This window comes from Hymenobacter sp. UYP22 (assembly GCF_040547285.1).
Classification (GTDB): domain Bacteria; phylum Bacteroidota; class Bacteroidia; order Cytophagales; family Hymenobacteraceae; genus Hymenobacter.
On record NZ_JBEPPK010000005.1, the window covers coordinates 57302 to 114972 of the forward strand.

The 57671-nt window shown below is 59.6% G+C and carries 51 protein-coding genes (1 of these 51 cut by a window edge); 37 read left to right on the top strand and 14 right to left on the bottom strand.

Going from position 1 to position 57671, the window contains the following annotated elements; all coding sequences use genetic code 11:
- The first annotated feature begins 289 nt into the window (after window positions 1-289).
- The 9 genes from ABIB60_RS10480 (at window position 290) to ABIB60_RS10520 (ending at window position 11310) form a co-directional block, all read left to right on the top strand.
- The gene (locus ABIB60_RS10480; RefSeq protein WP_354579710.1) at window positions 290-1303 is read left to right on the top strand and encodes an ABC transporter transmembrane domain-containing protein; all 1014 of its coding nucleotides are present in this window, start codon (window positions 290-292) and stop codon (window positions 1301-1303) included.
- On the top strand, window positions 1296-2672 hold the full coding sequence (locus tag ABIB60_RS10485) for an HlyD family secretion protein (protein ID WP_354579711.1): 1377 nt from the start codon (window positions 1296-1298) through the stop codon (window positions 2670-2672). Before ABIB60_RS10480 ends, ABIB60_RS10485 begins: the two co-directional genes overlap by 8 nt.
- Window positions 2673-2680: 8 nt before the next feature.
- Window positions 2681-4243, top strand: coding sequence for a TolC family protein (locus ABIB60_RS10490; RefSeq protein ID WP_354579713.1), 1563 nt, complete (start codon window positions 2681-2683; stop codon window positions 4241-4243).
- Between the two features lie 140 nt (window positions 4244-4383).
- Window positions 4384-5865, top strand: coding sequence for a sodium:solute symporter (locus tag ABIB60_RS10495; protein ID WP_354579715.1), 1482 nt, complete (start codon window positions 4384-4386; stop codon window positions 5863-5865).
- A 186-nt stretch (window positions 5866-6051) separates the two neighbouring features.
- The gene (locus ABIB60_RS10500; RefSeq protein ID WP_354579716.1) at window positions 6052-6534 is read left to right on the top strand and encodes an energy transducer TonB; all 483 of its coding nucleotides are present in this window, start codon (window positions 6052-6054) and stop codon (window positions 6532-6534) included.
- 124 nt (window positions 6535-6658) lie between these two features.
- Complete coding sequence (locus ABIB60_RS10505; RefSeq protein ID WP_354579717.1) at window positions 6659-8491, top strand: ABC transporter ATP-binding protein; 1833 nt, start codon at window positions 6659-6661, stop codon at window positions 8489-8491.
- A 731-nt stretch (window positions 8492-9222) separates the two neighbouring features.
- Window positions 9223-9771, top strand: a complete 549-nt coding sequence (locus tag ABIB60_RS10510) for a hypothetical protein (RefSeq protein WP_354579718.1) — start codon at window positions 9223-9225, stop codon at window positions 9769-9771.
- Window positions 9771-10304 carry a hypothetical protein gene (locus ABIB60_RS10515; protein ID WP_354579720.1) on the top strand — a complete coding sequence of 178 codons (534 nt, stop codon included), beginning with the start codon at window positions 9771-9773 and terminating at the stop codon, window positions 10302-10304. The genes ABIB60_RS10510 and ABIB60_RS10515 overlap by 1 nt, the downstream gene beginning before the upstream one ends.
- Before the next feature lie 112 nt (window positions 10305-10416).
- Entirely contained in the window at window positions 10417-11310 is an 894-nt protein-coding gene (locus tag ABIB60_RS10520) for a DUF2911 domain-containing protein (protein ID WP_354579722.1), read from the top strand.
- Window positions 11311-11380: 70 nt separating this feature from the next.
- Here the strand turns inward: ABIB60_RS10520 and ABIB60_RS10525 are convergent, their stop codons facing one another.
- The 4 genes from ABIB60_RS10525 to ABIB60_RS10540 form a co-directional block, all read right to left on the bottom strand.
- On the bottom strand, window positions 11381-13060 hold the full coding sequence (locus ABIB60_RS10525; protein WP_354579723.1) for a sodium:solute symporter family protein: 1680 nt from the start codon (window positions 13058-13060) through the stop codon (window positions 11381-11383).
- Window positions 13057-13200, bottom strand: a complete 144-nt coding sequence (locus ABIB60_RS10530) for a hypothetical protein (RefSeq protein WP_354579724.1) — start codon at window positions 13198-13200, stop codon at window positions 13057-13059. The genes ABIB60_RS10525 and ABIB60_RS10530 overlap by 4 nt, the downstream gene beginning before the upstream one ends.
- 41 nt (window positions 13201-13241) lie before the next feature.
- Window positions 13242-13901, bottom strand: a complete 660-nt coding sequence (locus tag ABIB60_RS10535; RefSeq protein WP_354579725.1) for a phosphatase PAP2 family protein — start codon at window positions 13899-13901, stop codon at window positions 13242-13244.
- A gap of 255 nt (window positions 13902-14156) precedes the next feature.
- The gene (locus ABIB60_RS10540) at window positions 14157-16763 is read right to left on the bottom strand and encodes a PIG-L family deacetylase (RefSeq protein WP_354579727.1); all 2607 of its coding nucleotides are present in this window, start codon (window positions 16761-16763) and stop codon (window positions 14157-14159) included.
- Window positions 16764-17084: 321 nt separating this feature from the next.
- On the opposite strand from ABIB60_RS10540, the gene ABIB60_RS10545 reads away from it, so the two are divergent.
- The 3 genes from ABIB60_RS10545 (at window position 17085) to ABIB60_RS10555 (ending at window position 20980) form a co-directional block, all read left to right on the top strand.
- Window positions 17085-18731 (top strand): S8 family peptidase, encoded by a 1647-nt coding sequence (locus ABIB60_RS10545; protein ID WP_354579729.1) that lies wholly within the window; start codon window positions 17085-17087, stop codon window positions 18729-18731.
- 177 nt (window positions 18732-18908) lie between these two features.
- Window positions 18909-19859 carry a YitT family protein gene (locus tag ABIB60_RS10550; RefSeq protein ID WP_354579730.1) on the top strand — a complete coding sequence of 317 codons (951 nt, stop codon included), beginning with the start codon at window positions 18909-18911 and terminating at the stop codon, window positions 19857-19859.
- A 305-nt stretch (window positions 19860-20164) separates the two neighbouring features.
- Window positions 20165-20980, top strand: coding sequence for an MOSC domain-containing protein (locus ABIB60_RS10555; RefSeq protein WP_354579731.1), 816 nt, complete (start codon window positions 20165-20167; stop codon window positions 20978-20980).
- 48 nt (window positions 20981-21028) lie between these two features.
- On the opposite strand, the gene ABIB60_RS10560 is transcribed toward ABIB60_RS10555, so the two are convergent.
- Window positions 21029-21193, bottom strand: a complete 165-nt coding sequence (locus ABIB60_RS10560) for a hypothetical protein (protein WP_354579733.1) — start codon at window positions 21191-21193, stop codon at window positions 21029-21031.
- Between the two features lie 55 nt (window positions 21194-21248).
- Here ABIB60_RS10560 and ABIB60_RS10565 point away from each other — a divergent pair, with 55 nt between their 5' ends.
- Window positions 21249-22049 (top strand): DUF547 domain-containing protein, encoded by an 801-nt coding sequence (locus ABIB60_RS10565; protein ID WP_354579735.1) that lies wholly within the window; start codon window positions 21249-21251, stop codon window positions 22047-22049.
- An 89-nt stretch (window positions 22050-22138) separates the two neighbouring features.
- Entirely contained in the window at window positions 22139-22816 is a 678-nt protein-coding gene (locus tag ABIB60_RS10570) for a DUF2461 domain-containing protein (protein WP_354579736.1), read from the top strand.
- Window positions 22817-22897: 81 nt separating this feature from the next.
- On the opposite strand, the gene ABIB60_RS10575 is transcribed toward ABIB60_RS10570, so the two are convergent.
- Window positions 22898-23521, bottom strand: coding sequence for a deoxynucleoside kinase (locus tag ABIB60_RS10575; RefSeq protein WP_315999225.1), 624 nt, complete (start codon window positions 23519-23521; stop codon window positions 22898-22900).
- Between the two features lie 114 nt (window positions 23522-23635).
- Between ABIB60_RS10575 and ABIB60_RS10580 the strand changes: the two genes are divergently transcribed.
- Complete coding sequence (locus ABIB60_RS10580; protein WP_354579738.1) at window positions 23636-24094, top strand: hypothetical protein; 459 nt, start codon at window positions 23636-23638, stop codon at window positions 24092-24094.
- A 70-nt stretch (window positions 24095-24164) separates the two neighbouring features.
- On the opposite strand, the gene ABIB60_RS10585 is transcribed toward ABIB60_RS10580, so the two are convergent.
- The gene (locus ABIB60_RS10585; RefSeq protein ID WP_315999223.1) at window positions 24165-24827 is read right to left on the bottom strand and encodes a DUF6565 domain-containing protein; all 663 of its coding nucleotides are present in this window, start codon (window positions 24825-24827) and stop codon (window positions 24165-24167) included.
- Window positions 24828-24986: 159 nt separating this feature from the next.
- On the opposite strand from ABIB60_RS10585, the gene ABIB60_RS10590 reads away from it, so the two are divergent.
- Window positions 24987-25499, top strand: coding sequence for a GNAT family N-acetyltransferase (locus ABIB60_RS10590; protein WP_354579740.1), 513 nt, complete (start codon window positions 24987-24989; stop codon window positions 25497-25499).
- Window positions 25500-25547: 48 nt separating this feature from the next.
- Entirely contained in the window at window positions 25548-25829 is a 282-nt protein-coding gene (locus ABIB60_RS10595; protein WP_502915121.1) for a CDGSH iron-sulfur domain-containing protein, read from the top strand.
- Between the two features lie 72 nt (window positions 25830-25901).
- Here ABIB60_RS10595 and ABIB60_RS10600 read toward each other — a convergent pair whose 3' ends face one another.
- Window positions 25902-26153, bottom strand: coding sequence for an acyl-CoA-binding protein (locus tag ABIB60_RS10600; RefSeq protein ID WP_315999220.1), 252 nt, complete (start codon window positions 26151-26153; stop codon window positions 25902-25904).
- A 128-nt stretch (window positions 26154-26281) separates the two neighbouring features.
- Here ABIB60_RS10600 and ABIB60_RS10605 point away from each other — a divergent pair, with 128 nt between their 5' ends.
- On the top strand, window positions 26282-27574 hold the full coding sequence (locus ABIB60_RS10605) for an amidohydrolase family protein (protein WP_354579741.1): 1293 nt from the start codon (window positions 26282-26284) through the stop codon (window positions 27572-27574).
- 84 nt (window positions 27575-27658) lie between these two features.
- Complete coding sequence (locus ABIB60_RS10610; protein ID WP_354579743.1) at window positions 27659-28159, top strand: CinA family protein; 501 nt, start codon at window positions 27659-27661, stop codon at window positions 28157-28159.
- 209 nt (window positions 28160-28368) lie between these two features.
- On the opposite strand, the gene ABIB60_RS10615 is transcribed toward ABIB60_RS10610, so the two are convergent.
- Window positions 28369-29421, bottom strand: coding sequence for a hypothetical protein (locus ABIB60_RS10615; RefSeq protein WP_354579745.1), 1053 nt, complete (start codon window positions 29419-29421; stop codon window positions 28369-28371).
- Between the two features lie 151 nt (window positions 29422-29572).
- Between ABIB60_RS10615 and ABIB60_RS10620 the strand changes: the two genes are divergently transcribed.
- Entirely contained in the window at window positions 29573-30826 is a 1254-nt protein-coding gene (locus tag ABIB60_RS10620) for a zinc dependent phospholipase C family protein (RefSeq protein WP_354579746.1), read from the top strand.
- Between the two features lie 105 nt (window positions 30827-30931).
- Window positions 30932-31660: a peptidylprolyl isomerase gene (locus ABIB60_RS10625; RefSeq protein ID WP_354579747.1), complete on the top strand. Its 729-nt coding sequence runs from the start codon at window positions 30932-30934 to the stop codon at window positions 31658-31660.
- Between the two features lie 35 nt (window positions 31661-31695).
- On the opposite strand, the gene ABIB60_RS10630 is transcribed toward ABIB60_RS10625, so the two are convergent.
- Together ABIB60_RS10630 and ABIB60_RS10635 are read right to left on the bottom strand one after the other, a co-directional pair.
- Entirely contained in the window at window positions 31696-32058 is a 363-nt protein-coding gene (locus tag ABIB60_RS10630; protein ID WP_354579749.1) for a hypothetical protein, read from the bottom strand.
- A gap of 151 nt (window positions 32059-32209) precedes the next feature.
- Entirely contained in the window at window positions 32210-34321 is a 2112-nt protein-coding gene (locus ABIB60_RS10635; protein ID WP_354579751.1) for a M13 family metallopeptidase, read from the bottom strand.
- 530 nt (window positions 34322-34851) lie between these two features.
- On the opposite strand from ABIB60_RS10635, the gene xseA reads away from it, so the two are divergent.
- From xseA to ABIB60_RS10675, 8 genes are all read left to right on the top strand, one after another.
- Window positions 34852-36342: an exodeoxyribonuclease VII large subunit gene (gene xseA, locus ABIB60_RS10640; protein ID WP_354579752.1), complete on the top strand. Its 1491-nt coding sequence runs from the start codon at window positions 34852-34854 to the stop codon at window positions 36340-36342.
- A gap of 15 nt (window positions 36343-36357) precedes the next feature.
- Window positions 36358-36582 carry an exodeoxyribonuclease VII small subunit gene (xseB, locus tag ABIB60_RS10645; RefSeq protein WP_354579754.1) on the top strand — a complete coding sequence of 75 codons (225 nt, stop codon included), beginning with the start codon at window positions 36358-36360 and terminating at the stop codon, window positions 36580-36582.
- Window positions 36583-36663: 81 nt separating this feature from the next.
- Window positions 36664-37026 (top strand): hypothetical protein, encoded by a 363-nt coding sequence (locus ABIB60_RS10650; RefSeq protein WP_354579755.1) that lies wholly within the window; start codon window positions 36664-36666, stop codon window positions 37024-37026.
- Window positions 37027-37099: 73 nt separating this feature from the next.
- The gene (locus tag ABIB60_RS10655) at window positions 37100-37735 is read left to right on the top strand and encodes a hypothetical protein (protein ID WP_354579756.1); all 636 of its coding nucleotides are present in this window, start codon (window positions 37100-37102) and stop codon (window positions 37733-37735) included.
- Window positions 37736-37811: 76 nt separating this feature from the next.
- Entirely contained in the window at window positions 37812-38225 is a 414-nt protein-coding gene (locus ABIB60_RS10660) for a hypothetical protein (RefSeq protein ID WP_354579757.1), read from the top strand.
- Between the two features lie 130 nt (window positions 38226-38355).
- Window positions 38356-38991, top strand: a complete 636-nt coding sequence (locus ABIB60_RS10665; protein ID WP_354579758.1) for a hypothetical protein — start codon at window positions 38356-38358, stop codon at window positions 38989-38991.
- A gap of 53 nt (window positions 38992-39044) precedes the next feature.
- Window positions 39045-39857: a sensor histidine kinase gene (locus ABIB60_RS10670; protein ID WP_354579759.1), complete on the top strand. Its 813-nt coding sequence runs from the start codon at window positions 39045-39047 to the stop codon at window positions 39855-39857.
- Window positions 39854-40279: a response regulator gene (locus ABIB60_RS10675; RefSeq protein WP_354579761.1), complete on the top strand. Its 426-nt coding sequence runs from the start codon at window positions 39854-39856 to the stop codon at window positions 40277-40279. The genes ABIB60_RS10670 and ABIB60_RS10675 overlap by 4 nt, the downstream gene beginning before the upstream one ends.
- 79 nt (window positions 40280-40358) lie before the next feature.
- Here the strand turns inward: ABIB60_RS10675 and ABIB60_RS10680 are convergent, their stop codons facing one another.
- Together ABIB60_RS10680 and ABIB60_RS10685 are read right to left on the bottom strand one after the other, a co-directional pair.
- A complete protein-coding gene (locus ABIB60_RS10680; protein WP_354579762.1) occupies window positions 40359-43109 on the bottom strand; it encodes a TonB-dependent receptor in 2751 nt (916 codons plus the stop codon).
- Between the two features lie 96 nt (window positions 43110-43205).
- On the bottom strand, window positions 43206-43562 hold the full coding sequence (locus ABIB60_RS10685; protein WP_354579764.1) for an MGMT family protein: 357 nt from the start codon (window positions 43560-43562) through the stop codon (window positions 43206-43208).
- Window positions 43563-43839: 277 nt separating this feature from the next.
- On the opposite strand from ABIB60_RS10685, the gene ABIB60_RS10690 reads away from it, so the two are divergent.
- The 4 genes from ABIB60_RS10690 to ABIB60_RS10705 all read left to right on the top strand — a co-directional run bounded on the left by ABIB60_RS10690 (window position 43840) and on the right by ABIB60_RS10705 (window position 50198).
- Window positions 43840-45006 carry an efflux RND transporter periplasmic adaptor subunit gene (locus ABIB60_RS10690; RefSeq protein WP_354579765.1) on the top strand — a complete coding sequence of 389 codons (1167 nt, stop codon included), beginning with the start codon at window positions 43840-43842 and terminating at the stop codon, window positions 45004-45006.
- Window positions 45007-45145: 139 nt separating this feature from the next.
- On the top strand, window positions 45146-48226 hold the full coding sequence (locus ABIB60_RS10695) for an efflux RND transporter permease subunit (protein WP_354579767.1): 3081 nt from the start codon (window positions 45146-45148) through the stop codon (window positions 48224-48226).
- Window positions 48227-48280: 54 nt separating this feature from the next.
- On the top strand, window positions 48281-49723 hold the full coding sequence (locus ABIB60_RS10700; RefSeq protein WP_354579769.1) for a TolC family protein: 1443 nt from the start codon (window positions 48281-48283) through the stop codon (window positions 49721-49723).
- A gap of 292 nt (window positions 49724-50015) precedes the next feature.
- On the top strand, window positions 50016-50198 hold the full coding sequence (locus ABIB60_RS10705) for a hypothetical protein (protein ID WP_354579771.1): 183 nt from the start codon (window positions 50016-50018) through the stop codon (window positions 50196-50198).
- 180 nt (window positions 50199-50378) lie between these two features.
- Here the strand turns inward: ABIB60_RS10705 and ABIB60_RS10710 are convergent, their stop codons facing one another.
- Complete coding sequence (locus ABIB60_RS10710; protein ID WP_354579772.1) at window positions 50379-51650, bottom strand: zinc dependent phospholipase C family protein; 1272 nt, start codon at window positions 51648-51650, stop codon at window positions 50379-50381.
- 217 nt (window positions 51651-51867) lie between these two features.
- Here ABIB60_RS10710 and ABIB60_RS10715 point away from each other — a divergent pair, with 217 nt between their 5' ends.
- The 4 genes from ABIB60_RS10715 to ABIB60_RS10730 form a co-directional block, all read left to right on the top strand.
- Window positions 51868-52284 (top strand): hypothetical protein, encoded by a 417-nt coding sequence (locus ABIB60_RS10715; RefSeq protein WP_354579774.1) that lies wholly within the window; start codon window positions 51868-51870, stop codon window positions 52282-52284.
- A gap of 232 nt (window positions 52285-52516) precedes the next feature.
- The gene (locus ABIB60_RS10720) at window positions 52517-55678 is read left to right on the top strand and encodes an efflux RND transporter permease subunit (protein ID WP_354579775.1); all 3162 of its coding nucleotides are present in this window, start codon (window positions 52517-52519) and stop codon (window positions 55676-55678) included.
- Window positions 55679-55797: 119 nt separating this feature from the next.
- Window positions 55798-57054 (top strand): TolC family protein, encoded by a 1257-nt coding sequence (locus tag ABIB60_RS10725; RefSeq protein ID WP_354579777.1) that lies wholly within the window; start codon window positions 55798-55800, stop codon window positions 57052-57054.
- Between the two features lie 54 nt (window positions 57055-57108).
- Window positions 57109-57671 carry the beginning of an efflux RND transporter periplasmic adaptor subunit gene (locus ABIB60_RS10730; protein ID WP_354579779.1) on the top strand. The gene runs 601 nt beyond the window's last position, so 563 of the gene's 1164 nt are visible here — the first part of the coding sequence; the start codon lies at window positions 57109-57111; its stop codon lies beyond the right edge, outside the window.

Genomic DNA, 57671 nt, shown 5'->3' on the forward strand with positions numbered 1-57671 from the left:
TTTCGTTTTTGATCAACATAGTACAACACGCACTCACTAGAGAAAAGTGGCATTAAATCAATTTAATACCATTTTAACAGCAATTAAATCCAAGACACATAACCTCGAGCGTACTTTTGCGGTTGGAAAGTGAAGTGGGCTTGAAAGCAGACGGCCGAAGTACACAGCTGCCCGTTGGCTTTCCACGTATTGCTGCTTCCCTGTCCGCTAGCTCATCAGTTGCTGGCCGGGGCTTCTGACTCCCGGCTGGTAGTTTGCCCACCGTTGCTCTTGTTATTTGTTTGCCCGCATGGCCTCCAAAACCCTGAATTTACCACCGCCCACCCCGTGGCAGCGTCTTACCCGCATGCTCGACACGGAGCGGCGCTCCATTCGTTACATTTTTTACTACGCCATTGTTACGGGCCTCATTGGCCTCACGCTGCCGCTGGGCACGCAGGCGGTATTCAACCTGGTATCTACCGGCGCTATTTTCAGCTCTTCCTATATCCTGATTGGGGTGGTAGTGCTGGGCGTACTGCTGGGTGGCCTGCTGCTGGTAGGGCAGCTCACAATGGTGGAAGTTATTGAGCAGCGGCTGTTTGCCAAGGCCGCCATTGAGTTTGCGTACCGCCTGCCCCGCATTGAGCCCAAGGTCCTGGAGGGCGAAAACCCACCGGAGCTGGTGAACCGGTTTTTTGACATTCTGACGGTGCAGAAGGGCCTTACCAAGCTGCTGATTGACTTGATGTTTGCCGGCTTCCAGATTCTGTTTGCCGTAATTGTTCTGTCCTTCTACCACCCCATTTTTATCGGTTTCGGGCTGCTGACCTTGCTCATGCTGGCGCTGATTTACGTGCTCAACTACCGCCGGGCCCTGCGTACCAGCCTGGAGGAATCATCCTACAAGTACAAAACGGTAAGCTGGCTGGAGCAAGTAGCCAGTGACCTGCCCCGGTTCCGCCATAACGAGGCGGAGCAGCGGCACGCCCTGGCCCGCACCGACGAGCTGACGGCCGAGTATCTGAAAGCTCGCAACGGCCACTTCCGGGTGCTGAAATCCTACTTCGGCTGGGCCATAGCCCTGCGCACTGTGCTCACGGCGGGCCTGCTGATTGCCGGTACGCTGTTTGTGGTATCGAGGCAGATGACGCTGGGCCAGTTTGTGGCCGCCGAGGTGTTGATTGTGCAGATCAGTGGCTCTATTGAAAAGCTGATGACTGGCGTAAGTACCATTTTTGATATGCTGACCGGCGTGGAAAAGCTGGCCGTAGTAACGGACCTACCGATAGAGGAGCATACAACTGAACAACCCCATGCTTAACCTATCAAACCAAGACATAGACGATACCGTGTGGGACGAGGAGCTGAAACTTTCCCACCGGGAGCTGCTGGACCCCAAAGGCGGCCGCCGCCTGGGCCGGGTGCTGCTCATTGTAGGCCTGGTGTTTCTGATTATCCTGTTCTTGCCCTGGCGCCAAACCATTGAGGGCACTGGCTCACTTACCACCCTGCGGCCCCAGGACCGGCCTCAAACCGTACAAAACCAAATTGCGGGCCGCATTGAGCATTGGAACGTGCGGGAAGGCCAATTGGTGAAGCGCGGAGATACTATCCTGACCATTTCTGAAATCAAGGACGAGTACTTCGACCCCAACCTGCCCGCCCGCCTAAATGAGCAGTTGGCTGCTAAACGCGGCACCGTGGGAGCCTACGATGCCAAAGTAGTTGCCACTGACCAGCAAATCAATGCCCTGCGCCTGACTCTGGACGTGCAGCTTTCGGCGGGGCGCAACCGCATTACCCAGGCCCGCAACACCGTTTCCATCGACAGCGCCGACCTGGTGGCCGTTACCAACTTCTACCAGATTGCTCGCTCCCGCCTGGCGCGCTACGAGGACGGCTATAAAAATGGCCTGTTCTCTCTCACTGATATTGAAACCCGCCGCCTGAAGCTGCAGGAGGATTTGGCTAAGGTAGTGGCCCAGCGCAACAAGCTGCGTAATTCTCAGCAGTCGTTGGCGAATGCCCGGATTGAGCTGGCCAACCTGCGGGCCAAGTACGAGCAGGACGTGGCCAAAGCCCTTTCCGACCGTAGTTCGGCCGTATCCAGCAAGGTTTCCTCAGAGGGCGAAGTGGCTTCATTGCGCAACAAGATTGCCAACGTGGACGTGCGCCGGGGCCTATATGTGGTACGCGCACCCCAGAGCGGCTACGTAGTGCGCACGCTCAAAGCGGGTATTGGTGAAACCATTAAAGAAGGGGAATCCATTGCCACCTTGCAGCCCGACGCGCCTTTGCTGGCCGCCGAGCTGTACGTCCGCGCCATGGATGTGCCCCTGATTCAGCGCGGGCGGCAGGTACGGCTGCAGTTTGACGGCTGGCCGGCCATTCAGTTCTCGGGCTGGCCCTCGGTGGCCGTGGGCACGTTTGGCGGCACCGTTACGGTAATTGATGTGGTAAGCAGCACCAATGGCAAGTACCGCCTGCTGGTGCGCCCCGACCGCCACCACGAGCGGGACAACCCCTGGCCGGCGCAGCTGCGCCTGGGCTCGGGGGTATACGGCTGGGTTATTCTGGACTCGGTGCCGGTGTGGTATGAAATCTGGCGGCAGCTCAACGGCTTCCCGCCTACCCTGAAGGCGCCTACTGCTGAGGCTCCCATCAAGGAAAATGCTACTAAGGATAAGTAACAGTGACAATGCTGTTCCCGCGTGTATTCCGGCGCTTGGTCGCCCCATTGCTGCCTGATTGGGCAGTGAGCCGCCCGGCTGCGCTGGTGCTGGGCGGCCTGTTGTATAGTATTTCAGCCCAAGCCCAAGACCTAAGCCTGCCCACCCAGAAACCCGGCCTGGAGGCGGCTCCCTTACAAACCCGCCAACTGGCCCAAGACCGTTCCCCGGCGGATACGGCGCGGGTATTCTCGCTGCAGGACCTGGCTGACCTAGTGTATGCCAACCACCCGGTAGTCAAGCAAGCCGCCCTACTCAGCGACGACGCCCGCTCCCAGGTACAGCAGGCCCGCGGCGGCTTCGACCCCAAGCTGGGCTCCGGTTTCGACCGGAAAATATTTGGTGGTACTGATTATTACAATAATTGGTCGAATGAGTTGAAAGTACCCGTGTGGCCCGGCGGCATCGACCTGAAAGTAGGTTACGACCGAATGGTGGGCACTTACGTGAACCCCGAGTACCGTACTCCGCTCAAAGGGCTGGCGGTGGCGGGCTTGTCAGTGCCATTGGGCCAGGGCTTGCTCATTGATGAGCGCCGCAGCACCCTGCGCCAGGCCCGTATTCTGGTAGATGCAGCCGAAGCCGACCGGGTAAAGCAGATCAACGAAGTGTGGCTGCAAGCGGCTCAGGACTATTGGAACTGGTACTACACCTACCAGCAGATGCTACTGATTCAGGAGGGCATTGCGCTGGCCGAAACCCGGTTTCGGGGCACCAGTCGCCGCGCCCAGCTCGGCGACCAGGCCCCCATCGACTCGGTGGAAGCCCAGATTACGGTGCAGGACCGCCAGGTGCAATTTGAGCAGTTGGGCGTGGAGTTGCAGAACGCCCGCCTGCTGCTTTCCAACCACCTCTGGAACAAGGACGGCCAGCCGGTGGAGCTACCCGCTTATGCCGTACCGCAAACTCCGCCCCTCACCCCCCTCGATTCGGCCGGTTACGAACAGTTGCTGGACTTTGCCACCAACCGCCACCCTACCCTGCTCAAGCTCGATGCGAAAATCCGGCAGCTGGGCGTGGAGGAGCGGTACCGGCGCGAGTTGCTCAAGCCCACCATTAACGTGAGCGGTTACCTGCTCAGCCGCGGCGACTTTTACCGCCCCGAGGTACCTGCTTACTACGATTTTGGCCGGGACAATTACAAAGTGGGCGTTGACTTCGCCTTTCCGCTGTTTTTGCGCAAAGAGCGGGGCAAGCTCTGGCAAACCCGCCTGAAGGTGCAGGATGCCAACCTGGAGCAACAGAACAGCCGCCGTGTTATCACCAACCAGGTGGGGGCCAAGTACAACACGCTCAAGGCCTACGAGCGGCAGCTGGCCGTGCAGGCCCAGGCCATTGCCAACCAACGCATTCTGCTGGCCGCCGAGTCGCAGAAATTTGAGCTGGGTGAAAGCACCATTTTCCTCATCAACGCCCGTGAAACCAAGCTCATCGACCTGCGCCTGAAGCAGGAAAGCATGCGTGCCAGCTACGAGAAGGCGCTGGCCGAGCTCTACTACTACGCCGGCACCCGCACCCTGCGCGCCGAGTAAGAAGCGTTTTTCGGCTGTTAGCTTTTGGCTATTAGCTGTTAGCTTTGAAGTCTGTTTGTTGCCGTAGCCAAGCCGGCAGATCCTTTGTGGCATCTGCCCGCGGAGTTACCAGCCGACAGCCATCCGCTAACAGCCGAGAAATGTCGCCCACCCTTATTCTGAGCCTGATTGCGGGCTACTTCGTCGTCCTCATTATCATTGCCTACCTCACCTCGCGGCAGGCTACCAGTGAGTCGTTTTTCATAGCCAACCGCAACGCACCCTGGTACATGGTGGCCTTTGCCATGATTGGCACCTCCCTGTCGGGCGTTACGTTCATTTCCATTCCCGGTATGGTGGCCTCCCAGAGCTGGAGCTACATGGCCGTGGTGCTGGGCTATATTGTGGGCTACCTGGTGATTGGCACCGTACTGATGCCCTTGTACTACCGCCTGCGGCTGGTGAGCATTTACACCTACCTGGAGCAGCGGTTTGGGTTTTGGAGCTACAAAACCGGGGCCCTGTTCTTTCTGATTTCCCGGGCTGTGGGCGCGGCGTTCCGGCTGTTTCTGGTGGCGGGCGTGCTGCAGTTTGCGGTGTTTGATGGGCTGGGCGTGCCGTTTGCCGTAACCGTTACGGTCAGCATCTTCCTAATTTACCTCTACACCTTCCGGGGCGGCCTCAAAACCATCCTCTGGACCGATACTTTCCAGACCATGGCCATGCTGGTGTGCGTGGGCGTGAGCATCTACCTGATGGCTGACGAGCTAAACCTGGGTTTTGCCGGGCTGGTAAAAACGGTGAAGGAAAGCACCATGTCGCAGATCTATTTCTCTGACCCCAAGGACGACAAGTTTTTCTGGAAGCAGTTTGCCTCGGGCGCCTTCATCACCATCGTCATGACCGGCCTCGACCAGGACATGATGCAGAAAAACCTGAGTTGCCGCAGCCTCCCCGACGCCCAGAAAAACATGTTCTGGTTTACGCTGGCCATTGTGGTGGTGAACGTGTTCTTCCTCTCGCTGGGCGTGCTGCTCTATAAGTTTGCCGCCGCCAAGGGCATTGCGTTGCCTATGAACCCAGCCACCGGCAAAGTTATCGGCGACAATGTGTTTCCGCTGCTGGCTACCAACCACTTCAGCCTGTTTGCGGGCATTGTGTTCATCCTGGGCATCATTGCCGTCACCTACGCCTCCGCCGACTCGGCCCTGACAGCTCTTACCACCTCTTTCTGCGTGGATATGCTGGACATCAAGCAGTACGATGAGGCCAAGCAGAAGCAGCTGCGCCAGGCCACGCACTTCGGCTTCAGCATCGTGCTCATTATCATCATCCTAATTTTCCGGGCCATTAACGACCAGAGCGTGATTACGTCCGTGTTCAAGGCGGCGGGCTACACTTACGGGCCGCTGCTGGGCCTGTTTTCGTTCGGCATCTTCACCAGCCGGGGCCTCCACGATAAGCTAGTGCTGCCCGTGTGCGTCGTGGCCCCGCTGCTCACCTGGTTTATCAACTCCAACTCCAAGGCTTGGTGGGGCTACGAGTTCGGCTTCGAGATTCTGATGCTCAACGGCCTTATCACTTTCCTGGGTTTGCTGGCAATTTCGCGCCCCCGCAACCTGGAATTGAACCCCGTTGCGTAGCCGTTGTTTAGGGAGGCGTACCTTTGTGTCCCAGGTAGCTTTAGTAGTACGTCATGCGGAGCGCAGCCGAAGCATCTTTACCGCTTCGTCTGCGTGATTGAGTTAGCCCAGCAGTAGAGATGCTTCGGCTGCGCTCAGCATGACGTTCATTTCACTTCTTGCCATTCCTACCAACCTACCAACCCTATGAAACATCTGTTCTTCATCTTCGGGCTTGTAGCTTTGGCCGCTGGAGCGGCACAGGCCCAGCAAACGGCTCCGGCCGCTAAGCAGCCCATTGAGTTGCAGCCCGGCCGCATGCAGGCCCAAGCCAAGCCGGCTCCCAACCGGCCCGATGCGCCCCCGCAGTTTCCGGGCGGCGTGCAAGGGTTGAACTCGTTTTTTCAGCAAAACCTAAAGTATCCCGAAGCGGCTAGCGTCAAGCAAATCAGCGGCAACGTGGTCATGACCTTTACGGTAGAAGCCGACGGCCACCTGACTAACCCCTCCGTGGTGCAACCCCTCAGCCCGGAGTGCGACACGGAAGCGCTACGGGTACTGGGCCAGATGCCGGCCTGGAAACCGGCCACCCGCAAAGGCCAGCCGGTAGCTACCCAAGTGCGCCTGCCCATTCCTTTCGGCAACTCCGATGGGCTGAAGGTGGAGCAGGGCAAGAATAAATTTGAATAAAGGAGCTAGGAACCAGGAGGTAGGAGGTAAGAATCTGGCGACGAGCTTGTCGTCCGGGTTTTCCTCCTCCCTCCTCACTCCTCACTCCTAGCTCCTACATAATAGAATGGCAGCCAGAAGCGGAATGAATACCAGTGGCCAAACGGGAGTTGATGTCCCCAAGGTCAAGCTTACCAAAGAGAACTTCCAACGTGGACTGCGGATTTTCCGCTTCGTGCTGCCTTACAAAGGCCCGTTCATTGCGGGCCTGTTGCTGTTATTGCTGAGTAGCGTTTCTACCATGATTATGCCCAAAATGCTGGGCTACCTGGTGAACGTGGCCAACCACCAGACCAACCGTCTGCCGGCCTTCGTGCCAGCCTCCATTACCGGCATTGCGGGGCTTCTATTTGGTGTGGTGCTCATCCAAGGGCTGTTTTCCTTCGGCCGTATTTTCTTTTTCTCCCGGGTCAGTGAGTTTACCGTGCGCGACATTCGCCGCACGCTCTACCAGAAGCTGGTTACGCTACCCATTCCGTTTTTTGAACAGCGCCGCGTGGGGGAAATCACCTCCCGCCTGACTTCGGACGTGGCCAATATTCAGGATACGTTCACGCTAACGCTGGCCGAGTTTCTGCGCCAGATTCTGACGCTGCTGGCCGGTGTGGCCTTTATTATGTGGGAGTCGTGGCGGCTGTCGTTGTTTATGCTGGCTACGTTTCCGCCGCTGGTGTTGCTGGCGTTTCTATTCGGGCGCAGCATCCGCAAGTTCTCCAAGCAGACTCAGGATGAGCTAGCTAAAACCAACGTGGTGGTGGAGGAAACGATGCAGGGCATTAACTCGGTAAAAGCTTTTACCAGTGAGCAGCATGAGGTGAGCCGCTACACTGCCGGCCTGAACCGCACCGTGCAGTTTGCGCTCAAATCGAGCATTTACCGCGGGGCTTTCGTGTCGTTTATCATCGTGGCCATTTTTGGCGGTATCTTTTTGGTCCTGTGGCGCGGTGCTACTTATGTTGAGCTACCAGCCTCCGACCCTCGCCACTTGGCCATGGGCGACTTGGTATCGTTTATTCTGTACACCATGTTTATTGGGGCCTCGGTGGGCGGTTTGGGCGAGATGTACGGCAAAATTCAGAGCAGCCTGGGCGCTTCCGAGCGGATTCTGGAAATTCTGGACGAGGAGTCGGAGCCGGTGCACCAGCCCCGCCTGCATGGCACCTCCCCGCTGCAGGTACGCGGCGACATCCGCTACGACAATGTGCAGTTCCACTACCCCACCCGCCCCGACTTGGCAGTACTCAAGGATATTAGCTTCCACATTCGGGCCGGCGAAAAAGTGGCACTGGTGGGCCCTTCGGGTGCCGGCAAAAGCACTATCGTGCAGCTGCTGATGCACCTGTATCCCCTGAGCAGCGGCAGCATTTCGGTGGATGGCCGCAACATCGATGACCTAGACCTGACGGAGCTGCGCCAGCACATTGGCATCGTACCCCAGGAAACCTTGCTGTTTGGCGGCACTATTGGGGAGAATATTCTTTACGGCCGTCCTGGCGCTTCCGAAGCCGACATCATTGACGCCGCCCGCCGGGCCAATGCCTGGCAGTTCATTCAGTCGTTTCCCGAAGGATTGGATACCGTAGTGGGTGAGCGAGGCATTAAGCTCTCGGGCGGGCAGCGCCAGCGTATTGCCATTGCCCGCGCCATCCTGAAAAATCCCGCCATTCTGCTCCTCGACGAAGCCACCTCCGCCCTCGACTCCGAAAGCGAAAAGCTAGTGCAGCAGGCCATGGACGAGCTGATGCAGAACCGCACCAGCATCATCATTGCCCACCGCCTGAGCACCATCCGCAAGGTGGATAAGATTCTGGTTATCGACGGCGGCCGCATCGTGGAGCAAGGCTCCCACGAAGAACTCAGCAACGACGACAACGGCCTCTACGCTAACCTGCTGAAACTGCAGTTCGAGTTGACGTAAAGCGCGGTCTTAGACGAATTCATTGGATTGTATGAAACGGGTAACGCATCTGCGTTGCCCGTTTTCTTTTTCCGGTATATTCAGGTGTACATAGTCTATACTCGCCATCATAACCGATTTACCCGTGACGCACAGACTACCACGTATCGAGTTGCTACGGCCGGAGCTGGGACTGTGGGGCGGCATTATGTTGCTGTTAAGCACCTTGTTCATGTCTTCGGCCACATTTGCGCCGCCGCTACCTTTTGTACAGTTACCAGCTTCTACCTATACTGGCTGTCATCTGATGGACAACTTCTCTTCCAATATCGGAGTGTCGGTAGGTGAAACTGGACGTATATACCTTGATTTTTTTGATGAGCAGGCGCAAAGAAGGATTGTGGAATCCGTGGCCAAGGAGTCAGGCTACCGGTTCGGGGCAGTCCAATGGCAAGAGTTGAGCCACCTCCCATATATTGGTCTGCCAGTGAATGAATTACCAGCGTATCTAGCTCTACCCTCCTCCCGACGTAGACACGCAGCGCTACTAGGAGTTCCAGTAGCTGAACTACCCGCCTATATCCGAGCGGCTGTAAAAGAAGGTCGCAGACAAGAATATTGGGCCAGACACCCACACGTTTTTCTTCGGATAGATAAGCACCTCTCCGCGGAAAGGGTTAACCAGATTTTGCGGGTGTTCAGGCAGAATGGCATTCATCGTTTTTATCTGGTAACGGAGCTTAAGCCATACAATGCCCCCGATTAACCTCCCCGCCACCCCGCCCACCTTTCCGGAATACCAGCTGATTCACCAGACGCAGCAGCGGCAGCGGTACCCGGAGCCGGCGCATCGGCGGCAACCCGTAACGTCGGAGCGGCGGCAGGTACGCACGGTAGCTGTGGCGGTGCTGGTAGGCACCGTGGCCCTGTATTTTCTGCCGCTGGCCCGGCCTCTAGCGAAATTCTGGCTCGGATTAGTCGCTATTGGATTGGGCCTATTATACCAGTGGTGGGAGTACCGCCGGGCTTTTCGGGAATTTCAGGCCCAGCCCCGGCCGCTGGGCTTCCGGGTTTCGGAAACCGGCTTAGCGGTGCAATGGCCCCAGGGCTGGCAGCGGCTACCCTGGCACTCCTTTACCCGCGTGCAACAGGTAGGCGACTGGCTCCTACTCTACCCCGGCCCCGATTTCGCCTATTATCTGGATTTGCGGCAAGTACCGGAGCCATACACGGTAGTGGACGTGCTGGCTTTGATTGGGGGGCGCGACATGCGCGTGCCGGGCCCTACCTTCGCCTCCTGATGAAACCGACCCCGATTGTATTGTCCGGCGTGCAGCTTTCCGCCGAGGAGTTTGTGGCCGTAAACTTCCGGCTCTGGCGGGCCCGGCCCCGCACCCGCCTCAACCACTGGATTCTGGGCGCGGCCGTAGTGTTGCTGGGCGCGAGCGTGGGGCTGGACTTGTACCAGCACGGCCGGCTTACCCAACTTTCCACCCTGGTTTTTCTGGGCGTAGCGGTGCTGTACGCACTGTTTCGGGCTGGGCTGGTGCGCTACCAGCTACGCCGGGGATACGCCAACAATACGACCCTGCACCAGCCCATCAATTTCACCCTTACCGAATCCGACATCATTGGGCGCAGTGCGCTGGGGCAGTTTTCCGGCAAGTGGAGCATGGTGCGGCGGGCGGTGTGGGTGCAGCCGCACTGGCTGCTGCTCTACCCTACCGAGGCCGCCTGCTATTACCTGGATATGCGCCAGTTGCAGCAGCCCGCTACGCCTGCCGATGTGGCGGCGCTGCTCACCCGCCACAGCATTGCGCAACAGCAGCTGTAGCCACAACTCACTAGGCAAGTGCTCATCTATAAGCCGGCACTCTGCACCGGTAACCCGGGCATATTTGCCTATTTTCGCCCCGTATTCCCAACGCCTCTTTTTCTCTTCACGAATGATTACTTCGACTTCTCTCAAGTCTACTTCCCGCGCGCTGAGCGCCACGTTGCTGGTTAGCGGCCTGCTACTGAGCGCCGCCGCCCAGGCCCAGATCAACACGCCTCAAGCCAGCCCCAAAAGCACTATTCAACAGCGCGTGGGCCTGACCGATGTAACGCTGGTGTATTCCCGCCCCAACCTGCGGGGCCGCGCCGCCTTCGGCAACCTGGTGCCGTTCAGCAAGCGGTGGCGCACCGGCGCCAACGCCACCACCAGCATCAAATTCTCGGACGATGTAACGGTGGAGGGTAAAAAGGTACCGGCTGGCGAGTACGGCATCTACACCATTCCGGGCAAAACGGAGTGGATTGTGGTGCTGAACAAGAGCACCAAGATGGGGGCCAACGTGGACGGCTTCAAGGACGACGAGGACGTGGCCCGTTTCACCGTCAAAACCTACAAGGTGCCCACTAAAGTGGAAACCTTCACCATGAACTTCACCGACCTCACTCCCGCCACCGCCAACGTGGATATCCAGTGGGAAATGACCGGCGCTAAGTTCAAAATCACCTCCGACGTGGAGCCCAAGGTAATGGCCCAGATTGACGAGAAAGTCATCAAAAACGCCAGCCCCAGCAACGGCGACCTGGCTGCTGCCGCCGTGTATTACCTCGATAACAACAAGGACCTGAAGCAGGCGCTGACCTGGATGCAGAAGGCCAACGCCACCGACCCCAAGTTCTGGAACCTGCTCACCGAAGCCAAAATCCGGATGAAGATGAAGGACTATAAAGGCACCATCTCAACCGCTGAGCAATCCAAAAAGCTGGCCCTCGACGCCAAAAATGCCGACTACGTGAAGATGAATGAGGACCTGATTATGGAAGCCAAGAAAGCCGGCAAGCTGTAATTGTAAGTCAAAGGGCTAACGTAAAAAGCTAGTTCCCCTCCTTGGAAAGGAGGGGAACTAGCTTTTTACGTTAGCCCTTTGACTTTCCCACCAAACTTCCTAGCACCACCACACCGCAGCCGATGATATTGAACCAGAGGTAGCCGATATCGGTGGTGAAAAACAGAACCAGGACGACGGCTTGGGCTACTACGGCGGCCCAGAACACGGCCCGGCCGCCCACGGTCTTCAGGAAGAAGGCCACCATGAATATGCCCAGAATGGTGCCGTAAAACAATGAGCCCAAGATGTTAACGGCCTGAATCAGGTTTTCGAGGCGGGCGGCGAAGGTGGCAAATCCGATGCCCAGCACGCCCCAGCCCACGGCCGCCGCCCGCGAAGCCAGCACGTAGTGCGCCTCCGGCTGGCCCTGGCGGCGGGGCTTGTACAAGTCCACTACGGTAGTGGAGGCCAGGGCATTGAGGCCGGCGGCGGCTGAGCCCAGGGCCGCGCTCAGCACCACCGCTACCAGCAGCCCAACCAAGCCCTGGGGCAGATAGTTGAGTACAAAGGTGAGGAATACGTAGTCGGTGTCCTTGGCTTCGGTGGCAGGGCGGGCCTTTTTGAGCAACTGTTGCGCCTGTTGCCGCAGCCCCAGGTTGGCGGCCTGGGTGGCTTGCAGGTGCGTTTCGGCGGTGGCAATGGCGGCGGAGTTTTCAGCTTGTAGTGCTTGTACGAGTTGGCCAGTAGCCCGGCGGCGCACCTCAAACAGGATGGCGTGTTCCCGCTCCAGTTCCCGCAACTGGGGGCCATACTGCTCGGAGTGTGCTACCTGCATGTACACCGGCCGGTTGAAGGTGAGCGGGGCGGGGTTGAACTGGTAGAACACAAACAGCAGCACACCCAACAGCAGAATGCCAAACTGCATCGGAATCTTGAGCAAACCGTTCATCAGCAGGCCCAGCCGGCTTTCGGTGATGTTGCGGCCAGTGAGGTAGCGCTGCACCTGGCTCTGGTCGGTGCCGAAGTACGAGAGGGCCAGGAACAGACCGCCCGTCATGCCCGACCAGAAGTTGTACCGGTCGGTGGGGTCAAAGTGAAAATCGATGAGGTTGAGTTTGCCCTGGTGGCCGGCCACGCGCATCGCATCGGTGAAGCCCACCCCGGCCGGCAAATAGTGCACCAGCAGGTAGCCCGCCACCAGCAGCCCCACAAAAATGACGGCCACCTGCCCCTGCTGCGTCACCATCACGGCCCGGGTGCCGCCCGATACGGTGTAGGCAATCATGACGGTGCCCAGCAACCACACCGTCAGCTGAATATCCCAGCCCAGAATGGCCGACAGCACCAACGCCGGGGCGTACAAGCTCAGGCCGTTACTCAAGCCCCGCTGCACCAGAAACAACAGCGCCGCAAAGGTGCGGGTGCGCCGGTCAAAACGCCCTTCCAGGTACTCGTAGGCGGTGAATACCTTGAGTCGGTGGTAGATGGGCACTACGAACACGGCAATGAGCACCATGGCCACCGGCAGCCCCAGGTAGAACTGGATGAAGCGCATGCCATCGTCGTAGGCCTGGCCGGGGGTGCTCAGGAAGGTAATAGCCGAGGCCTGGGTGGCCATAATGCTGAGCCCAATGGCCCACCACGATGCCTGCCGCCCACCCAGCAAATAGCCGTCTAGGGATTCGCCGGCGCGGCGGGTGCGCCAGGTGCCGTAGCCCACTATGAACAGCAGCGTTCCGCCCAGAATCAGCCAGTCGAGCCCACTCATGCAAACACGCGCGTCAGGTACACGAACAGCCCGATTTCCAGCGCCAGCGCGCCCAGTACCAGCCAGTACCACGCCCGCCACGAGGGCAGCAGCGGCGGTTGTTCGGTTTCAGATGCTGGTGAAGTAGAGGTAGGAGGCACAGCGGAAAGACAAGGACGGGGAACAAGCGCAAGTTACCTACTCAGGAGGCATTCGGCGCAGGTAAAATTGCCGGAATTATTGGCCTCGGCCGCAGCCAGCCAGTGGCCAATTCCCAGAGGCAGGTGAGCAGCAACCCCAGCGCAGCCCCAGCCAGTACATCACTAAGCCAATGATATTCCAGCACTACCCGGCCCAGGCACACCAGCCCCAGCCACCCCAGTAGCCAGAGCCGGGCTTTGGGAAACCGTAGCGCCAAGGGCAGCAGCAGCCCCGCCGTGCCGGCCGCATGCCCCGAAGGAAACGCATCAAACCGTCCTACAGACTGCCAAAAATCATCATCGGGCGCAACGTGGTCGAATACCTGCCACGGCCGGGGCCGGTTGAAGTACATGGCCAGCAGGTTGCGCAGCCCCTGGCTGCTAATCATCGTCAGCAACGCTACCAGCCAGATGGTGCAATTAGGCCACCGCCGCAGTCGGGCTAAGGCAAACAGTAGCAGCAGCAACGGCCACAGCCACAACGGCATCAGCTTATCCGTAACCGCGTCATGCACCCGCATCAGCCCCGCAAAAAACGGCCGCAGCGGCGCGCCGTGCCGGTGCAGCAGCCCGGCCAGCGGCACATCTACGGCTACTATCAACAGCAGCACCAGCGGCACAGAAGCCAGCGTAAGGAGCGAAAGACGGCTATAATTTCGCATAAACATAGTCTTACTGAAAATCTCGCGCCCGTCCGGCGGCTGAAAGCCGTCGGGCCGGTTGAAGTACGCTGATGTTGCTACGAGGTCGTACTGACGGTCCAGCCGACAACCGGCCCGACGGCTTCCAGCCGCCGGACCGGCGCATGCGCCACAAGGTTGTAGAGACGCTTATTCGCGTTTCGGCGCGTGCTGATGGTGTTTACTGGAACGAGGCAGCCCCCAACGGCACAGCCGTTGAGACGCGAATACGCGTCTCTACTTACCCAACGACACCATATTGGTCAATAGCCGGTACGCGCCGGGTACGCCGGCGGGCAGCTCGCGGAACAGGCTGAGGCCGGTGTAGATGTAGTGGCCTTTGCCGTAGTCGGCTACCAGGATGGCGCTTTGCTTGGCGGTTTCGCCGGGGTCCTGGCTGCTGAGCACGGTCTGGTACTTGGGGTCCCACTGGCTGGGGTAATAGAGGCCCTGCTCCTGCACCCAGCCTTCAAAATCCTTGGTGGTGATTTTGTTGGGGGTGTTGAGCAAGGGCTGGCTGGGGTTGAGGAAGGTAACGGGGGCGTTTTCCACCGTCACCCGGTCGGTGCTGAGGGTGAGCGGGTACGGGCCGATTTGGGGCAGCACGGTGCCCCGGTTCACCACGTACTGCACCACCAGGTTGCCGCCCTGCTCCACGTACTTCAGCAGCGTGGGCTGCAGGGTTTTGAGGCGGTCGAGGGTGTTGTAGGCGCGCACGCCCAGCACCACGGCATCGAAACGGCGCAGGTTCTGGTCGGTAATGTCCTCGGGCTTGAGCAGCGTGACGGTGTAGCCGATCTGGCGCAAAGCGTCGGGCACCTCGTCGCCAGCCCCCATCAGATACCCAATTTCCTGGCCCTTGCGCCGCAGGTCCAGCTTCACCAGCGGGGCCACCGCTTCGGGGAACAGCGTTTGGGTGGGAATGTGGGTGTAGGTAATGGTCTGGTAGCCGCGCGAGTACGTCTGGCCCTCCACGGTAGCCACGGCCCGCAGCTCCGATTTGCCTTCCGCCGCGCCCGCGCCGGGCTGTACCCGGAACTGCACGGTCTGCTCGGCGTCTTTGGCTCCCAGCTCGAAGGGGATGCTGGCAGGCTCGGCCGTCCAGCCTTTCGGCAGGTTTAGTGCCAGGGTACCCTTCACACCTGCTTTGCCGGCGCGCAGCGTCACGGGAATGGTTTTGGGCTGGTTGTCGGCGAAGACGTAGGCGTGGCCGCCCACGTTCACCATCACCGGCGGCACCACCGTCAGCGGGCGGTACTTCTCCCCTTCCACCGGGTCGGTGCTTTTGTATTGAACGGGGACGGAGAAGGTTAAATCTTGTCCTAACACCTGAATACTGGCGGTGGCTGTAGCCACAGGATAGCCCTCTGCGTTGCCCCTCTGTCGTGGCTCTACAACTACGTACATACCCGTAGTTCCTGTCTTTTGCAGCCAGTAAGGTTGGGATTTTAGTTCATTCCAATAACCGACTTGAGAACTGCGAATCTTGGCTTTTTCATTGCGCGTCAAGGTTGTTGGCTCTTTACGCAATGGTAAAGCTTGATGAGCAACATATTTGTTGTTATCGAATTGTCCTTGATAATCATTAGGTTCGACATCAATCGATATCATTTTTACATCAATTGATGAGCGGTTTATTACTTCGACATCAACCTTGATGGTATTATCTGTTCCACCTACAATGTTTTTATTCATTAAAGGTGCCGTGGCAGCTTCGGCTGTTGCCTCTATGTGCAATCCAAGACAAGCACGGATCAATTCTTGCACCTCACTACTCTTTTGATTAGTCCAAAAGAGTAAATCTGGATAGCTCGAGTAGCCAACAGATTGGCTGTACATCGGCATTATTTTCTCCCGCACCTTCAGTAGTCCCGCCACACTCGCCGACGGATTGGCCGGGTCGTACTTGCGAATCACCTCGTCAATCAGCTTGCCTACGGCCGCGCCGCCGGGCACCCGGTTCCAGGTCAGGTCCACGCCCTCGAACAGGTCAGTGGTGACTTTATCGCCTTTCAGGAGCTGAAAATACTCCGGGGCATCGCCGCGCTGGGCGCTGCTACCGAAGCCCTGGCTGCGGTGCTGGGAGCGGCTGCGGGCGGCAATTTCGCCGTAGCTCTGCCCCAGTAGCGGGTTGTAGCCGCCGGCATCCAGCTTGAAGTGCTGGCTCATATCCTCGCCGGGCTTCACGAAGAAGCTGCCGGTATTCCAGAGCAGCCGCTTGGCCTGCCAGGGCTGCACGTACTGCAGCTGCTCGGGGAAACGCTTGGGGTCGGCGGCGGCCGAGAAGGCCTCGATGGCCAGCATGGCCGAGGCCGTGTGGTGGCCGTGCCCGGCCCGGGCGTCGGGCGGGAAGCGGGTAATCATCACGTCGGGGCGGCGCTGGCGGATTACCCACACCATATCGGCCAATACCTGCTCCTTGTCCCAGATGGTGAAGGTTTCCTCGGGCGTTTTCGAGAAGCCGAAGTCATTGGCGCGGGTGAAGAACTGCCGGCCCCCATCGATGCGGCGGGCCGCCAGCAGCTCCTGCGTCCGGATGACGCCCAGCCCCTCGCGCAGCTCCGGCCCGATGAGGTTCTGGCCCCCGTCGCCGCGAGTGCAGCTGAGGTAGCCGGTTTCCACCAGACGGCCGTTGGCCAGGTAGGCAATCAGGCGGGTGTTCTCGTCGTCGGGGTGGGCGGCCACGTACAGGGCTGAGCCCAGCACGTTCAGTTTCTTCAGCCCCAGCAGAATCTCGCCGGACGACCAGGTTTTGGGGGCCTGAGCGGTGGCTTCGGAAATTAAGAATTGAGAAGTAAGAAGTAAGAATGCCGATAAAGCGGCGTAGAAAGAGCGAAGGCGCATGAACGAGGCGGTTGAGGTGGCCGGGCGGTAAAGATAGAAGGCCGGCCGTCAGGTTGCAGCCCCCGCCGCCTACCCTTTGGGCAGATAGGACAAGGTACTCCGCTCCCAAAGAGCCCTGCGCCAAGCCGGCTGCCCCCTCCCCAACGCGCGGCTGCCACCGGACTTTTTTCACAACGGCGGGCGTTGGGCACGGAATTAGCCGGATGCACACTGGCTGGCTTCAGCCAGTACCGGGGTTTGTCCTGTCTTTTCCTGATTTTCGTGCCACTTATGTCTCGGTTGCGTAGTCATTGCGTCCGATACTTTTTGCTTTCGTTCTGTATGCATTTTTCCTTCCCCTCCCGGCTGCGCCTGCTAGGCTTGTCCGTGCTGTTTCCGGTTTTGGCTTCAGCCCAAACCACTCCGCCTGCCTCCGACGCCCCGGCCCCGGTAGCGCCCGCCTCCCCCCAATGGTACTTGCTGGATGCTCAGCAGGACGGGGGCGTGATGGGCGTGAGCGTGACGCGGGCCTACCGGGAGCTGCTGCAGGGCAAGGCCTCTACCCCCGTACTGGTAGCCGTAATAGATGCCGGCATTGATACTGCCCACGCCGACCTGCGCCGCGTGCTCTGGCGCAACCCCCGCGAAGTGGCTGGCAACGGCCTCGACGACGACAAAAACGGCTACGTGGACGACGTGTACGGCTGGAACTTCCTGGGTGGGGCCGATGGGCGCAACATCAACGAGGAAGCCCTGGAGGAAACCCGCCTGCTGGCCCGTTTGCAGCCCCTCTACCAGGGCAAAACCCGCACCAGCGTGCCGGCAGCCAAGCGTGCGGAGTACGACCTGTACCTGAAAGTCAAGAAAAGCTACGAGGCCAAGGTGAAGGAAAACACCGAGCAGCTGCAGCAGTTTGCCCAAGCCTACGCCGAGAACAAACAGGGCGCCGAAGGCCTCAAGCAGGCCTTGGGGGTGGAGCGCCTGGACACCGCCACCCTGCGCAACCCGCCTACCCAAAACCCGGAGCTGCGCCAGGTCACCACGGGCCTTTACCAAACGCTCATCCAGACGGGTTTTGCTTCCTTGGATGATGTGCTGGTAGAAATGCAGAGGGGCCTGCAGGAAACCAAGGACCAGCAACAGTACGGCCTGAACTTGAAATTCAACCCCCGCTCCATTGTGGGCGACCGGCCCGACGACCTAAAGCAGCGCGACTACGGCAACCGGGACGCGGCCGGCCCCGACCCCATGCACGGCACCCACGTAGCCGGCATCATCGGGGCCGACCGGGAAAACAGCGCGGGCATACTAGGTGTGGCGCCCAACGTGCAGATTATGTCGGTGCGGGCTATTCCGGATGGGGATGAGCGGGACAAGGATGTGGCCAATGCCATCCGCTACGCCGTGGACAATGGCGCCCAGATCATCAACATGAGCTTCGGCAAGTACTACTCGCCCCAGCGCCCGGCGGTGGAGGAGGCCATCCGCTACGCCGATACCAAGGGTGTGCTGCTGATTCACTCGGCCGGCAACGAGAACAACAACCTGGACAATACCACCCAGTACCCCTCGCCCAATTTCCTGAACGGGCAGCGCATCCCGAACATGATTACCGTGGGTGCCTCTTCCCGCCTCAACGACGAATCCTTGGCCGCCGACTTCTCCAACTACGGCAAAACGCAGGTGGACGTGTTTGCGCCCGGCAACCAGATTTATTCGACCCTGCCCGGCAGTAAGTACGGCAACCTCAGCGGCACCAGCATGGCGGCGCCGGTGGTTGCGGGCATTGCCGCCACGCTCAAATCGTACTTTCCCCAACTCACGGCCGCTCAGCTTAAGCGCATCATTCTGGCCTCGGCCCAGCCGGTGCATACCAAAGTGCGCCAACCCGGTAGCACTAAGCTGGTTGACTTTGCGGAACTGTCGCGCACGGGTGGCATTGTAAACCTGTACCGGGCCGTGCAGCTGGCCCAGCAACCGGCCCAGTAGCTCCGCCCATTTCTGCGCCCCGCGCAACCCTGCCCCCGCTGCCACCTCCTGCTTAAACGCAGGCGGGCAGCGGGGGCAGCGGTTTTTCGGCCTCACCGCTCAGATTTAACCCTTGGGCCGCTCTGGCGTATCCTATACTCAGGTGGCGCTTGTGCCTTTGCTTTTTACCCCCGACTTATGTCCTCACAGCAACTACCTCAGCCCGGTAACCAGTCCGCGGCCTCCTCCCAACCCACTACCAGCCTCCCCAGCAAACCTGCCCGCGACGCCCTGTGGTGGCGGCGACAGATAGTAAATACCCTGTTGATGGTAACGGGCGTGTTTTCGGCTGGTTTCGGGCTGGAAAGCTTCCTGCTGCCCGGCGGCTTCCTGGATGGAGGCGTAACGGGTATTTCCCTGTTGCTGGTGCAGGTGTTCGGGCTGCCGCTGCCGGTGCTCATTGTGGTACTCAACATTCCTTTCGTGCTCATGGCCTGGCGCCAGCTGGATACGGGTGTGGCCATCCGGAGCCTGATTGGCATTGTGGCGCTGGCTATTGTGCTGGCGGTTATGCCCTACCCCATCATCACGCAGGATAAACTGCTGATTTCCGTGTTTGGCGGGTTCTTCCTGGGTGCTGGCATTGGCTTGGCCATGCGGGGCGGCGGGGTGCTCGACGGCACTGAAATTATGGCCATCTACCTGAGCAAGAAGTCCAGCATGACCATCGGGGATATTATCCTGGTGTTCAACATCCTGATTTTCGGGGTAGCGGCTTATATCCTGTCCATCGAAACGGCTCTGTATTCCATTTTGGCCTACTTAGCGGCGGCCAAAACCATTGACTTCGTGATTGATGGCCTGGAGGAGTATACCGGCGTTACCATCATGTCGGGACAGGCAGATGCGGTGCGCCGCATGATTACCGAGGAAATGGGCCGGGGCGCTACCGTGTACAGCGGCAAAGGCGGCTACGGCACCCACGGCCACCAGGCCAATGCCATCGATATTGTATTCACCGTCATTACCCGCCTGGAGCTCACCAAACTCAAAACCGAAGTAGAGCAAATTGACCCTAATGCCTTCATGGTAATGCACAGCGTGAAAGAAACCAAGGGCGGCATGATCAAGAAGCGCCCCCTGCACTAAGCGGTGTGGATAGTAACGCTTCTTACTACCAAGCGGAACGTCATGCAGAGCCTAGGTGAAATTGTGAAAGGTGAAGTTGTGAAATAGTGAAACCTTACACAAAGAGCATGTCGTGGCAGACAGCGCGAAGCCATGACATGCTTCCCATTCACAGATACGGAAGTTCTGACCTGTTCAAAAGCCCCGGGCGTACCCACGTCCGGGGCTTTGTGCTTTATAGGGAGTAGCGCGCTGCCAGAACGAACTGCTTTGTCCTACCCACAACTTCACTTCTCACAACCTCACCATTTCACCATCTTTGCAGCATGGCTGCACCCTTCCTTCTCTCCGACCTGTACATTTATCCGGTAAAATCCCTGGGCGGCATCCGCCTCACGGAAGCCACAGTAGAGCCGCGCGGCCTGCGCCACGACCGGCGCTGGCTGGTTGTGGATGAGCGCAACCGCTTCATGACGCAGCGGCAGACAGCCGCCATGGCCCACCTGAGGGTAGCGCCGGCGTACAATGGCTTCCTGCTCAGCCACCAGCAACGCCCCGAGCTACTGCCCCTGTATGTGCCCTTCACCGCTACCCCCGAAAAGACGCTGTTCGTCACCATCTGGGATGATATGGTATTTGCCTGGCGGGCCAAGCCGGAGTGTGATGAGTGGCTCTCGGAGGCCCTGGGGCAGCCTGCCAAGCTGGTGTACATGTCGGATATGGTGCGCCGCGACGTGGAGCCGGAGCACAACCCCGAGGGCCAGCTGGTGAGCTTTGCCGACGGCTACCCCTTTCTGCTTATTGGGCAGGAGTCGTTGAATGAGCTGAACACCCGCCTGGCCGAGCCCGTGGAAATGGACCGGTTCCGACCTAATCTGGTATTTAGCGGGGGCGAGGCCTTTGCGGAGGATGCCTGGGAGTATTTCAGCATTGGCGACCTGCGGTTCCGGGCCGTGCGCGGCTGCGGCAGGTGCGTGCTTACCACCATTGACCCCCACACTGCCCAGAAGCACCCCCAGGGCGAGCCGCTCCGGACGCTGGCCACCTACCGGACCGAGGGCAGCAAGGTCATGTTCGGGCAAAACGTTACGGGCTTCGGCAGTGGCATCCTGCGCGTCGGCGACTCGCTCACCCCCCGGTAGCAGCGCCCGAATACACCCCACTACCTAAGCCCCGAAAGGTGATAGGGCCTACTGCAATGGAGCATCTTGCCGGGAATAGAACAGGCCTGATAAAACAATATTCAGCGGAATAATTGTGTTTTGCCAAGCTAAAAGCAAATCAGTATCTTTGTCAACCTCCTGGTTTTGAAATACTGCTGCTTCAGATAGGCCCGCCGTTTCCTCACGAGCCATTCTGCAGCAGTCTTGCCCTGCCGCCCTCTCCGTTCTTTGTCTTGCCCCTCTGCACATGCCTGCAACCCGCCGCTTCCTCGTCCGCTTTTTTTGCCTGCTGCTTGGTGGGCTCCTGCTGGCAACTTCTGGGTACGCTACCGCCAGTAGTGAACTGCAGGCCCCCTGGAATACGCTACTCCACCGCTACGTAACTCCCGATGGCCGCCTGGACTATGCTGGCTTGCTAGAGGAGGAAGACAAGCTGCTGGGGTACCTGCAAGGCCTGCGCAAAGTAAAGCCCGACCCGCAAACCTGGACTCCCGCCGATACAGAGGCGTTCTGGATAAACACCTACAACGCGGCCGCCACCTACCTGATTCTGCAGTACTACCCCGTGGCCAGCATCAACGATATTCGGGTGAAAGTGGTGGGGGGCAATAAAACGCCCTGGGAAGCGCCGGTGGTGAACGTGGGCGGGCAGAGCTACTCGCTAAACCAAATTGAGCGGGAAATGCTCCGCAACCAGTTCCACGACCCCCGGGTGCACTTCGCCCTGATGTACGGTGCGGCCTCCACGCCAGCCATTCTGGCCGAGGCGTATGATGGCGCCCGCCTCAGCCAGCAACTAGACCAGCAGGCTCGCCGCTTCCTCAATGACCCAGCCTTCAACCAGCTTACCCCCCAACGGGTACAGCTGTCCGGGCTTTTTGAAGCGTACGGCGCCGAGTTTGGCTCCGAAGCGCAGCTGCTGGAATTCGTAAACCAGTACGCTCGTGTACCGATACTGCCCACTGCGAAGGTAGAATACCTGTCTTTCAGCTGGGCTCTGAATGACCGTACGGGCCTCAGCAGCTCCCAGGCCCTGGGCAAACAGTAGGGCTGCCGCTAACCCCACTTGGCAACGCCCCGTACCGCTTAGCGGTGCGGGGCGTTTGTTTACGGCCCTGTCTCACGTACTTCCCACCTATGAACCTTCCCCTCGTTCTGGACTTTTTGCGCCAGTTGGCCGCGCATAATAATAAAGCCTGGATGGACGCCCACCGTGCCGACTACCATCAGGCCCGCGCCGAATACACAACCCTGGTTGCCAGCTTACTGCGCGACGCCTCCACTAGTCTGGAGCCCGGGCTGCGGGGCCTTACGCCCTCAGACGTGATGTTTCGCATCAATAAAAACGACCGGTTTCAGCAGAGCGACGAGCCCTACAAGCGCCACATGGGAGCCGGCCTGAAGCCTGGCGGGCGGCATAGCCCCTGGGCGGGCTACTTCATTGCCCTGGAGCCCGGCGGCGAAACCTACATTGGCGCGGGGCGCTGGATGCCGGAACCCCAGCAGCTGGCCCGAATCCGCCAGGAAATCCACTACAACGCTCCCGCTTTTCACACCGTCCGCCAGGACGCCCGTCTCCTGCGCCACTTCCCCCTGGGCCTCGACACGTCTCAAAGCCTCAAAACCGCTCCTAAGGGCTATGACCGTACCGACCCCGACATTGAGTGGCTGAAGCTGAAAAGTTACTTCGTGTGGCAATCCTTTTCTGACGCGGAAGTAGCCCGCCCGGATTTTACGGCCCGGGTGCTGGAAGCCTGGCAAGCCGCCAAACCATTCGTGGATTTTCTGAATGAAGCCATGAAAGCGGAGGAGTAGTGCTTAGTGCGTATGAAAAGAGGCCCTGCCAGGTTACGGCGGAGCCTCTTTTCATACGCACTAAGCACTAACAACTAAGCACTAAAACAGCCCGAACAGTGTGCTGTTGATTTTGTCGATGATGACGCTTAGGTCTTCGGGGTTATTTACGTAGTCGAGGTTGTTCACATCCACGATGAGCAGGCGGCCTGCGGTGTAGCCTTTGATCCACTCCTCGTAATGCTCGTTCAGGTGCTTGAGGTAGTCAATCTTGATGTTGTTCTCATAGTCACGGTTGCGCTTTTCAATCTGCTGCACCAGCTTGGGCAGATCAGCGCGCAAGTAGAGCAGCAAATCGGGTGGGTTCACCATACTGATCATGGACTGGAACAGGTTCAGGTAGTTCTGGTAGTCCCGCTCCGACATGAGGCCCGACTGGTGCAGGTTGGCCGCGAAAATGTGCGCATCCTCGTAGATGGTGCGGTCCTGAATAACCCCTTTGTTGTTCTGCTGCAGTGCCTTGATGCGCTGGGTTTGCTGGAAGCGGCTATTGAGGAAGTACACCTGCAGATGAAACGCCCAGCGCGGCATGTCGTCATAGAAATCCTTGAGGTAAGGATTATGGTCGACGTCCTCCAGAAATACTTCCCAGTTGAAGTGGTGGGCCAGCTTGTTGGCCAGAGTGGTTTTGCCAGCCCCAATGTTGCCGACTATTGCAATGTGCATGAGCGAGACACGAAAAAAAACGAAGGCTCAAAAATAGCGGATACCCGCCGAACCCAACGCATTATCAACGCCTTCGTACAAGAATAGTACACGCCCTATATTACGCCTCATTGTATGGACTCGCTGCACTTACAACCACTAGGCACCTTGCCGGATGCAAATGGGGCAGTATTGGTGGAGCTGCAGTACGCCGCACCCCAAAAGGTGCTATACGTGCGGTGGTTTGGCAACCTGACCAGCCGTGAGGTAACCTTGGTGGCTCAGGAGGCATTGAAGCTGCAGCGGCAATACCCGTTTGCCCTCCTGCTGAATGACAAAATCAACGCCACCGGCGACTGGGTGGAGGCCATGGACTGGCTGGAATACGAGTGGTTGCCCCGGGTTACGGAAGGCGGGTTGCGGGGTATAGCATACGTGTTCTCACCCGACATGCACAACCAGCTGGCCAGTATGGAGTTTTTCGAGCGGGTAAGGCAGTATATACCTATTCAGATGTTTCATGATGTACCGGCGGCCTGGCAATGGCTGCGCCGGCAAGGGCTTCCCCCTCGCGCGGCAGCATTGCCCCAGTAGGTGCCTCTATTAACCGCACTGGCCCCGGCTGCCTGAGCAACCGGGGCCAGTGTAGCGCTGCAGGCAGGCACTATTCGCGGATAACGTCCTTCACGTCCCGGGCTTTTTCCAGAGTCCGAAATTCTCCTTGCAGGCTCCGGATGCGCAGCCGCTCCTCCAGGGGCAGTTGGTCGCGCACTTGGTCGTAGCGGGCATTCAGGCGACTGAGTACAGCGCTGGCGGCGCTCCAATCGGCCTGGGTCCAGTCCTTTTTATCGGTACGCATGGTTTCTACCAGGCGGAAGTACAGGTCGGGCAGCTCCGTAGCGCGGGCCTTGCTGATGTTCACATCTTCATTGAGCAGGCGGCGCTGGGCCTGGTCGGCGGTAGCGGGGCGGCGGGCGGCAGCATCCAGGCTATCCTGGCGGGTGGCCCAGCGCTGGTAGCGTACTTTTTGGGTGCTGTACTCCTTTTTGCCCTCCACCGTCAGGCTATCCACAGCTTTGTCTATGCGGCGGCTTTGGCGGTCAAACTCCTCACTGATACGCGGCAGCTCGCGGCGCGCCGTGGTAGCGGCGCGGCTTACTTTATCGTTTACCCAGTCGCTAAAATCGGCTAAATCCCGCTCCAGGCCGGCCGTGGTGGCCGTGCCGGTAGCAGGCTTGGTGGTTTTGCGGGGTGTTTGCTGGGCCGAGGCCGAAAAGGCCAGCAGGCTGGCCGCCGTGAGCAGAGTATAGGCAACAGGAAGTTTCATAGGGCAAGTAAGGGGAAAAGGTGGGTAGTGGAAAGAAGCAACAGAAACGGCTCCCCAGTCCGGACCTGTACGCTGAAGCAGGCAATTTCCGGCCCAAAAACGAATGAAACCGGTATTCGGGTTCGGTTTTGCCGCAGATAATGCCGTTTTTTGCTGGCTATGTCCGTTACCGAAGCCCCCGCAATTCGTATTCAGGCCGCCACGCTGGCCGATGTACCAACCATCATGCAACTGGCCGAGGCCACCTGGGAGCCAACGTACCGCTTCATCATTTCGCGGGAGCAGATTGATTACATGTACCGGGTGATTTACACCCCTGCTTCGCTACAGCGACAGATGACGGAGCAAGGGCATACGTTTCTGCTGCTGTACGTAGATGAGCAGGCGGCCGGTTATGCTTCCTTCTCCGAGCAGGGCGAGGCGGGCCTCTACAAGCTCCACAAAATATACGTACTGCCTTCCCGCCAGGGTATGGGCCTGGGCCAGCGCCTGCTGCAGGCGGTGGAGCTGGCCGTGCGCGAGGCCGGCGGGCACATGCTCGACCTCAACGTGAATCGGCATAATCCGGCCCAGGCTTTCTATGAGCACCAGGGTTTTCAGCGCCACCGGGAGGAAGACATTGCCATTGGTCCTTACTGGATGAACGACTACGTAATGCGTAAGCATCTGTAGATTTTACTCTATTTTCCCCCTCTTTTTCACTCCCCACTTTCTTCTTTTATGGCCACAAAACTCACCGTCCTGAGCAATGGCTCCCTGCGCGTAGATGGCACCGACTTCGAGCTGGTTGATGCCCAGGGCAACCCTTATGGCCTTGGTGGCCGGGAGCGAATCAGCATTTGCCGTTGCGGCCTCTCCAAAAACAAGCCGTTCTGTGATGGTTCGCACAAGGGGCACTTCGAGCACAATGCCGAGGCCTTCGACCTGCCCGCCCCCAAGCTCGCCACGCCGCCCGTAACGCCGCCCGCCGCTCCCGATGCCGGCGCGGCCCCACTGGCGTAACCGTCCAGGCACAAAAAAGCCGCCCCGCTCAGCACCATGCTGGGCGGGGCGGCTTTTTTGTGCCTCAATGGGCTAGAACAGGGAGTTCACGAAATCTACGTACTCCTGGCGGGCTTCGTCCTGGCTTTTGCCGCGCTGCCCGGCCCAGGCATCGTACTTGGCAATGGCTTTGAAATCGAACCCACCGGGACGGTCGCCGGATACGTCGCCCTCACTGCCCTGCTTGTACAGGGAATACAGCTTGAGCAGGGTGGCGTTGTCGGGCTTGGCGGTCAGTTCTTTGCTGCGGGCGGCAGCGGCTTCAAATTCTTCGGGAGTGGCCATGGGGTAGATGGATAATGGAAAATGAATGAGGTTGCGGCAAAATATACGGACTGCGGCGGAATTAGGCTGCATGCAGCATTTATTTCTCCCCTATCTTCCTGCTTCTCTCCCACTTTCATCCGCTACCCATGCCCCTACCTCTACGCTTCCCTCTGCTGGCCGCCGGCCTACTGCTGGCTCTTACCGCCCAGGCCCAGAAAACCTACCTGCACTGCGGCCGCCTGCTGGATATGCGCTCCGAGCAGGCCCGCAGCACCGTAACGCTGGTGGTGGAAAACGGCCGCGTGGTGGCCGTGGAGCCGGGCTACTCGGCCCCCGCCAGCCCACAGGATAAGGTCATTGACCTGAAAAACCGCACCGTGCTGCCGGGCCTCATCGACTGCCACGTGCACTTGGAGGGCGAAACCAGCAAGGATAATTATCTCAAGGAGTTCACTCAGAACCCGGCCGATGTGGCCTTTGGCTCCCTGGAATACGCCCGCAAAACCTTGCAGGCCGGCTTTACCACCGTGCGCGACCTGGGGGGCTCCGGCGTGAACATTGCCCTGCGCAACGCCATTAACCGGGGGCAAGTGGCGGGCCCGCGCATTTTCACGGCGGGCAAGGCCATATCGGGCACGGGTGGCCACATGGACCCCACCAACGGCTACCGCCTCGACCTGATGGGCATGCCTGGCCCGGCCGAGGGCATAGCCAACGGCCCCGACCAGGGCCGCCAGGCCGTGCGCGAGCAGTACAAGCGCGGGGCCGACCTCATCAAGATTGCCAGTACCGGCGGGGTGCTCAGCGTGGCTAAGGATGGCTCGGCCCCGCAGTTTACGGAGCAGGAAATTCGGGCGGTGGTGGAAACGGCGCGGGATTTGGGCCTGGCCGTTGCCTGCCACGCCCACGGGGCCGAGGGCATGAAGCGGGCCATTCGGGCGGGCGTCACCAGCATCGAGCACGGCACCCTCATGGACGAGGAAACCATGAAGCTGATGAAGAAAAACGGTACCTGGTACGTGCCCACCATCACGGCCGGCAAATCGGTAGCCGACTCCGCCAAAATTCCGAACTACTATCCGCCCCTAGTAACGCCCAAGGCCCTGGCCATCGGCCCCAGATTGCAGGGCACCTTCGGCAAAGCCTACAAAATGGGCGTTAAAATTGCGTTTGGCACCGATGCCTCGGTGTACCGGCACGGCGTGAATGCTCTGGAATTCCGCTACATGGTGGAGGCCGGCATGCCCGCCTACGAGGCCCTGCGCAGCGCCACCGTATCGGCCGCCGAGCTGCTGGGCCAAACCGGCAGCCTGGGTACGCTGGAGCCCGGCAAGCTGGCCGACGTGGTAGCCGTGGAAGGTGACCCGGTGCAGGACATTAACGCCATGCAGCGGGTGCGTTTCGTGATGAAACAGGGCGTGGTGTTTCGGCAGGAGTAAGCCCCAGACAGCCGGGCCAGGCGCAAGCTCGGCCGCACCCTTCTCAAAGGGGCGTGCGTAGGCGGGGTACATTCCTTCCCTGCTATGAAAAAGTCCGTTCCTGACGAGCTAGTCCAGAATTTCCTCAAGCACAAGCTTACGCTGGCCCTGGCCGAGAGCTGCACCTGCGGGCTGGCCGCCGCCCAGTTGGCCTCGGCCACGGGCGTGAGTGAGGTACTGCTGGGCTCGGTGGTGACCTACCACCCCGAGGCCAAGCAGCGGCTGCTGGGCGTGAAGAAAACCACCCTGACGGCCTACTCCGCCGAAAGCCAGCAAACCACCAACGAAATGGCCCTGGGCCTGCACCGCCAACTGCCCCACGCCGATGTGTGCGTGGCCGTAACCGGCCTTTGCGGCCCCGGCAAATCAGAAACGCCCGAGAAGCCGGTGGGCACGGTGTTCGTTACGGTGCTGTTTCAGGGCAAGGCTCACGAGTACCGGGAGCAATTCAAAGGCACCGGCGACGCCCTGCGCCAGCGGGCTACCGACTTCATTTACGAGAAGCTAAACGAACTCATTGAACGGCAGCAGCTGGCACCGGCGTAAAGTTGTTGCTGGTTGTTAGTTGCTGGTTGTTGGTTGTTGGAGCGGTATCAGGTTGTACCTGGAACATCGTTTGAAGCTCACTAAACGTCATGCTAAGCCTGTCGAAGCATCTCTACCGCTTCACTTCAACAGCATTGATGAGCCAGAGGTAGAGATGCTTCGACAGGCTTAGCATGACCGTTTTGAAGCTTTCAGACACAGCCTGACAACTAGCTTCCGTCTCCTTCCAAGGCCTTATTGGGGGCCAGTAGCATAATTTTCAGGTTGAGGCGCACTACGTCGCCCATGCTGCGGCAGCGGCTGAACTGCTGGGTGCGGTGGTGCTGGTTGAGCTGCTGCTTGAGTTGGCTGACCTTCTCCGCGGGCGAGACTTCGTCGTGGCGCAGGCAGTCTATCAGGTCTTTGAGGCGGTGACGCTCCGAGCGTACCCGCCGGGCCATGAGGGTGCGCTCCTCGGTCTGGTACTGGCGGATGCTTTCGGGCGTGAGTAACTTACCACAGAGCTGCACTACGGCCCTGTTATCCTTGAAAAACTGGGGCAGGTACATGTTCTTCTTGCCCTCGTAGCACTGCTGGTCGAAGTCGATGGCCCGGACGCGGTACTGCTCATCCTCAAAGTCGGGGGTTACGTCAATGATGTAGTTGTAGGCGCGCATATCGCCCAGCAGGCGGGCAAAGCACCGCTCATTGAACTTCACAAACTCCTTGGCAATGCGCACCTGGTTGAGGTGGGGCCGCTGCAAATGGTCCCGGATAAAGTCGTCGCCGGGGATGCCGGCAATGTGCTCCTCAATGAGCGTATCGCCGTGCACCAGGTAGTTCATGCTGTTGGGGCTCAGCAGGTGCTCCAGCTCCAGGCCGTACACCCGCGAAGCATCGGCCCGCTTCACATAAAAGTAGTCGTAGTTGTCGTTGAGCTGGTTCACGATGCGCACCCGAAATGGGTTGCTATTCCCGAACCGGCAGTAGTCCACCCGGTCGGCCACCAGGTGGTCGGTGAAGGATAAGTCACCGGCCGTTTTGAGCAGGGCGTACACCTCGGCCAGGCCTTCGCTCAGCTCCCGCAGGGCCTGGGGCTCATAGTACACCGTTTCCCAGAGCGTGTCGCGGCCCTGGCGGTTTAGCAGGGGGAAGGAGCCCGTAAAGCGCGTAAGCTCCTGGTAGGTGACGGGCAGGTGGGTTTCCCGGTCGTACTGGTGCAGGTAGGCGCGCAGGCGGGGCCGGATGGCGTAGGGTATCTTCTTCTTGGAAATGAGCGTCACGGGTGGGGCGGCTAGGAGTAGGCTGGCGCTAATGATACGCGGTTTTCTGGTTGGGGGCGGCTAGGCCAGGCGGGCAACCCGCAAAAAATCAGCACGTCAAGCGGGCGGTTTGTACCTTCGTCTCTCGTCTTTCCTTCGTCAGGACCGTGCCATGAAAAAACTACTACTCACCCTTTTTATCGTGCTGTTGTGCCCGGTGTTGTCGCCGGGCTGGGGCTTTTTTGGGCACCGCACCATCACCCAGTTGGCCGTGTATTCTTTGCCTTCCGGCATGCGCAGCTTCTACTTCCGCAACATGGGCAAGCTGGTGAAGCTGAGCACCGCCCCCGATGAGCGCCGCGACCAGGACCCCACCGAGGCCAGCAAGCACTTTATCGATATTGACCACTACGGCGACGACCCTTTCGGGCTCATGCCCAAAGCCTGGGACAAAGCCGTGGCCAAATACACCGCCGATACCCTGCGCAAATACGGCACCCTGCCCTGGGCCGTGCTGGAAACCAAGGAAAAGCTCACCACGGCTTTCCGGGAAAAGGATACCACCGCCATCCTGGCCCTTTCCGCCGACCTGGGGCACTACGTGGCCGACGCCTACGTGCCCCTGCACACCACTGAAAACTACGATGGGCAGCTGACCAAGCAGGAAGGTATTCACTCCCTCTGGGAAAGCAAGCTGCCCGAGCGCCACATCGGCAAGTACAAGCTCAACAACGAGCCCGGCCGCTATGAGAAGGATCCGCTAAAGGGCATCTGGCAGGTAATTCAGGAGTCGTACGGCTTCCTGGGCGACACCTTCGATAAGGAAGAGGAAGTAACCCGCAAGTACACGCCCGAAACCAAGTACGTGTTCAGCCACAAGTACGGCAAAACCCGCCGCGCTTACTCCGACGCCTTTGCCGACTCTTACCACGAAAAAGTAGGCGGCGAGGTAGCGTTCCGCCTGAAAATGGCCCCTACCATGGTAGCTTCCATGTGGATGACGGCCTGGAAAGATGCCGGCTCGCCCGACCTGAACGCTCTGCTCAAGAAAAAGCCTTCAAAGGAGGAACAGGAGAAGCTGGACGCAGAAATGGATGCCTGGAAGGATAACCTGCTGCTGGAGCAGGGCCTGCTGCTGTCCATGCAGAAGATAGCCGCCGAAGCCCGCCCCGACCTCATCAACGCCGCCCGCGACATGGCCCCGCTGCCCGCCGACGCAGAAGCCGCCAAACCCGCGCCGGCCGTACCCGCTGGCCCCGTGCCCGGTGCCCCCGCCCTACCCGCTGGCACCACTAAAGTCAAAACGAAAACCAAACCTGCCGACGGCCCCAGCCAAAAGGAGAAAGCCAAAGCCGATAAACCGGCCAAAGCCAAGAAGAAACCCGCTTCGGATGGGTGGGATACGCCTAGCGGCTCGGGCTGGTAGGCGGCTCCGGCCGGCACCATATGGCATGAAAGTGCGGCTCCGCTCCGGCGGGGCCGCACTTTTTTTGGTTTCTTGCACCCGCGCCCACCTTCTTCCTTCGCTCCAATGCAGTTTCGTTTTACTTGGGTACCCGTCCTGACTCTGTTGGCCGCCTGCAACCAGCCCCAGCCCGATACCGCCACCACGGCCGCCAAGGCCGAAGCCCCCGGCCCCGACCTCCGTTCCCTGGCCGACTCCAACGTGGTGCAGCTGCTCACCGACTACGGCCGCCAGTACCCGGCCCGGGAGGTAGTGCTCCAGACGCGTCACGGCAACATGCGCATCCGCCTCTACGACGACACGCCCCTGCACACAGCCAACTTTCTGCTGCTCAGCCGCAAGGGCTATTTCGACCAGACGGTGTTTAATCGGGTGGTCAAGGACTTTGCCATTCAGGGCGGCACTTCCGATAAGCTGGCCCTGCGCCTGAGCCGCTACCGCCTGCCCCCCGAAATCCGGGCTGAGCATTTCCACAAGCGCGGGGCCGTGGGTATGGCCCGCTACGACGATGAGCAAAACCCCGGCCGCCTGTCCTCCAGCCACGATTTTTACATTGTGCAAGGCCAAAAGCTCACCGAGTACGGGGCCCAGTCCAGCACCGGCCGCACGCTTACGCCCGCCCAGCTGCGCACCTACACCACCATCGGCGGCGTACCCAGCCTGGATGGGCAGTATACGGTGTTTGGGGAAGTGGTGGAAGGCCTGGACGTCATCGACAAAATTGCCGCTGAGCCCGTGGGCAACGACAAGTGGCCGGTGCAGGACGTAGGTATCAAGGTAAAAGTGCTGAAATGAGCCGTGCGTACTTCCGGCACGTGATAAACTGTTACTTACCGCAGCACTTCCACTAGCCGCGCGTGGTTGACGTCGCCGGGCTGCTCGTGCAGCAGCTCCAGGGCTTGGGCGCGGGTGTAGGTTTCGAGGGTGGTGGAGAAGCTGGCGGGTACGGGCGCCGCCGTAGGCAACTCGGGCACTGGTTGGCGGGCAGCCGCTATATCTACGGCATCAGGGCGCACGGTTTGCACCCGGTAGAGGTAGAACTGCGGCTTGGCAGTGCCCGGCGGCTGAAACTGCACCACGTACACGTCGCCCACCTGCGGGTGTTGCACCAACTCCTGCACGTTGACGTTGGGCCGGCAGGCGGCCAGCAGGAGCATACTTCCGCCCACCAGGGCCCGAACAAAATTTTGCATAGGGCAAGATAGAGCCGTTTCGCCAATGGCCCCGGTCTGGCTCCTAACCGGAAGGTGCAGCCACTGGCCTAATCATCAAAAAGGCGTTCCGTGCAGTGCACGGAACGCCTTTTTACTTAACAGCCGGCCATCAGCTAGCCGCTCACTTCATCTACCAGATGCGGGCCCGGTTGGCCTGGGCGCGCACCATTTTGGCGTCTTCCTTGCAGCCAAAGGCCTCAAAGAACTCGGGCATGTTCATGAGCGGGCCCACCGTGCGATACTGCGCGGGCGAGTGGGGGTCCGTCATTACCTGCTGGCGCAGGTACTCGGGTCGGGCATTGGTGCGCCATACCTGAGCCCAGGCCAGGAAGAAGCGCTGCTCGGGCGTAAAGCCATCAAACTTGGGGCGGGCACCGGAGGCGTACTGCTTGGCCAGTTGCTTTTCCAGGGCCGAGTAGGCTAGGGCGAGGCCGCCGAAGTCGGCCAGGTTTTCGCCCATGGTCAGCTTGCCGTTCACGAACACTGAATCCAGGGGCGAGAAGGCCGAGTACTGCTTGCCCACCATGTCGGCGCGCTGCTCAAACTTGGCGGCGTCCTCCTTGGTCCACCAGTCGCGCAGGTTGCCCTGGGCATCATACTGGCGGCCCTGGTCGTCGAAGCCGTGGGTGATTTCGTGGCCGATTACCGCGCCCATGCCACCGTAGTTCACCGCGTCGTCGGCATTGGGGTCGAAGAACGGGGGCTGCATGATACCGGCCGGGAACACAATTTCGTTCATCGACGGGTTGTAGTAGGCATTCACCGTGGGCGGGGTCATGCCCCACTCCTGCCGGTCGATGGGCTTACCGAACTTGCTGGTATTGTCGTTGAATCCCCACTCGCGGGAAGCCAGCACGTTTTTCAGGTACGATTCGCGGGAGATGTTCAGGGCCGAATAGTCCTTCCACTTGTCTGGGTAGCCGATTTTGACGGTGAAGGCGGCCAGTTTTTTCTGGGCCTCGGCCTTGGTGGCGTCGCTCATCCAGTCCAGCTTCTGGATGTGTTCACCCATAGCCTCCTTGATGTTGGCCACCATTTCCTGAGCCTTTTGCTTGGTAGCGGGCGTGAAGGCCTTTTCTACGTACACCTGGCCAAAGGCTTCGCCCAGGGCACCGTCGGTGGAGCGCAGCATACGCTTCCAGCGGGGCTGCTGCTTTTTGGCTCCACTCAGCACCTGCGAAAAGCGGAACGACTCGTCGCCGTAGGCTTTGGGCAGGGCCGAAGTCAGGGAAGATACCAGGTGCCAGCGCATGTAGGTTTTCAGGTCGCCGATGGGCTCCTGCTTGAGCATAGTGCTTACTTCCTTGAAGAAAGCGGGCTGACCCACAATAACCGTTTTGGCCGAGCTCAGCTTCATCTGAGCCAGCGAGTTGGGCAGGTTCAGGTTCGGAAACTGCTTGCTGGCTTCCGCCACCGTCATCTTGTTGTAGTTGGCGTTGGGGTCGCGCAAGTCTACGCGGCTCTTGCTGGCTTTGGCCAAGCGGGTTTCCAGGCGGATTACCGTGGCCGCGTTTTTGGCAGCCGTGGCCTCATTCTCGCCCAACATCTTGAAGGTATTGGTGAGGTAGGTGGTGTAGGCCGCGCGGATACCCTTGGAGCGGGCGTCGTCCTTGAGGTAGTAGTCCCGGTCGGGCAGACTCAGGCCGCCCTGGAACAGGTTTACCGCGTACTCGTCGCTCTTTTTATCATCCTGCCCCACGTAGCCGTTGTAGAACGCGCCGGTCTGAATTTTCTGGGCACGCACGATTTCGTTCTGCAGGCCTTTCAGGTCTTTGATGCCGTTGATGCGGGCCAGCTCGGGCTGCAGGTACTTCAGGCCGGCTTTTTCAATGCCCATGGAGTCCATGGCTGAGGCGTAGTAGTCGCCTACCTTCTGGGCGTTGGAGCCTTTGGGAGCTGAGGTGTTGGCCGCCGACTCATCCAGAATCTGGCGCATCACGGCGTTATTTTTGTCGGCCAGCTCGTTGAACGAGCCCCAGCGCACCTCAGCGGCCGGAATAGGATTGTTCTTCAGCCAGCTACCCGAAGCGTACTGGAAGAAGTCGTCGCAGGGATTCACCGACTTGTCGATGTTGGCCACGTTCAGGCCGGTGCCGGCGGGGTCGGGAGCTGGGGCGGGCGTGGTGGTTGCGGGCGTAGAAGCCGCCGCGGTGGGCGCGGCGGTTTTGCTGGAGGCGCAGCCGGCCAACGACAAGCCGGCGGCAGCCAAAGCAGCCAGCGAAAGACTGTTGCGGTTCTTCATGGAATGAGAAAAATGAGTTAGCGAAGAGGGGGAATCAGTACGGATAGGCAAGGTAAAAGAATTTGCCGGCCTCCTGCCCGCTTCGGCGGAACGCAAAGACAAAACCCCACCGTTAGCCGTTGCACTAGGTGTGGACAGTCACGCTTCTTACTCCCAAGCGGCACGTCAGGCAGAACATGTGGCGCCTGGAGCCAGGGACGAAGCATCTCGCATGCTGAAGTCTGCTTACCCTTGCAACGTCAGCACGCGAGATGCTTCGCCTCCGGCTCTGTATGACGTGGCGTTATGTAGGCTTACTTACTATCCACACAGCCTAGTGAGTGACTGAGCACGTGGGCATCTGCTTTGGCCCCGTCTGTTACTCTGTGCACAGCAAAGGGGCTTACCAACCCTGAACGACTATTGGAGGAACGGCTTGTTCTCACCAAGGAAGGGCCTTCGTGGCAGCGGAGTAATTGCGCAATTACTCCGCTACCCCAGTTGCCCAACGAAGTTACTCTCCGTCTTCACCTCGTACCTTTACACCTGGAATGCCTTTATACAACCGCCGCCCCGAGCCGGGCCTTACCGCTGCCAAACACCTGCCCCCGGCCGCCATGCCCCTGAGCGAGCTGCTGGCCCGGGTGCGCCAGACGCTGAGTGAGCGGTTTGCCGATTCTTACTGGGTTGTAGCCGAAATTGCCGACCTCACCCTGCCCCGCAGCTACGGGGCGCACTGCTACCTCACCCTCTCCGACCAGCACACCACCGGCCGCGGCGCCCAGCTCAAGGCCCAGGCCCGGGCCACCATCTGGAGTGCCCGCTACCAGCAGCTCTCCGCCGCTTTTGAGGAGCAGACTGGTCTCACCCTGCGCACCGGCCTCAAGATTATGCTGCGGGTGCAGGTGAAGTTCCATGAGCAGTTTGGGCTGAGCCTGGATGTAGTGGCCCTCGACCCCACCTACACCGTGGGCGACCTGGCCCGGCTGCGCCTGGAAACTTTGCGCAAGCTGCAGGCTCAGGACTTGCTGGAGCGGCAAAAGCGCCTGACTCTGCCCTTGGGTGTGCAACGCGTGGCCGTTATTTCCTCGCCCACGGCGGCTGGCTGGCAGGATTTTGTGCAGCAGCTGCGTGAGGCACCCTATGACTTCGCCCTCCTTCTGTTTCCGGCCACCATGCAAGGCGACGACTCCCCGGCCAGCATCCGGGCGGCGCTGGATGCCATCCGGCCGCGCCGTCAGGAGTTCGACGCCGTAGTGATTATCCGGGGCGGGGGCTCCAAAACCGATTTGCTGGCCTTCGATGACTATGGCCTGGCCGCCGCCGTGGGCGCGTTTCCGCTGCCCGTACTCACCGGCATCGGCCACGAGCGGGATGAGGCCGTGGTGGACCTTACGGCCCACCTCTCCCTAAAAACGCCCACTGCCGTAGCCGCCTTCCTGATTGAGCGGCTGGCCCGGCTGGAGGCTGCGTTGGAAGGCTACGGGGGCCGTATCCGGGAGTTGGCCCAGGCACGGGTACAGCAGGAAACCGCGCGGCTCAACCGCCTGCTTCGGCACGCCCACATGGCCGCCCAAACCCAGCTCCAAGACCACCGCCACCTGCTACACCAGCGCATTCGGCTGGCGGCCCAGGCCCCGCGGGCCCAACTGCGGCAGCAGGAGCAGCACCTCACCCGGCGGCGGCACCAGCTGCACCGGGCCGCCCGCACCGCCCTGCGCCACCAGGAGCAGGGGCTGCGGCGGCGGGGCCGGGCCCTGGCTCAGCGGTTCCGCCGCTTGCACCGCCGCCGCCGCGAGCAGCTGCTGCGGCACCACCACCAGCTGCAGCTGGCCGCTGTGCGCCTCCTCCACCGCCAAGAGCTGCGACTGGCCCAGGCGCAGGCCCAGGTGCTGCCGCAGGGGCCGGCTGTGCGCCTGCTTACGCCCAAGGGCCGGGCTATTACCGGCCCTCTGCGCCCCGGGCAGGAGGTGTTGCTCCGCCTGCCCGATGCGGTAGTACCAGCCCGTATTGGCGGGCAGCTGCCGCTCTTTCTTCCCTAACGAATTCTTGCGCCCATGTCACCCCAAAACCTTACCTACCGCCAGGCCATTGAAGAGCTGGAAACCATTCTGCGCGCCCTCGAAACCGATGCCGTAGACGTGGACGACCTCACGACCCGCGTGCAGCGCTCCGCCGAGCTGATTCGCCTGTGCAAGCAGAAGCTACGCTCCGCTGAGTCGGCCATTGACCAGGTGTTCGAGAACCTGGAAGAAGAGGACGAGGAATACCCCGAGCAATAAGCCAAGTGCCGGCCGGCCAGATATAGGATATCATTTATATTTGACCTCTTCTGATCTTTCCGTTCTACCTGCTTCACACCTATGACCGACGACAACCTGCAGCAAGCCAGCGACTGGACCCGCAACTACCGCACCCAGAACCCTAGCGGTATCAAAGGCCATTCCTTGCCGGCTGCTACCCTGCAAGCTATTCTGGACCAGCCTACCTGTGTAGGCGTCCGCGCTTATTACGGCTTAGATGATACTGGGGCTCCCAAACTGGTATTGGTGGGCTACGATGCTGATAACAACGACATTCTGAGCGGCACAACTAGTGCGGCGCGTGGCGTAGCAGACGAAGAAGCTGCATCACTAAGTTCTGCTAGCACTTCTTCGGCGCAGATAGCAACAGACCTGCCCCCCTGTCCGCCCAATTGCAGTACTGAAAATCCCTTAAACAGCTAGAAGTAGGCTCATCGAAATGCCCGTTTGGCTTGAAACACTATGCAAAAGCCTTGAACTTGTAGCCTATTGGGCTATGGTAATTCCTATTGCCATAGCCCACTACAACCGCCGATGGTTGGTTGGCGGCCTCCGAGCCCTGCGTTTTGTGCCGCTCTTTCTGCTGGGCATGTACTGTTGCCTGCAGGTGGCCATACGCTTGTGGAAGTATGGCCTGCCACTTAACCACGTGAATACTGTTGGGGAGACGCTCCTGTATTTGAAAGTATACCATGATGAATTTACGAGCACCATCATCAAGCGCCGTGTTCGGGTGGCGGGCGCTGTATTCCTGTGCTTTGCCTTCGTCGATTCCTTTTGGCTGGAGGGTTTCCACCAAATTAATGCCTACACCAACTTGGTGGAAAGCGTGTTGATTATTACCCTCGCGCTGCTGTATTTTGAAATACATATTGTGAGGAGCCAGAAAATTGCCGCCCTGCAAAAACCAATGTTTATTGCCTCTATTGGCATCATATTATATTTGGCCGGCACCGTCGTATTATACTTGATTACCAATTACTTAATTAATAAGAACGACGCAGAAAATTCCACTTTGGTTTATTCTTTTAGTTCTGTTTTATTGCTCATCATGGCTATTTTATTCAGCCGGTCCTTTTGGTTGGCCCGTCAGGCACCCCCATCTGGGAAGCTGGATGTAGCTGGCTCCTAGATTTTTATTACCTGTTGGGGTAGATATATGCATATATTACCATTGAATATATCCTTCTCTCTGCCTGCACACCTCTATGCTTTTCACTGACCCTATCCCCGGGTTTGTCCCCAACGCCGGCGCCCCCATTGCCCCCGCCGAGGCCGAACAGTGGGCCGCCAACTACCGCAACCAGCCCCAGACCCAGGACGAACTGGCGGGCCGCAAGCGCACCAAAGCCTACTATTTCGGCAACCAACTGCTTGATACCATTCAGCAGCAGCCCGGGTGCGTGGGTATCCGCTTCTACATGGGCCTGGAGCAGGACCTGACCGGCGACAAAAGCAAGGACGAGTACCAGCTGCTGGCCGTGGGCGTAGATGTAAACGGCTACGACCTGGTGCCCCGTACCAGCCCAGCTGGTGAGTTGCTGAATGAGGATGGCATTGTGGGAGATGGTTCGCTGAAATGCCCCAGCGTGTGTGACCCAACGAGCCCGATGAGCAACTGAGGTGACCAGTTACCTAAATAATCTGGTGGCGCTAATTCGGATTTGCACTATTCTGACTGTGGTTCCATTTGCCATCTATAGAGGCCGGAAGCCCCTGTTACAGGGGAGCTTTCGGCCGCTGCATTTTTACTTGGCTGGAGACGTTGTTTGTATCCTTCTGGATATGTTTGGCCGGAAAGTACTACGTAACAATAGCTTTAACTATCACCTTTCTACCGTTTTTGATGTAACTACCCTTTGCTGGCTTTTTGGCGGGCTGCTACCTCAAAAGCAGCGCCGGATACTTGGCTGGGGCTGGGCCATATTCGTGCTGGTAGCCCTCGGCGACGCGCTCTGGCTAGATCCGTTCCTGAGCAGCATCAATGTAGTCAGTCGCATAGTCGGCAACAGCCTCCTGACGGTGCTGGCTATGTACCACATTTGGAATTTGCAGCCGGCTGGTCCTCCGGAAAAGAATCCAGAGCTTGTTCTGGGGGCCATGGTACTTCTGTATTATCCCTGCTCTACACTGGTATTTATTGTGCAGGAGTTACTACCTGCCGACCTTGTAGCCCGCTTCCCTGGGAATAGTGCCGCTATCAGTAGTATGCTACTCTATCCACCGCTCCGGGTACTACAGGTGGGACTGTTGATTTATCTGCTGAGTATTTTGCCGGGTGGCCTGGATGCTAGGCGCACCTTACCCAAGTGGCTGCGCTTCCGAATTGGGCGACGAGCGGAACCGTTCTTTCCGCCCGTTTCTCAGAATATTAACCACTCGAAATAAAAGCGTTTAGCTTACTTTAGCCCGACAGTCATGCCGCCGCTTGCTTTAGTCTGATGCCCGACGCACTTCTACCCTTAGTTCTGGTGACGCCCATTCTGCTTTTGCTGGCACTGGGCATCGTGGGCTTTGTGGTGCGCTACCAGCGGCGGCTGATCCAGCAGCATCAGGAAGTACAGGAATTGCACGAAAGCGCCCAGCAGCAGGCGCTGGAGGCGGCCCTACTGGCCCAGGAGGAGGAGCGCCGCCGCATTGCCGCTGATTTGCACGACGGCGTAGGCACCACCCTGGCCATTGTGAAGCTGCACCTGAACACGCTCAACCAACCCGACCTTACCGAGGAAGCCTCCCTGCTACTGGATCAGGCAATCAATGAAGTACGGCGCATTTCGCGCAACCTGCTGCCGGCGGCCCTGCAGAAGTTTGGATTATCGTTTGCCCTGGAGGCCCTGGCTCGCACCATGCCCGCCGACGGCCCCACCCACGTAGTGGTGGAGCAGGTGGGCACCCCGCGCCGCCTTGAGCCCAAGCACGAGCTGATTGTGTACCGGGTGGTGCAGGAGTTGCTGGGTAATGGCCTGCGCCACGCCCACGCCAGCCAGATTCATATTATAGTGGAGTACGGCCCGGATCAAATGTCTTTGCAGTATTCCGACAACGGCATTGGCTTCGACCCCACTGTTTCGGAACAGCAGCCGCTACCAGGAATACGTACTGGCCTGGGCCTCACTAACCTACGCAGCCGCGTGGGCGTACTGCGTGGTACGCTCCGTCACGAGTCGGCACCGGGCCAGGGCACCAAGGTCTGGATTTCGCTACCCCTGCCCTATCACCTCGCCAATCAGGCTCCCAACCTATCCCTAGCATGAGCACACCTCCTATTCGCCTGGCTGTCGTTGACGACCACATTTTGTTTCGAAAGGGACTTCGCGCCCTCATCAGCGGTTTTCCGGGCATGGAGGTCCTGTTTGAGGCCGGCGACGGGCAGGAGCTGCTGGAGCGCCTCGACCAAGGCACCATTCCGGACGTGATACTGATGGATTTGCAGATGCCCGTGCTGGATGGCCTGCAAACCGTGCGGCTGCTGCGGGCCCAATACCCACAGGTGCGCTCCATTATCATCTCTATGCACGATGAGCCCGAGCTGATTGATTCGTTGCGGGCGGAAGGTGCTCACGGCTACCTGCTCAAGAACGCCAGCCCTGAGGAAGTGCTGGGCGCTATTCAGCGGGCCATTGACACCCGCCCCGGCTCGGGCAACTCCCGGGCTATTCTTACAGCCTCTTTTTAGGAAAGCAACGGTTCAGCAAACAGAAAGCCCCTGGCCAATGTGGCCAGGGGCTTTCTGTTTGCTGCGTATTTCTGGGACGCTACAGCCCCACCGACATACCCAGGGTAAATGTGCGGCCCCGGTTGAAGAAGGCCTGCAGCAGATTCGGGTCGGCCACGTTGGTGCTGTTGCGGTTCGATACGTCGGTGAAGTAGTACTCGTTCAGCACGTTGAGCACTGAAGCCCGGAAACCGATGCGTACTTTCTCGTTGTACATGGGGCGCAGCTCGTAGCCGAAGTGCAGGTCCAGGTTTTTGCTGGTAGGCAGGCGGTAAGCATCCGTGCGGGAGTTTTCCTCCAGAATGCTCTCGGGGTTGAAGGCCGCGTAGTACTTCGAGAATACCAGCAAGGAGGGCCGCACATAGAAGCCCCGAACAGGCTCGTAGCGCAAGCCCAGCTGAAACTGATTCTGGGCGGCGTCGCCCACGTGCACACCGTCCAGGTACACCGGCTGGTCAAGCTGATTTACCTGGATACCCGATTCGGTTACCTGATTCAGCAAACCTTGGCCCACCCAGCGCCAGTCGGCCACGGCAATGGCGGCGTTCAGCTGCAGGCTGCGGCTGATTTCCTGGGCCACGCTCATCTCTACGCCCATGTGCCGGGCATTCACGTTCCGAACGGTGCTGTACACCGGCTCCCCGGTAGCGGTAGAAATGGAGTTGGTTGATTTGTTGGCCCACAGGATGTAGTAAGCATTGAGGGTAGCCTTCAGGCTGGGGTAGCTGATGCCGTAGCCCAGCTCCACGGAGGTAATGCCCTCCGGCTTCACATCCCGGTACTGCTGACCTTGGGAGGTGTACACCTGGTTGAAGAAAGGCACCCGGCTGTTGTGGCCCACGTTCACGAACAGGTTGTTGCGCTCCGTTACGTTGTAGTTGGCCCCGGCCTTCACGCTGTAGCCGGTAAACTCGGCCCAGGGGGTTTCCAGGGTTTTGCCATCGGCGGCGGTGTAGGTGCGGCCGTTAATGGTTTGCGTCTGGTTGAAGGCCACATCGTAGCTCTGCCCATCCACGGTTACCTGCTTAGGCCGGAAGTAGTCGATGCGCTTGTAGTTGATTTGCGACACGGTGCCACTCACCACGGCCGACAGGACCGGCGTTTTGTACTCAAGCTGCGCGTAGCCACCCAGCCACTGGGTTTTACCGTCGTAGTTGTAGCTGATTTTGTCGCCCTCGTACAGGCGGGTGGTGGGGTCCTCGTTGCGGTTGCCAGCAGTGGTAATACTGGGGTTCAGGTTGGTATAGTCGCCACCCAGCAGGTCGCGCACCTCGCGGTAATGCAGGCCCCGGTACAGGCGCCCATCAACCCCGGCCGAGAGAGTCAGCTTATCACCGAGCGAATAATCGGCGCCCAGCACGCCCCCGTACCAGCGGTGGCTGTTCACGTTATTTACCAGAAACTGCTGGGAGCGGCGGGTGGGGTTGTTGCGCGGGTCGTTGTAGTTCAGCTCATAAATGCGCTGAAAATCCGTTTGCAGCGTGGTGCCGTTCTGCAGAATAGTGCTGGAGTTGCCCGTGGTCAGGCCGGTTACCCCGCCCCCGTTCCCGAAGGAGGCATAGGCTACGGCATTCACGAACAGCTTGCTGTTTACCTGCCAGTAGTCGTTGAGGTTGATCTGTGGCTTGTGGTAGTAGTTGCTGCGCTCATTCAGGTTTTCCTGCTTCTGGGCCACCTTGTTGCCGCTGCCATCGAGGGTGAAGCGGCTGAGCGTGCCCCAGTACGGGTTGTACTTGAAGCCCCGGTCGCCGTTGGCAAGGGGAGCCGCTCCAATTTCCTGGGCTTTTTCCGTTGAGAACAGGCCTACTTGCTGGGCAAAGCTGCGGGTACCGTGGCTTTGCGGGGAGCCCATACCCGTGAGGGAAATGCGGTGGTTGCCCGCGCGCTTGCTGATGTTGCCAAAATACGTCCAGGCATCATCAAACGCCTTATCTACCCACCCCTCCGACAAGCGCCGGGAGCCGTACACCGTCACGGCCCAGTCGCCCTTCATGGTGCCGGTGCTCAGCATCAGGGAGTATTTCTGGTAGCTGTTGGAGCCGGTTTCTACCCGGGCCAGGATGGCTTTCTTATCATCAAAGCCCTTGGTTACGACGTTGATGCTACCGCCCACGGAAGGCACCGAAATCTTGGAGGCCGACAGGCCGCGCTGCACCTGCAGGCTCTTGGTCACGTCGCCCAAGTCCCAGTTCGACCAGAACACCTGGCCGGTTTCCATATCGTTCACGGGTACCCCGTTCACCAGCACGGCCACGTTGCGCTGGTCGAAGCCGCGGATGTTGATGCGCGAGTCGCCGGTACCGCCGCCGCCCTGGGTAGCGTACACGCCGGGCGTCTCGTTGAGAATCATGGGCAGGTCGCGGTTGGAAAGGGTTTCGCGCAGCTTCACCTCGTTCACGGCCGCAAACGCCACCGGCGTGGAGCGCTCCACGGCCACACCCAGGGAACCTACTACCTGCACCTCATTCAGGGTAGCATTGTCGGAGGTAAGGTTGAAGGTAGCCGTGGCGTTCTGGCTGCCCACCGTTACCTGCTGCTCCAACAGTTTATACCCAATAAAGGAAGCGCGCACGGTGTAAGTCCCGGGCTTCAGACCAGGCACAAGGTAGGAGCCATTTTCTTCGGCCCCGGCTCCGGTATTGGCGCCGTTGCCCACCACCTGCACGGTAGCGCCGGGCAGCGCTTCCCCCGTTAGTTTGTCCAGTACGCGCCCTTTGATGGAATACGTGGCCTGGGCCATAGCTCCCACCGAGGTAGTTAGTAGAGTTCCAGCAAGTAAAAAGTGCTTCATGAAAAAGGGAAATACAACCCGCAAAGGAATTTAAGGCTGTAAAGGTAAGATTTTGACAGGTAGCGCGAAGCAGAAAATACCCCAGCCAACGGGCAGTTATTCCAGCTCCGTAGCCGGGTCCCAGAGCAGCCGCTTGAAGTCCTGGACCTGGTCATCTATTACCTGTATACCCTCGGCCTCCAGGGCCTCTTGCATGGCCGTGGGCGTGGCAAAGTGCTGCTTGCCGGTAAGCAAACCGTTGCGGTTGATGACGCGGTGGGCCGGCACGTACTCATTGGCCGTGTGGGCGGCCATCATGGCCCAGCCCACCATGCGGGCCCCGTGCCGGGCTCCGAGGTAGTGGGCAATGGTGCCATAGGTAGTTACGCGGCCAACCGGCACCAGCCGCACCACCTCATGCACATCCTGAAAAAAGTTACGCTGCTGCTCCGTGGGGTTGCGAGGAATGGACACGGTGGGAAGGTGAAATTGTGAAGTGGTGAAATGGTGAGTTGGACGTTCAGCCAGATTTGATGGTGCAAGTAGTGCAAGCGCAACATCAAACTCACCATTTCACCACTTCACAATTTCAACTTCCCGCTCCCGCGCAACCCGAAGGCATTTTTGGTGTCTTACCCCCATCTTTCCCTTCCGGCCCCGGCGTCAACCAAAACCAGTTGGTTCGCGTTGTGGCAGTTGCGCCCATCCCCCTCGCCTCCTCCCTGAACAGGGCTCCATCCGAAGTACCTCCATGCAAACCCAGGAACACCCAACCTCTGACGTAACCGAAACCCGCTCCGGCAATGCTGGCCGCCGCATTATTTGGCTGCTGGTGGCGTTGGCGGTGGTGGGAGCGTTGGCGTTTATCAAAATCAAATATTTTCCTTCTCAGAATGCGGAAGGGAAAGGTGGTGGCGGCAAAGGTGGCGCGGGTGCTCCCGGCAAAGGCGGGCCCAGCGGCGCGGGTGGCAAAGGCGGCGGCCAGAAGCTCCCGGTGCAGGTGTACGTGGTAAAAGCCACCAGCCTGGCCGATGAGGTGGCCGCCACGGGCTCCATCTTAGCCGAAGAGTCGGTAGTAATCAAAAGCGAAATTTCGGGCAAGATTACCAGCCTCAACATTCGGGAGGGCCAGCCGGTGAGCAAGGGCCAACTGCTGCTAAGCATCAACGCCGATGAGATTCAGGCGGCCCTGCGCAAGCAGGAATACAACATCAAACTGTTCCGCGACCAGGAAAAACGCCAGCGCACTCTGCTGGATAAGGAGTACATCAGCGCCCAGGAGTACGAGCAGGCCAATAACCAGTTGCTCACAGCCCAGGCCGATTTGCAGTCGTTGCGGGCCTCACTAGCTAAGGCCTACGTGCGGGCGCCATTTGCCGGCGTGCTGGGTCTGACTACTGCCACGGTAGGCACCTACGTAAGCCCCGGGGCCGAAATTACCACGCTTTCCAAGGTTCGGCCGGTGAAAATCAACTTCACGGTTCCCAGCCGCTTTTCCAGCCTGGTGCGCACCGGCGACCCTATCGTCATCACCGATGAGGCGTCCAATAAGAAGTACGAAGCCAAGGTGTACGCCCTCGATCCGCAGATTGACCCCGTGAGCCGCACCCAAACCGTGCGCGCCCGCTACGCCAACACCCGCGACGAGCTGCGCCCCGGCGCCTTCGTGAAGGTCAACCTGCAGCTGGGCCAGACCTCCGACGCCTTACAGGTGCCCACCGAGGCCGTTATTCCGGAAGCTACCGGCTATAGCGTGTACACCGTGCAACAGGGCAAAATGGCACCAAAAAAGGTAAAAATCGGGGTGCGCTCCGACCGCCTCATTCAGATTACCGATGGCTTGGCCGTGGGCGACTCCGTGATTCGGACCGGCATTCTGCAGGTGAAGCCGGGCGACGCGGTGAAGGTTACCAAGTAGTGCACAACGTGGTCCTACGAGTTGCCCGCAGGGCCTCGTAGGACCACTCTCATTGGCCGTTGCCGTTCACCGAATAGTGGTATCTACGAGGCCCTGCGGGCAACTCGTAGAACCACCCTCAATCAGCCAATACAACCTTATGAGCTTATCCTCAACTAGCATAAACCGGCCGGTGCTCGCCATTGTGATGAGCCTGGTGATTGTGATTTTCGGGGTCATTGGCTTCCGGTATTTGAGTGTGCGCGAATACCCGAGCGTGGACCCACCCATCATTACCGTATCGGCCAGCTACACCGGCGCTTCGGCCGACGTGATGCAGGGCCAGGTGACGGAGCCGCTGGAAGAAGCCCTCAACGGCATCCAGGGCATCAAGAACCTGACCTCCAACTCCCGGGACGGCCGCACCCAGATTACCGTAGAGTTTGACCTCGACGCCGACCTGGAAACGGCTGCCAACGACGTGCGCGACAAGGTATCGGGGGCGCAGGGCCGCTTGCCCCGGGATATTGACCCGCCCATTGTGAGCAAGGCCAACGCCGACTCCCAACCCATTGTAATGACTTACCTCAGTTCCAGCCAGCGCAACCTGCTGGAGCTGACCGACTACGCCAACAACACCCTCAAGGAGCGCCTTCAAACGATTCCGGGCGTATCGGAAGTGCGGGTGTACGGGGAGCGGAAATATTCCATGCGCCTGTGGCTGGACCCAGTGAAGCTCTCGGCCCTGAGCGTGAGCCCCGTGGATGTGCAGGCGGCTCTCACCCGCGAAAACGTGGAGCTCCCCAGCGGAGCCGTTCAGGGCCAGGCCACCCAGCTTACGCTACGTACCATGGGCCGCCTGAGCTCCGTGGAGGATTTCAACAACCTGATTATCCGCAAAGACGCCTCTTCTCTGGTGCGGCTGTCAGATATTGGCTATGCCGAGCTCTACCCCGAAAACGACCAGACTATCTTCAAGGTAAACGGCGTACCGATGGTCGGTTTGGCGGTAATTCCGCAGCCGGGCTCCAACCAGATTGACATTGCCGACGAGTTCAACAAGCGCATTGAGCTGTACGGCAAGGATTTGCCCAAAGACCTGGTGCTGAAGCCGGGCTTCGATAACTCAGTGTTTATCCGGCAATCCATCAATGAGGTGGAGCATACCATCATTGAAGCCTTTGTGCTGGTGGTAGTGATTATCTTCCTGTTCCTGCGCGACTGGCGCTCCACTATTATTCCGGTAGTGGCTATTCCGGTGTCGTTGGTGGGCATTTTCTTCGTGATGTACCTGATGAACTTCTCCATCAACGTGCTCACGCTGCTGGCCGTGGTACTGGCCATTGGCTTGGTAGTAGACGACGCCATTGTGGTACTGGAAAATATCTACTCCCGCATCGAGGAAGGCGAAGACCCCAAAACGGCCGCCATCAAGGGTTCCGAGGAAATTCTGATGGCCGTAATCAGTACCACGGTAGTGCTGGCAGCAGTGTTCCTGCCGGTGGTGTTCCTCACGGGTATCACGGGCCGCTTGTTCCGGGAGTTTGGCATTGTGGTGGCCGGCTCAGTGCTGATTTCGGCATTTGTCTCCTTAACGCTCACGCCCATGATGTGCTCGGTGCTGCTCAAGCGCGAGGAAAAGCACAACTGGTTTTACCGCAAAACCGAGCCTTTCTTCGAGAAGATGATTGGCGGCTACAAAGGCAGCCTCGAAACCTTTTTGCGCAACCGTTGGCTGGCCTGGCTGGTGGTGGCGGGTACGGGCGTAGGCATCTGGTACTTTATGGGCGCCATTCCCTCGGAGCTGGCCCCGGTGGAAGACCGGAGCCGCATCAACCTGAACGCCACCGGCCCCGAGGGTGCCTCGTTTGAGTTCATGGACGCCTACATGGCTCAGCTCACCCAAATGGCCATGGACTCAGCTGGCCCAAATAACCTGAGCAGTGTATTTGCCGTGACTTCCCCGGGCTTCGGGGGCGGCTCCAACTCGGGCACGGCCCGGGTGCTGCTGCTAGAAGCCGACAAACGCCCCCTACCCCAGCCGGCTATTGCCGATAAGCTGAGTGCCGGCGTGAAAAAGCTCTCGGCCGCCCGCACGTCCGTCAGCCAGGACCAAAGTATTGGCGGCGGGGGCGGCGGCCTGCCGGTACAGTTCGTTATCCAGACCCAGGACTTTGACAAGCTGCGCACGGCCGTACCCAAATTCCTGGATGCCGCCCGCCAGGACCCTACCTTCCAATTCGTGGATGTAAACCTGAAATTCAATAAGCCGGAGCTGCGGGTGAACATCGACCGGGAAAAGGCCCAGAGCCTGGGCGTGTCGGTGCAGAGCATTTCGCAAACGCTGCAGTCGGGTTTGAGCGGGCAGCGCTACGGCTACTTTATCCGGGAAGGCAAGCAGTACCAGATTATCGGACAAGTAGCCCGCGAAGACCGGAGCCAACCCTTGGACGTGCGCTTACTGTCAGTGAAGAACGCCAACGGAGAGCTGATTCAGCTGGACAACGTGATTCGACTGGTAGAAAGCAGTACCCCGCCCCAACTCTACCGCTTCAACCGCTACAACTCGGCTACCTTCTCGGCCTCCCTGGCGCCCGGCCGCACCCTCGGCGACGGTATTGCCGCCATGCAGGCCATTGCCGACAAGAACCTCGACGACACGTTCAGCACCGAGCTGGCCGGCTCCTCCCGCGACTTTCAGGAAAGCTCCAGCAGCCTGGTGTTTGCCTTCGGGCTGGCCCTGGTGCTGATTTATCTGGTACTGGCGGCCCAGTTCGAGAGCTTCCGCGACCCGGTGATTATCATGGTGACGGTACCGCTGGCGTTGTCGGGGGCGCTGCTCAGCCTGTGGTACTTCAACCAGACGCTCAACCTGTTCTCGCAAATCGGCATTATCATGCTGGTGGGGTTGGTGACCAAAAACGGTATCCTTATTGTGGAATTTGCCAACCAGCAGGTAGAAAACGGTAAGGACTACATGACCGGGCTGATTGAGGGCGCCACAGCTCGTTTCCGACCCATCTTGATGACTTCGCTTTGTGCCATTCTGGGGATTTTGCCCATTGCGGTGGCTACTGGTGCGGGCGCGCTTAGCCGCCGGGCCATGGGCATCGGCGTAGTGGGCGGGCTGTTTTTTGCTACGGCCCTTACGCTGTACGTAGTGCCGGTTATGTATTCCTACTTTGCTACGGCCAAGAAGCACAAGCACGCCGAGGCCGAAGAAAAAGCCGTGGCTGCTTAGGAGCCAGCACGTTCTGCTCCATTCTCCACGCCCGTTCCGCAGTTGATTTCCCTCATGCCCCGTTCCTTCCTTTTCGCCCTGCTGCTGGCCGCTCCCCTACCCTTGCTCGCCCAACGGCCAGTACTGCCCGCCCGCACCCCGGCTACGCAACCTCAGAGCAAGCCCCAGACGGAAAAGCCCGAAACCGTGGCTCCAGCCCCTGGCCTCACGCTGGCCGAGGCCATCCGCATCGGCCTTGAAAACAACTATAACATTCGCCTCTCGCGCCAGGATGCACGCATTGCCGATAATAACGTGACCCGCGGCAACGCCGGGCAGCTGCCGGTGGTCAATGGCAACTTCACCCGCGTTTTCAACCGCAACGACATCCGGCAGCAGTTTGGCACCCGCGACTCAATAGGCAACCCCACGCCGGCGCGCATCGTGAACGGGGGCACCAACAACCAGCTTAACGCCAACGTAGCCGCCACTTGGACCATTTTTGATGGTTTCGGGATGTTCATTGCCTACGACCGGCTAAAGTCCTTGCGCGCGAGCCAGGAGCAGTTGACGCGGGCCACCGTGGAGGAAACCGTAGCCACTATCACGGATGCTTATTTCGTGGTGGTGCGCGAATCGGGTAAAATCAACTCCATTGAAGAAGCCCTGAAAATCGGGCAGGCTCGCATCGACCTAACCCAAGGCCGCGTGGATGTGGGCGTAGCGGCGAAGGTAGAAGTGCTGACCGCCCGGGTAGACTACAACGCCGACCGCTCCATCCTGATTCAGCAGCAGGAAGCCCTGAAAACGGCAAAAATCACGTTAAATAACCTGCTGGGCCGTAATCCTAACCTTAACTTCCAGCCCCAGGACTCCATTGTGGTCACCCAGGATTTGCAGCGGGAAACGGTGCTGCAAGCCATCCGCCAGAATAACCCCCGCCTGCAGCAAGCCCGCACCAATACCGAGGTGGCCACCTACGACCGGAAGCTGGTGCGCGCTTCCCGGTTTCCGCAAATTGGCCTCACCACTGGCTACGGCCTAAACCGCAACATCAACAATGCCGCCTTTGCCGGTACGCTGCTTACCACCAGCACCAACCGCAACCTGGGGCTCAACTACGGTGTGGTAGCTTCCGTGCCCATTTTTGACGGGTTCAACCGTACCCGCCTGGAGCAGAACGCCCGCATTGTAGAGGAGCAAAGCCAACTCCAACTCGACCAAACGCAACTTCAGCTGGATGCTGAAGCCGAACAGGCCTGGGCCCAGTACCAGAACCGCTTGCAGCTGCTAGAGCTAGAAGAAGCCAACATTCTGCTGGCCCGCGAAAACGTGGCCATTGCTCTGGAGCGCTACCGCTTGGGCCTGCTCACCCCCCTCGACTTGCGCGTGGCTCAACGTACCCAATTAGATGCCGAAGTTCGGCTGCTGGATATTCGTTACCAGGCCAAGCAAGCTGAAATTGTGCTGCGCCGCCTCAGCAGCGGGCTGGTACAAGAACCGACTGCTACCAACTAAGGCCATCCTCACGCGGGCACACTCGTCGTCTAAAAATAAGGGGGCTTGAAAGACTTGCCGAAGTCTGGGCATCCTGATCAGCTCCCAACAACCACGGCTTTTCAGCTTGTGAGTGCCCGCTTCCTTACACCGAGGGGGCGGGCGCTTTTGTTTGATACAAATAGTCCACCCACAAAGCAACCGAATTCAGAGAGGAACAGAGTGGGTCTGGCGAAGTAATAGGGCAGGGAAAAGCGTGTCTGATAGGTTTGTAGCAATACTACGCTTCTTCACCTTCATACACCTTCTGCTCATGTTCCTACGCCTACTCAAACTCAGCCTCGTTCTATTCGCCCTGTCGTTCTGCTTGCCTAATCAGGTATCGGCGGCTGGTTTATTTGGCGGGCGTTTTCTGCCCACGGTAAAGGCCAAGCTGCGCGGCTACTCACACGTTCATCGTCCTAATTACCGCCTGTACCGCCCCTACCACCGCTAGGATTTGGCCGCACGGCACTCATAGTCCCTCACGCATAGCCAAGCGGTATGCGTGAGTTTTTTTGCAACATAGGTGGCAGCCAAGTGCCTTGTTACCAGCCATTTTGGCTTTTTTGGCTGGCATGCTGCAGAGTTGAAAGAAGCTAGATTCCAAGCAGAATACTGCTGGCTTCCGGCTGACTTACTGCTGCGCTGGTTTATAAGTGCGCAACTGTTGCAGTGCCTCTATGGTTTCCTTGCGTTTGTCGCCTTCTTTTTCCTCTTCGCCTTTCGGCTCCTGGGTGGGGGTGCTGAAAAAGGCCAGGATGTGCTGCTGCTGCGTTGCCGTTAGGTGTTCAAACTTCTTATCCGACAGCTTGCGCAACCACTCCCCGTAGGTTTCATCGGTAAGCGCGTACTCGCCTAGCTTGGTAGGCCGGCCGGTGTCAAAATCGGTATTGGCCAGCGGTTGGGATGCGGCGGTACTGTCGCGCGGTTCCTTCTCCAGCATAGTGCAGTATTTGCGCTGTACATCCTGGAAGCTGGCTTTGAAAATCTCCTGGGCTTCGGGAGTGGGTAGCTTGAAAGCAAACGGCCGGAGCGGCCCAATTTTGGGCAGCACCCGCACAAAGTACGACAGCATCCGGGCCCCGGTACCGGGGTGTTCGTAGTCGGTGCCGTAGCGCTGCCGGTACTCCCGCTCACTTTCCTTGTACACGTACTCGCGGCGGCGGGCCCGGGGACTGAGTCGGCGGATTTCCTTTTTCTGGCTTTGCCAGGCCGCCCGGCTGGCAATTGGAATGAGGCTGCGCACAGCAAACCGGAACGAACTCACAGCCAGATCCACGTTGAAAATTACCTGCCCGAGTTCCAGCCCATACGTTTTCAGAAAAGCCCGCTCCAATACTGGTTTGCTTACCTGAAACCCAATGTAGCGCTGGTAATCGGCTGTGCGGTAGCGGCCGGCCGCCACCTGCACCACATCAAAGGCAAACTCCAGCTGGGTGTGTTGAATAGGGGCTTCCTCGTAGGTGATATGGTCGCCGAATTTGGCTTTCAGCTCGGGATACACGCTGGGCATGGCGCGGTTGGTACCCTCGGGGTGGCCGTTGATATCGGCGGCATAGTGCGCCAGCGCCCCCAAGGCAAAAGCGTATTCATTGCGGTTGTTGGCTTCATTGAGCAGATTGCGTACGAAGTCACCGGAACGGACGTAATGCGTGAGGTTGGTGAACAGCACCGAGCCGAACGGGTAGTAGCCCATATCCTGCAGAATAGAGCCCCCGTACGCATAGCTCTTGGCTTCTTTCAGCTGCTCCTCGGTGGTGCCAGGGTAACGGCCCTGCAGCAACGGCACCAGGCAGCGCTGCCAACTGGAGTCGATGTTGGCTTGGTGCGTAAGTACAGAGTAGGCGCGGGCGGGTAAGGCAGTCAGCCCCAGCAGCACGGCCAAGGCAAGTATCCATTTGTGCATACAGAGGAACCCTGGCAGGTACTAGGCAGCCACAGGCCTCCTCAGTACGGTTGCGCTGCTGAGGTGGTTGTAGGTACATGATTCCGGGCAATAAAAAGCCCCAGCTGCGAAAAGCCGCCGGCGGTTTTAGTAGCCTCTGAATTCAGAAACCTTCCAAATTTCAGTAGCAACATCGGTTTATCCGTCCAATTCAGCCGTTCAGCCGTACCTTTATGCCGTGAAGCAAGTGGTAGCCTTCTTTCTGGGAATTCTGATGCTCGTGAGCGGCCTCGTGCCGCAGAACGACTTGTCGGAACTGGGGAAACTGCCCGAGCTGGCCCAGCACTACCGTTACCACCGGGCCCTGACCGGCGGCCGCCTCTCGCCGCTGGCGTTTCTGGCGCTGCATTACGGCCCCCACGGCTCCGACCACCGCCGCCACCCCTACTCCCAGCGCGACGAACAGGACCATCACAAACTCCCCCTGGAACAGCACCACCACGACTGCATGATGGTTGGTTTCGTGCTGCCCCTTGGCCGGGTGCTGTTGCCCCCGCGCCCCCTCACCTGGCCCGCCGCCGCCTACCGCGTGGCGCCCGGCCCGCTCTATGCGTTCAGCGTGAGCAACCCACTGCTGCAGCCGCCCCGAGCGTAGCCACCCGAAGCCCCCAGGCGCAGCGCGTCCGGCCGCTTCCCGTGGTTTTTTCGCTCATTCCGCTAGCTGCATGTTAGTAGTGAGTAGATGGTATTGAGTAGTGAGTTTAAGGTGTGAGCCGTAAGAGCCAGATGGCATCATCCGGTTTTCAGCTTACTTCTACGGATTCATACTCAGTACCCAATACTCACTCCTCAATACTAGCTCCCCGCCGGCGGCAACTCCTTTTCCTATGCTTGCCCGCATTATCCGGGGCAGTATCCACAACAAGCTGTTTGTGGTGCTGCTGCTCCTGGCCCTGGTGGCCTGGGGTGGCTACTCGGCCACTACCCTCCCGCTGGATGCCATTCCCGACGTAACCAACAACCAGGTTCAGGTACTCACTCAAAGCCCCGCGCTGGCGGCCCAGGAGGTAGAGCAACTCCTGACCATTCCGCTGGAGCAGAGCCTGCGCACCATTCCGGGCGTTACGGAAGTGCGCTCCGTGTCGCGTTTCGGCCTTTCGGTGATTACCGTGGTGTTCGAGGACGACGTGCCGACGCTGCAAACCCGCCAGCTGGTAGCCGAGAAGCTGCGCTCCGCCGAGGCCGATTTGGGCACCGACCTGGGCCGCCCCGAAATGGCCCCTATTACCACCGGCCTGGGCGAAATTTTCCAGTACAGCCTGGCCCTGAAGCCCGACTTCGAGCAGAAGTATTCCCTAGCCCGCCTGCGCGAGCTGCAGGATTGGGTGGTGAAGCGCCAGCTGGCCGGCGTGCCCGGCGTGGTAGACGTGAGCAGCTTTGGCGGCTACGTGCGCCAGTACGAAGTGAGCGTAAACCCCGAGCGCCTAAACGCCAGCGGCGTGACTATGCCCGAGCTGTTCGGGGCGCTGGAAGCCAGTAACGCCAACACCGGCGGCGGCTACCTGGAGCGGGGCCGCAACGCCTACTTCATTCGGGGCGAAGGCCGGGCCACCTCTTTGCAGGATGTGGGCAGCATCGTTATCAAGCAGGCCGGCGGCGTACCTCTGCTGGTGCGCGACGTAGCCGACGTGCGCTTCGGCCACTCGGTGCGCTACGGGGCCATGACGCGCAACGGCCAGGGCGAAACCGTGGGCGGCATTGTGCTCATGCTCAAAGGGGCATCGTCGGAGCAAACCATCAAAGGCGTGAAAGCCCGCGTGGCCGAAATCAACCGGACGCTGCCCCAGGGCGTGTACGTGCAACCCTTCCTCGACCGCACGAAGCTGGTGGACACGGCTATTCACACCGTCGCCAAAAACCTGACTGAGGGCGGCATCATTGTAATGGTGGTGCTGCTGGTGCTGCTGGGAAACTGGCGGGCCGGGCTGGTGGTGGCTTCCATGATTCCGCTGTGCATGTTGTTTGCCCTGGGCCTCATGCGCACCTTCGGCGTATCGGCCAACCTGATGAGCTTGGGCGCGCTGGATTTCGGGCTAATTGTGGACGGGGCGGTGATTATCGTGGAAGCCATGATTTTCCACCTCGTGCACTTTCGGGCCAAGGCCGAGCACGAAACCATGGACCAGGTAGCGGAAACGGCCGCCACCCGCATGATGCGCTCCGCCTTGTTCGGGCAGCTCATCATCCTCATCGTGTACCTGCCCATCCTGGCCCTCACCGGCATTGAGGGCAAGATGTTCCGGCCCATGGCCCTGACCGTGAGCTTCGCCATTGTGGGGGCCATGCTGCTGTGCCTCACCTACGTACCGGCCGTGTCGGCCTGGGCCCTACGCAAGGATATTAAAGAGGAAGGCACCGTGGCCGACCGCATCATGAAATTCCTGTACCGCGGCTATGAGCCCATCATCCGGGGGGCGCTACGCCTGCGCGGTATCGTGGCCGGGGCGGCCGTGGGGCTGCTGGTGCTGGCGGGCGGGGTGTTTGCCAGCCTGGGCGGGGAGTTTATTCCGCAGCTGGATGAGGGCGACTTTGCCGTGTACGTGGGGCTGGCCCCCGGCTCCTCCCTCTCCCAAACCATTGCCACCACCACCAACATCCAGCAGATTTTGCTGAAGCAGTTCCCGGAGGTGGAGCAGGTGGTGGGCAAAATCGGCACCTCCGAAATTCCTACCGACCCCATGAGCCTGGAAGATTCCGACCAGATTGTGGTGCTCAAGCCCCAGGCGGAATGGACCTCGGCCAGTTCCCGGGAGGAGTTGGCTGGCAAGATGAGCGAGGCCCTGGCCGGCATTCCGGGCGTGAGCCTGGAGTTTCAGCAGCCCATCCAGATGCGCTTCAACGAACTGATTTCGGGCGTGAAGTCGGATATCAGCATCAAGATTTACGGCGACGACCTGGGCCTGCTGTTCGAAAAAGCCACTGAAGCCGCCGCCCTCATTCGCCCCCTGGCCGGCGTGGGCGACCTAAAAGTGGAGCAGATTGCCGCCCTGCCCCAGTTGCGGGTTACGTATGACCGCCAGAAAATGGCCCAGTACGGCCTGCGCGTACAGGACCTGAACACGCTGCTGCGCGCTTCCTTCGCCGGTGATGTAGCGGGCCAAGTGTACGAGGGTGAGCGGCGCTTCGACCTGGTGGTGCGCCTGGACAGCACCAACCGCCGCGGCCTCCAGGATTTGCGTCAGCTGTACGTAGATGTGCCCAACGGCCAGAAAATACCCTTGGAAGAAGTGGCCCGTGTAGAGTTCCGCAACGCCCCCACCCAGGTTTCCCGCGACGATGCCCGCCGCCGTATCAACATCGGGGTAAACGTGCGCAACCGGGACGTGGAAAGCTTGGTGCAGGAAATTCAGCAGCAGCTGGATGCCAAGCTCAAGCTACCCGAGGGCTACACCATCAAGTACGGTGGCCAGTTCGAGAACCTGCAGCAGGCCAAGTCGCGGCTGGCGGTGGCTGTGCCGGTGTCGTTGCTGCTGATTTTCGTGCTGCTCTACCTCTCCTTCCGCTCGGTGAAGCAGGCCAGCCTGATTTTTACGGGTATTCCGCTGGCGGCCATCGGCGGTATTCTGGCTCTGTGGCTGCGCGGGATGCCGTTCAGTATTTCGGCGGGCGTGGGCTTTATTGCGCTGTTCGGGGTGGCCGTACTCAACGGCATTGTCTTGGTAGCCAGCATCAACGAGCTGGCCCTGGCTGGTATAGACTCAGTGCGGGAGCGGGTACTGAAAGCCACTCACGAGCGGTTTCGGCCGGTGCTGCTTACGGCGGCAGTAGCTTCCCTGGGCTTCCTACCTATGGCCCTGAGCAACTCCGGCGGCGCCGAGGTGCAAAAACCCCTGGCCACGGTAGTTATCGGCGGACTGATTTCGGCCACCCTGCTCACGCTCATCGTGCTGCCGGTGCTCTACACCCTGTTCACCAAAGACGGGGAAGCCAGCCCTACCGAGCCTACCCCCGAGCTACTGGCCGAAATCAAGGAAAACCACGAATTGTAATCCGGAGCGGTGTAGAAACGCGACACCTCGCATCTCGGTGTCAGAACGACATCACCTGCACGACACCGTTTAACGGGGAGACGCGAAGTGTCGCGTTTCTACATCTGACTTTCTTCTCTATGAGATACCTGTTGTTCATTATGCTGGTCCTACCCTGTTTTACGCAGGCCCAGACCACACCGCGCACCTTACCGCCACCCCCGGCGGCCCCAGCGCCGGTAGTCCAGCCCGGCAGTCTGCTTTCCTTAAATCAAGCCCTGCAAACCGGCCTCAGCCAAAGCCTGCTGGTGCAAGCCGGCAGCCTGGATATTGAGCGCCAACGCGCCCTGGCCCGCACTGGCTACGACGTACCCCGCACCGTGCTTGATTACCAGGTGGGCCAGATTTCGGGGCCCTTGCGCGACCAGAGCTTCAACGTGGTGCAACAGTCGGCGCTGCCGGGGGTGTACGGGGCCCAGCGCCGCTTGCTGGAAGGACAGGTACTCACAGCCGAGCAACGGGTGCGCCAACAGCGCCGGGAGCTGGCGTTCCGCATCCGCAGCAGTTACTATGAGCTGCTAGTGAGCTACCGCCGCGCCGCCCTACTACGCCGCCAGGACAGCCTCTACCAACGCGCCGCCCGCGCCGCCCGCATCCGCTACCAAACTGGCGAAACCAACCGCCTGGAGCAGGTGTCGGCCGAAGCGCGGCGGCTGGAGCTGCAGAACCGGCTGGCCACGGTGCGCACCGAGCAACAGGTGCAGCAGCAGCAGCTGGCCGTGCTGCTCAACCAGCCCGGTTTGGCGCTTATCGACACCACTACCACGCCGGTTATCACGCTGGCCGCCACTGATACGGCGGGGCTGTCATCGGGCTCCAATCCTATCCTGGCGCTTTTGGAGCAGGAAGTGGAGGTAAGCCGCCGCCAAACCCGGGTGGAGCAACTGCGCCGCCTGCCCGATGTGCGCCTGGGCTATTTCACGCAAACCATCAACAAGGAAAACGGCTTTCATGTCGCCCAGGCTGGCGTGGCGGTACCCCTGCTGGGCGGCGTACAAAAAAGCCGCATCCAGGCCGCCCGCATTGGGGAGCAGGCCGCTGAGGCTCAGTTACGCTACGCTACAGTTCAACTGAGTGGCCAGTTGGCGGGCCTGCGCCGCCAGCTGCAGCGGGCCCGGGCCTCCCTCACGTACTACGAGCAAACCGCCCTGCCCCAGGCCCGCCTGATTCTGGATACCGCCGAAAAGAGCTTCCGGGCCGGGGATGTTGAGTACGTGGAGTACGTGGTGAACACCGAGCCGGCCTGGCAAATCCGCACGGCCTACCTCGACCAAGTAAGCCGCTACAACGAGTTGGCCCTGCAACTGCTGGCCCTCACCGGCCCCGACGCCCAATAATCATCCGCGCCTGCGGCTCCGCTTTGGCAGGCTGCTTATCTATGAATCAACCGCATGAAATCGAATTTCTTCCTTGTATTGGCCGCGCTGCTGGCCGCTTGTAGCCAGAATAAAGCGCCGGAAACGCAAACGCCCGCTGCCGCTGCTACGCCTAATCTGCCTACCTCTCCCGATGAGGTGCGCATTAGCCCGGCCCAGGTGCAGGCGGCCGGCCTGGAGCTGGGGAGCTTTACCTGGAAAAACCTGGCTTCCGATGTGCAGGCTAACGGCGTGGTAGATGTGCCGCCCCAAAATCGGGCCTCTGTGTCGGCGGTGATGGGCGGCTACGTGCAGAGTGTGGCGGTGCTGCCCGGCCAGCAAGTACGCCGGGGCTCGGTGCTAGCCGTGCTGCGCCACCCCGATTACCTCAAGCTGCAACAGGAATACCTGCAAAGCCGGGCCCGGGTCACGTTTCTGCAGCAGGAACTGCGCCGCCAGCAAACCCTGGACGCCGAGGACGTAGGTGCCAAGCGCAAGCTCCAGCAGGCCCAGAGCGACTATGCTTCGGAACAAGCCAGCCTGCAGGCCACGACTGGACAGCTCCGCATGCTGGGTGTTTCTCTTAACAGCTTAAATCA

Bases quoted from the DNA above. Each gene is read 5' to 3' on its own strand.
- ABIB60_RS10480 (WP_354579710.1), top strand. From the start codon at position 290: ATGGCCTCCAAAACCCTGAATTTACCACCGCCCACCCCGTGGCAGCGT.
- ABIB60_RS10485 (WP_354579711.1), top strand. From the start codon at position 1,296: ATGCTTAACCTATCAAACCAAGACATAGACGATACCGTGTGGGACGAG.
- ABIB60_RS10490 (WP_354579713.1), top strand. From the start codon at position 2,681: ATGCTGTTCCCGCGTGTATTCCGGCGCTTGGTCGCCCCATTGCTGCCT.
- ABIB60_RS10495 (WP_354579715.1), top strand. From the start codon at position 4,384: ATGTCGCCCACCCTTATTCTGAGCCTGATTGCGGGCTACTTCGTCGTC.
- ABIB60_RS10500 (WP_354579716.1), top strand. From the start codon at position 6,052: ATGAAACATCTGTTCTTCATCTTCGGGCTTGTAGCTTTGGCCGCTGGA.
- ABIB60_RS10505 (WP_354579717.1), top strand. From the start codon at position 6,659: ATGAATACCAGTGGCCAAACGGGAGTTGATGTCCCCAAGGTCAAGCTT.
- ABIB60_RS10510 (WP_354579718.1), top strand. From the start codon at position 9,223: ATGCCCCCGATTAACCTCCCCGCCACCCCGCCCACCTTTCCGGAATAC.
- ABIB60_RS10515 (WP_354579720.1), top strand. From the start codon at position 9,771: ATGAAACCGACCCCGATTGTATTGTCCGGCGTGCAGCTTTCCGCCGAG.
- ABIB60_RS10520 (WP_354579722.1), top strand. From the start codon at position 10,417: ATGATTACTTCGACTTCTCTCAAGTCTACTTCCCGCGCGCTGAGCGCC.
- ABIB60_RS10525 (WP_354579723.1), bottom strand. From the start codon at position 13,060: ATGAGTGGGCTCGACTGGCTGATTCTGGGCGGAACGCTGCTGTTCATA.
- ABIB60_RS10535 (WP_354579725.1), bottom strand. From the start codon at position 13,901: ATGCGAAATTATAGCCGTCTTTCGCTCCTTACGCTGGCTTCTGTGCCG.
- ABIB60_RS10540 (WP_354579727.1), bottom strand. From the start codon at position 16,763: ATGCGCCTTCGCTCTTTCTACGCCGCTTTATCGGCATTCTTACTTCTT.
- ABIB60_RS10545 (WP_354579729.1), top strand. From the start codon at position 17,085: ATGCATTTTTCCTTCCCCTCCCGGCTGCGCCTGCTAGGCTTGTCCGTG.
- ABIB60_RS10550 (WP_354579730.1), top strand. From the start codon at position 18,909: ATGTCCTCACAGCAACTACCTCAGCCCGGTAACCAGTCCGCGGCCTCC.
- ABIB60_RS10555 (WP_354579731.1), top strand. From the start codon at position 20,165: ATGGCTGCACCCTTCCTTCTCTCCGACCTGTACATTTATCCGGTAAAA.
- ABIB60_RS10560 (WP_354579733.1), bottom strand. From the start codon at position 21,193: ATGGCTCGTGAGGAAACGGCGGGCCTATCTGAAGCAGCAGTATTTCAA.
- ABIB60_RS10565 (WP_354579735.1), top strand. From the start codon at position 21,249: ATGCCTGCAACCCGCCGCTTCCTCGTCCGCTTTTTTTGCCTGCTGCTT.
- ABIB60_RS10570 (WP_354579736.1), top strand. From the start codon at position 22,139: ATGAACCTTCCCCTCGTTCTGGACTTTTTGCGCCAGTTGGCCGCGCAT.
- ABIB60_RS10575 (WP_315999225.1), bottom strand. From the start codon at position 23,521: ATGCACATTGCAATAGTCGGCAACATTGGGGCTGGCAAAACCACTCTG.
- ABIB60_RS10580 (WP_354579738.1), top strand. From the start codon at position 23,636: ATGGACTCGCTGCACTTACAACCACTAGGCACCTTGCCGGATGCAAAT.
- ABIB60_RS10585 (WP_315999223.1), bottom strand. From the start codon at position 24,827: ATGAAACTTCCTGTTGCCTATACTCTGCTCACGGCGGCCAGCCTGCTG.
- ABIB60_RS10590 (WP_354579740.1), top strand. From the start codon at position 24,987: ATGTCCGTTACCGAAGCCCCCGCAATTCGTATTCAGGCCGCCACGCTG.
- ABIB60_RS10595 (WP_502915121.1), top strand. From the start codon at position 25,548: ATGGCCACAAAACTCACCGTCCTGAGCAATGGCTCCCTGCGCGTAGAT.
- ABIB60_RS10600 (WP_315999220.1), bottom strand. From the start codon at position 26,153: ATGGCCACTCCCGAAGAATTTGAAGCCGCTGCCGCCCGCAGCAAAGAA.
- ABIB60_RS10605 (WP_354579741.1), top strand. From the start codon at position 26,282: ATGCCCCTACCTCTACGCTTCCCTCTGCTGGCCGCCGGCCTACTGCTG.
- ABIB60_RS10610 (WP_354579743.1), top strand. From the start codon at position 27,659: ATGAAAAAGTCCGTTCCTGACGAGCTAGTCCAGAATTTCCTCAAGCAC.
- ABIB60_RS10620 (WP_354579746.1), top strand. From the start codon at position 29,573: ATGAAAAAACTACTACTCACCCTTTTTATCGTGCTGTTGTGCCCGGTG.
- ABIB60_RS10625 (WP_354579747.1), top strand. From the start codon at position 30,932: ATGCAGTTTCGTTTTACTTGGGTACCCGTCCTGACTCTGTTGGCCGCC.
- ABIB60_RS10630 (WP_354579749.1), bottom strand. From the start codon at position 32,058: ATGCAAAATTTTGTTCGGGCCCTGGTGGGCGGAAGTATGCTCCTGCTG.
- ABIB60_RS10635 (WP_354579751.1), bottom strand. From the start codon at position 34,321: ATGAAGAACCGCAACAGTCTTTCGCTGGCTGCTTTGGCTGCCGCCGGC.
- xseA (WP_354579752.1), top strand. From the start codon at position 34,852: ATGCCTTTATACAACCGCCGCCCCGAGCCGGGCCTTACCGCTGCCAAA.
- xseB (WP_354579754.1), top strand. From the start codon at position 36,358: ATGTCACCCCAAAACCTTACCTACCGCCAGGCCATTGAAGAGCTGGAA.
- ABIB60_RS10650 (WP_354579755.1), top strand. From the start codon at position 36,664: ATGACCGACGACAACCTGCAGCAAGCCAGCGACTGGACCCGCAACTAC.
- ABIB60_RS10655 (WP_354579756.1), top strand. From the start codon at position 37,100: ATGGTAATTCCTATTGCCATAGCCCACTACAACCGCCGATGGTTGGTT.
- ABIB60_RS10660 (WP_354579757.1), top strand. From the start codon at position 37,812: ATGCTTTTCACTGACCCTATCCCCGGGTTTGTCCCCAACGCCGGCGCC.
- ABIB60_RS10670 (WP_354579759.1), top strand. From the start codon at position 39,045: ATGCCCGACGCACTTCTACCCTTAGTTCTGGTGACGCCCATTCTGCTT.
- ABIB60_RS10675 (WP_354579761.1), top strand. From the start codon at position 39,854: ATGAGCACACCTCCTATTCGCCTGGCTGTCGTTGACGACCACATTTTG.
- ABIB60_RS10680 (WP_354579762.1), bottom strand. From the start codon at position 43,109: ATGAAGCACTTTTTACTTGCTGGAACTCTACTAACTACCTCGGTGGGA.
- ABIB60_RS10690 (WP_354579765.1), top strand. From the start codon at position 43,840: ATGCAAACCCAGGAACACCCAACCTCTGACGTAACCGAAACCCGCTCC.
- ABIB60_RS10695 (WP_354579767.1), top strand. From the start codon at position 45,146: ATGAGCTTATCCTCAACTAGCATAAACCGGCCGGTGCTCGCCATTGTG.
- ABIB60_RS10700 (WP_354579769.1), top strand. From the start codon at position 48,281: ATGCCCCGTTCCTTCCTTTTCGCCCTGCTGCTGGCCGCTCCCCTACCC.
- ABIB60_RS10705 (WP_354579771.1), top strand. From the start codon at position 50,016: ATGTTCCTACGCCTACTCAAACTCAGCCTCGTTCTATTCGCCCTGTCG.
- ABIB60_RS10710 (WP_354579772.1), bottom strand. From the start codon at position 51,650: ATGCACAAATGGATACTTGCCTTGGCCGTGCTGCTGGGGCTGACTGCC.
- ABIB60_RS10720 (WP_354579775.1), top strand. From the start codon at position 52,517: ATGCTTGCCCGCATTATCCGGGGCAGTATCCACAACAAGCTGTTTGTG.
- ABIB60_RS10725 (WP_354579777.1), top strand. From the start codon at position 55,798: ATGAGATACCTGTTGTTCATTATGCTGGTCCTACCCTGTTTTACGCAG.